Here is a 57,671-nt window from a genome sequence, read left to right on the forward strand (position 1 = left end):
TGCGCATCGTTGTGCTCGCGCGCCAGTTTCGCGGTCTCGACGCTCCACGCCAATGCGCATCGTGCGCCCGGCACTTTGTTGGCTGCGATCTGCTCGCCGTTACCCGAACCACCGAGGACGAGACCACGGCTCCCCGGGTCGGCGACTACGCGGCGAGCGGCGTCGATACAGAACGCCGGGTAGTCGTCCACGGCGTCGTATTCGAATGCGCCGCAATCGACGGGATCGTGCCCGCTCGCGGTGAGATGTTCGATGATCTGATTTTTGAATTCGAGACCGGCATGGTCTGCCCCCAGGTATACGCGCATGCCTAGAGTCTGACAGGTGGGAGTGCGCGCTGAAAAAACGGTTGCCGGAGTCGACGGCGCAAAGGGCGAATGGGTTGTCGCGATTTTCGACGGCACAGTCGTCGAGTGGAGTGTCGCGGCCGATGTCGATGCTGTTCTCGAGACGACCGCGCGACGCTCGGTGGTCGCGGTGGATATGCCGCTGTCGATGCCGGAGGAGTCGTATCGGATCAGTGAGCTCGCGGCGAAGGCATTTCTGGGCCCGGCGCGGTCGTCGATCTTCCACACGCCGGTATCTGAGGTACTCGACGCCGAGGACTACCGCGAGGCATGCGACATCTCGCGTCGGATCACGGGCAAGGCGATCAGTAAACAGACCTGGCACCTACTGCCTTCGGTGCGGGCGTGGCGGGCAGCTGAGTTCGACCCCGATCGCGTCGTCGAGGTTCATCCCGAATGTTCGTTCCGTGCAATGGCGCCGACGACTGCTTTCGCGTCGAAGAAGACCGGACGCGGTGCAGGTCAACGAATGGCGGTATTGTCGACCTGGATCGACCCACACAATCTTGCCGTGGGCCTCGCCGAGCTACCGCCAGGCCCCGCGCTCGACGACGCGTTGGATGCGGCTGCAGCCGCGTGGTCGGCGTGGCGGTACAGCCAGGGAAAACACCGCACTTTCGGGTCGACGCACGGTCCGGATCGCATCGTTTACTGATCCGGACCACGCGCCGTAGGACTGACCTCTAATCGAACTGCGGATCCTCGTCACGAGATCTCTTGAGCTCGAAGAAGTGCGGGTACGAAGCGAAGATCACCGAGGCGTCCCACAGCTTGCCTGCCTCCTCCCCGCGCGGGATTCGTGAGAGGACCGGGCCGAAGAATGCGACACCGTTGACGTGGATGGTGGGAGTACCGACGTCGGGCCCGACCTTGTCCATTCCAGCGTGGTGGCTGGTGCGCAGGTCATCGTCGTAGTCGGTACTTTCGGCCGCTTGTGCCAACTCCGCGGGCAGTCCGAGCTCGGCGAGTGACTGCTCGATGACCTCGGTGAAGTCCTTGTTGCCTTCGTTGTGGATGCGAGTGCCCATCGCGGTGTAGAGCGGGAGCAGAATTTGATCCCCTTCGGCGCGGGCCGCAGCAATCGCAACGCGGACGGGTCCCCACGCAGACTTCATCATCTCGACGTATTCCTCGGGCAGATCCTTGTCTTCGTTGAGAACTGCCAGGCTCATCACGTGGAAGTTGGCTTCGATGTCGCGCACCTGCTGGACCTCGAGGATCCATCGCGAGGTAATCCAGCACCACGGACACAGTGGGTCGAACCAGAAATCCGCGGTGTCCTTTTGAGCACTATCGGTCACGTGAGGCTCCTTCGAAGTTTCGTTGACGAGTTGACGTGGGGTCAAACGACGGCGGCTAGCCACGAATTCCGCCGACGCCTGAACCAGCATGCCCGACCCTCGACGTGATGGGATGGTGGCACTACTCATTCCTACTCGAGAAGGTGCCAATTCTGTGGTTGCTCCCAATCTGACTCGCGACCAAGCTGCCGAACGCTCGACTGTCATCGGCACTTCGGCGTATTCGATAGTGCTGGATCTGACCGACGGGTCGGGCAATGCCAGCGAGAAGACATTTCTGTCGACCACCACGATCACCTTCACCGCCACCGCGGATGCCTCGACCTTCGTAGACATCATTGCCGGCCGAATAAGGTCGGCCACGCTCAATGGATCTGCACTCGATGTCTCCGGCTACGACGAGGAGACCGGAATTGCGTTGACGGATCTCGCCGAGAAAAATGTATTGGTTCTCGAAGCCGACTGTGTCTATTCGCACACCGGTGAAGGATTGCACCGATTCGTCGACCCTTCCGACGGTTCGATCTACCTGTATTCGCAATTCGAGACAGCAGACGCCAAACGGATGTTCGCGTGCTTCGATCAGCCGGACTTGAAAGCCACGTTCGATCTCGAGGTCACTGCTCCCGAGAGTTGGAAGATCATCTCCAACGCCCCCCACGCATCGGAACCTACTGCGGGCAAGCACTCGTTCGAGACGACGCCGCTGTTGAGCACGTATCTCGTCGCCCTGATCGCCGGGCCGTACGCCGAGTGGACCGACACCTACAGCGATGAGCACGGCACGATCCCGCTGGGTCTGTACTGCCGCGCCTCGCTTGCGGAGCACCTGGACGTCGAGCGACTGTTCACCGAGACCAAGCAGGGTTTCGGCTTCTATCACGCGAACTTCGGCACTCCGTATGCGTTCGGCAAGTACGACCAGCTGTTCGTCCCGGAATTCAACGCCGGCGCGATGGAGAACGCAGGTGCGGTGACATTCCTGGAGGACTACGTCTTCCGTTCCAAGGTCACGCGCTACTCCTACGAGCGTCGCTCGGAGACGATCCTGCACGAGATGGCCCACATGTGGTTCGGGGACCTCGTGACCATGACGTGGTGGGATGACCTCTGGCTCAACGAATCCTTCGCGACCTTTGCATCGGTGCTGTGCCAGACCGAGGCGACCGAGTACACGAATGCGTGGACGACGTTCGCAACCGTCGAGAAGGCGTGGGCTTACCGCCAGGACCAGTTGCCGTCCACACATCCGATCGCGGCGGATATCCCCGACCTCGCTGCGGTCGAGGTCAATTTCGACGGCATCACCTACGCCAAGGGCGCAAGCGTTCTCAAGCAGCTGGTCGCCTACGTGGGCAAGGAGGAATTTCTCGCCGGTCTCCGCAGCTACTTCGTCGACCACGCATTCGCAAACGCCACCTTCGCCGACCTTCTGGCTGCGCTCGAACACTCCTCGGGCCGCGACTTGTCGGATTGGGGCAACCAGTGGCTGCGTACCACCGGACTGAACACGCTGAGCCCCGACTTCGACGTCGATGCCGACGGCAATTTCACTCGATTCGCAGTCGTGCAGAGCGGTGCCGCTCCCGGTGCCGGTGAGCGCCGCATCCACCGTATTGCGGTAGGGATCTACGACGACGTCGACGGAAAGCTGGTCCGAACCGACCGCGTCGAGCTCGATGTGGATGCGGCCGAAAGCACCGATGTCCCGAGCCTGATCGGCGTGTCACGGGGCAAGATCGTTCTCGTCAACGACGACGACCTCACGTACTGCTCGGTGCGTCTCGACCCCGAGTCCTTGGCAACTCTGATCGCGCGCATCGGCGACATCTCCGAATCACTCCCCCGGACCTTGGCTTGGTCGGCGGCGTGGGAGATGACCCGCTCAGCCGAACTGAAGGCTCGCGACTTCTTTGCACTCGTCCAACGGGGCATTTCCGCCGAGACCGAGGTCGGCGTCGTGCAGCGGTTGTTGTTACAGGCTCAGACAGCGATCAACAGCTACGCGGATCCAGCGTGGGCGAAGGAACATGGTCAGTCAGAATTCGCAGACTTGGTACTCGGGCTCGCCCGCGCCGCGGACGCCGGTTCCGATCACCAGCTGGCATTCGTCAACTCACTGACGGGTGCGTCGCTGTCCGAGCGCCACGTCGCTCTCCTGCAGGCACTTCTCGACGGAGATGTGAGCGGCCAAGGTCTCGACGGGCTGGACATCGATACCGACCTCCGCTGGCGCCTCATTTCTGCTCTGGCGGGCGCTGGGGCTATCGACAACACCGGTCTCGAATCCCCGGTCATCGATGCCGAGGCTGCACGTGACAACACCGCAGCGGGCGCCCGTTCGGCCGCTGCAGCTCGCACTGTCAGGCCCGACAGTGCAGTAAAAGAACAGGCATGGGCGACGGTTGTCGACGATGACTCGGTCCCGAACATCACCGCGCGCTCGATCATCGGCGGTTTCGCCGGGCCCGATCAGTCGAAATTGCTAGCGCCGTACGTGGACCGCTACTTCGATGCGATCAGTGATGTGTGGGCACGGCGGTCGAGTGAGGTTGCCCAGACAGTGGTCATCGGGCTCTACCCATCTTGGTCGATCAGTGCCGAATCTGTCGCGGCAGCGGATCGATTCTTGGGCGGGGATCTACCACCTGCTCTCCGCCGTCTCGTGATCGAGGGACGCGCAGGGATCGTGCGTTCACTCGCAGCGCGAGAGTTCGACGCCCAGTAGTGAGGCACTGACAACGAAAACATGTGCCGTTCGATCGACTGATTCGATCGAACGGCACATGTGCTTCGAGGCGGGAAGCCCGGCTGGCCGGCTGACTGTTTACGGGCTGACGATGGCCGCACTCATGACTCGCACCGAGCTGACGAGTCCGTCGATGAGGTTGCCTTCACGGAAAGGGCCGATCGCTGCGGTGATCCCGAGCTGTGCGACTCGATCGGTGGCGCGATCCGATACGCGGCGACCGGTACGGATCTCGATTGCTTTACGGATGGGATCGACTGCAATGAGCAGTGACCGAACTGCATCGGGGGTGCTGGGGAATACGGCGTCCGCGCCTGCGGCCACATCCTCACCCAAGTCTCCGACATAGATGTTGAAGCGGATCTGGGTTGCGCGAGTGGCTTCGGCCAGCGCGTCGTCGATTGCGACGAGGTCCTGAGTTGCGAAGGGAAGCTGGTCAGGGTTCGGGTCGCCGAACTGATGGACCGCAGAAATGCGGCCGCTGGACGTCCGTGCCGCACCGTAAGGCAGGTTGTCGACGATGCCATCCGTGACAGCGACATCCGTGCGAGTCAATTCACCACTTGCCACTTGCCGAACCTCCGATCGAATCAGCTGTAGCAGCGGCGTGCGAACCGTGACCGCCGTGTGGCGTCACCTCGTCCGTTGCGCTCCACAGCACTGAGCCACTAACCCACGGGTCGGACAGGCGGTAGGGGGTGATGTCCAATCCGGGCTGCCTTTTCGCCAGGAAAGACAACGCACCGACGATTCCGACAATCGCGATCGGAATCACCCCGAATATCAGCAGAGTCTCCAGAATGCTCACAGGACAAGACGGTAGTCGACTTTTCCCTGCAGGTCGACGCCGGGTTCCACCGGTGTCGCGAGTCAGGCCGCACCCTCGCCCAAGTAAGCGAGCCACGCCGGGTCGAGTTCCTTGTTCCCGGCCAACAGTCGCCAGTGCGGCCCCTTGGGCGGGACCAGTTGCGCTCGGAGTGTCCACCCCAGCTCACTGAGCATTTTGTCTGCCTTGCGGTGGTTGCACGGCGCGCAGCACGCGACGCAATTCTCCCAGGAGTGTTCTCCCCCGCGGCTGCGTGGGATCACGTGGTCGACGGTTTCGGCCTTGGATCCGCAATACGCACATCGGAAGCGATCTCTATGCATCAGCGCGGCCCGTGTCATCGGCACGCGCGCTCGATACGGCACTCGGACATAGGTCCGCAGACGAATGACGGAGGGCACCTGTACAGAAAAGTCGGCGGATCTGATGAACGGTCCAGTTGGATCGTCATGAATGACGTCCGCCTTGTTGCAGACGAGGAGGACCACGGCTCGGCGCATCGGCAGCGCAGTGAGCGGCTCGAATGTGGCATTGAGAAGGAGCACTCGGCGTTTGACCCAGGCGGGAAGGCTGTCCTCGCCCACTTCTCTTTCTTCGGATGAAACCAACTGCAATTCAGGCGCCCCGGATGCCCGTTCCCGCTGGTCTGCGGGATGGTGGACATCACTGGGCCGGAGTTGTCGGTGACGATGTTGCTTCTTCTTCATGTGTTCTCCAGGGAAAGTCAGCGCCCGCGCATGGCTTGCGCGGAACACGAGAGACAGTGGAACACGAATAGGAGGGCATGCACACCCCTTTTCTTCACGGAACAACGTGGCAGCGAGGTGAATTTCGGGGAACTCGTTGCCTGTTCGCTGGGCGGTGGCGAGATCTCACAACGTCCGTAGACTCTTCGAGTGTCTGTATTCAATTCTCTTCCACGCCCTGACATCGCAGCGTCCGCGATCGACTTGCGAGCATTCGAATTGACCGAGACAAGCCGCGATTGGCTGATGCACCGGCCTCTACAGGTGCTCGGATATCTGATGCTCGCCATCGTGCTTCGGTTCGTGCTTCACAAACTGATCGCCCGGTTCACTCGACGCACTGCCAGCGAATCGGACAGGGGCCCGTTATTGCTACGTCCGTTACGAGATAGGGCCCCGGCCACGCTCAAGAGTTCGATTCTGGCCGAGCGCCGTAGGCAACGAGCCAAGACAATCGGTTCGGTTCTCGAGTCCGGCGTATCCGTCGTCATTTTGGCGTGGTTCGTCCTGTCGGTGCTCGACGTCATCGGCATCAACGTCACACCGTTCATTGCCTCGGCCGGCATCGTCGGGGTTGCGCTTGGCTTCGGTGCGCAAAACCTGGTCCGAGACTTCCTGTCGGGGATCTTCATGCTCCTCGAAGATCAGTACGGTGTCGGTGACATCGTCGATCTCGGTGAAGCGACCGGGACCGTCGAGAGCGTCGGACTGCGTGTGACCACCGTCCGCGATATCAACGGCACGGTCTGGTACTGCCGAAACGGTGAGGTTCTACGGGTGGGGAACATGAGTCAAGGTTTCGCGGTCGCTGTTCTCGACCTCCCGGTCGCGCACACTGCGAACCTGGACGAGGCGTGCGCAGTCGCCGAAAGGGCGACGCTTGCCGTCGTTGCATCCGGTGATTTCGAGGACGACTTGCTCGGCGCGCCCGAGATGCTCGGGGTGAACGCGGTGAGCGCGGACACGGTGACCATTCGAATCACCGTCAAAACCCGTCCCGGCCGTCAGTGGGCGGTTCAGCGGCGAGTGCATCGAGAAATCCTGCAGGCATTCGACGACGCGGGCGTGAAAGCCCCGTACCCGCAAGGGCGGCAGGGCGGCATGCAGTCCGATATGACCGTATAGAGATACTGGTGACCTAGGCCCGCACACGTATGAGTAGAGAAAGAGCAACCATGACCGAACCGCAGCAGACGTTCTACGACGCTGTCGGCGGCGCGGCGACGTTCGAAACACTCGTCGCCGTGTTCTATGACGAGGTGTCGCGCGACGAGATCGTCCGGCCGCTGTACCCGGAGGAGGATCTCGGCCCGGCGGAGCGCCGGATGCGTATGTTTCTCGAGCAGTACTGGGGCGGCCCTCGCACCTACTCGGACGAGCGTGGACATCCGCGGCTACGCATGCGGCACGCGGGATTCAAGATCGGCCCGATCGAACGCGATGCTTGGTTGCGGTGCATGCACATCGCCATCGCTTCGATCGACTCCAACATTCTCGACGACGCGCACCGCACACAGTTGGTGGACTACATGGAGATGGCGGCGAACTCCATGGTCAACTCGGCACTCTGAGTCCGTCACAGACCTCGTGGGATCGGAGCGCTTCTTCCGCGTCCGAACCCCGAGGCCTTGTGCAGTGCCCCACGCAGGTTTCGTGCCAAGTCGAGTGCACGCGACACCGAAGCAGGCAGACTACTACGCAGAATCGCGTGTTTGCGGACGTAGTCCTGTACATCCCACTCCGACCACGTACCTGCGTGGAACAGTGCCGCGTCCCCGGCAACGAGCGTCCGCGGTGGAGAGCCTGCTGCAGAGACTGTCACCGATCCGTCCATGATGTGCACGATCTCATCGACGTGGAAGTACCAATTGAATCGGCCGGCAGTGCAATCCCAGACATTGAAGGTGGTAGTCCCATCGAGGGTGCGGGTCCACTCAGCGGATCGCGCGACGGGCTCGCCGTGAAGGATCCAGTCCGGGTTGATCGGGCTGGCATTCAACTGAACTTCACTCAAACGCACGGCCTCGATAGCCATATCGGTCATTACGGGGGCACTCCTTCATTGCGGCTGGGTGGAAAGATACCGCACATTTCGGACAACAGGACTGTTTGCGCAGGAAAACCGGGGTTCCGGTCTGTGAAATCGGACCAATCACACTCCCTGGGTCGAGACGAGTGGGTTTCGTTTGGCACACTTGCCAGTTGTGAACGATCCGACGCTCCACGCGCCCGAAGAAACATGGTGGAAGGACGCGATCTTCTACCAGATCTACCCACGATCGTTCGCCGACTCCAACGGTGATGGAGTGGGTGACCTCGGTGGCATCAGAGAAAAACTCGGGTACCTGGAACTACTGGGTGTCGACGCGTTGTGGCTCAGCCCGGTCATGCGCTCCCCGATGGCCGACCACGGATACGACGTCTCCGATCCACGAGATATCGATCCCCTGTTCGGCGACTTGGCCGTCATGGACGCGCTCATCGAAGAAGCACACATTCGCGACATCAAGATCACGATGGATTTGGTGCCGAACCACACCAGCGATCAGCATGCCTGGTTTCGCGAGGCCCTCGAGTCCACGCCGGGAAGCCCCGAGCGTGCTCGCTACATCTTTCGCGACGGTAAAGGGGACGGCTCCGAGCCACCGAACAACTGGCCCAGCATCTTCGGCGGGCCGGCATGGACTCGCGTCACCGATTCCGACGGGCATCCAGAGCAGTGGTACCTCCATATCTTCGCGCCGGAGCAACCGGACCTGGACTGGACGAATCCTGAGGTGGCCGAGGATCTGGCGAAGACGCTGCGCTTCTGGCTCGATAGAGGTGTCGACGGCTTCCGCATCGATGTCGCGCACGGTATGGCCAAGCCCGCCGAGTTGCACGACATGAACCTCGAGTTGAACACCCTGATGAAGAACGACGACGACGATCCGCGATTCAACAACGAGGGCGTCCACGAGATTCACCGCGGCATCCGCAAGGTGATGGACGAATACCCGAACAAGGTCACCATCGGGGAGATCTGGGTCCAGGACAACGAACGGTTCGGCGACTACCTCCGACCGGACGAACTGCATCTAGGGTTCAATTTCCGCTTGGCCGAAGCCGATTTCGATGCCGCCACGATTCGGGATGCCGTCACCAACTCGCTCGCTGCGGTCGCGCGGGTCGACGGAACACCTACGTGGACGCTCTCCAATCACGACATCGAGCGCGAAGTGACCCGATACGGCGGCGGAATCCGAGGAACCAGGCGGGCACGGGCGATGCTGCTCCTGGAGTTGGCACTTCCCGGAACGGTGTTCGTCTACAACGGATCCGAACTCGGATTACCGAACGCCGTCCTACCGGACGAGGTCCTTCAAGATCCGGTCTGGGAACGCTCCGGGCACGCCGAACGAGGCCGCGACGGTTGCCGCGTGCCGCTGCCCTGGGAGTCCCCGGCGCCCCCGTTCGGCTTCAGCACCTCACCGAAGACATGGCTACCCATTCCACCCGAATGGGCACCGCTGACCGTCGAGGAACAGTTGGAAGACGTCGATTCGATGCTCAACTTCTATCGGGCAGCCTTAGAGCTTCGTGAGCTGCGACCCGAATTCGCTGGAAGCGGAGTCGATTGGTACGGGAGCCCCCCCGGCTGCCTCGCGTTCCGTCGGGGTGGCGGACTCATCTGCGCCCTCAATGCCACCGATGCCGCCATTGCACTTCCACCCGGTGAGCTGCTGATGTCGAGCGCACCGCTCGTCGACGGACAGCTCCCCGCCGATGCCGCCGCATGGCTCGTCTGACGGAACATTTAGCGGGCTGATTCGGCGGAGGCTAACGTTCGACGCTGAGCGACAACGGATCCCCGCGCCTACAGAAGACCGATCCGTAGCGTCCATCGAGACGCAACCACACCTTGGTGGCCCGCACGCGCACGAGTTCGTCGACGTCGATTCGGCTCAGGTCGACGTCGGCGGTCAACGGGTCCACACCCGCATGGGGAACGAATCCCATTGCGGTAAGAGCGAACACGGTACGCATAGCGATCGACACATCTTCGCCTGAGCCTTCGACGTGCAGAACCTCCTGGTCCAGGAGCGATACCGGTGGACCGTGACTACTCCCGTGCTCCTTGGCCAGGGCTGCACCCCGCTGAGCAAGATCGATCAGGACGCGTGCCGGAACGTCGTCCACGTGGTGAAAACCGCTGTCCGGGGGCAGCGCACCGCGCCAGGCCGAGTCCATCGAGAATCCCGGATCCACCACGCCGTCGAACGCCGATTGCAAGGCATTCACCAGTTGATCGGCAGCGGCCGAAGTGTCGTCGGGCACGATCTTTCCCGTGATGACCCGCACCGCGAGTGCATCGAAACCGGTTGCAGCCCAAACCGATACGCGGCCGTCGGTACGCGTTCTCATACGAACGACAGCAGCCTCGTCGAGCCGAACCGCCTTCTCCAGAAAGGCCACGAGGTTCTTGCGTTCGACGGGATCAGGGATGGTGAGAACACGCTCAAACACGTTGCCAGCTCTCCAGATACGTCCGCTCTTCGGTCGTGAATCTCCGCAGCCCCTGAGTATCCATGTCGAATGCCGCTATTTGCGTCGACGCAATGATCGCGGCGGGCGTATCGAGAGACCTACCCCTCGCCCGAACCTCGTAACCTGCGACGAAATCCACCGCCCGGACCTTGTCCACCCACATGAATACGTCCAGCGGGCCATCCTCGTGGCGTAATTGACCACGGTATCGAACATGCAAGTCCGCAATGACGGCACCGTGACGCAGGTTCGCTGTAGGTTTACCGTCGACCAGCAGCCACGGAATACGTGCCTCCTCGAGGAGCGTCACCATACGGGCATGGTTGATGTGTTGGTAGGCATCCATATCCGACCAACGAACCTCGACGCTGGTGTGGAACCCGATTCGTTGCTTGGGTTCCAGCTCGTTCGACAGATGATTCTTGGGCACAGTCAAGTCGGTTTCTCTCTCTGGTATCGGTATTTCGTATTAAGGGATGATGGGTAACGCTCAGGGAACCATGCTGCGGACCTGACGGGCTGCCACCGACAGTGAGGCAATATCCAGCGTGCCCGAGTCCGCGATCTCGGCAAGCGCTGTTCGTGCCCGGGTCAGCCTGGATGAATTCATCGCTTCCCATTCGGCGATCTTCTCGGCGGCGCTCTCGTGTGGCTCTCCGCCCAGTACAACCTCTTTGGTGATCGCTCGGAGTGAGGAATAGAGGTCGTCGCGCAAGGCCAGCCGGGCCAAAGAATGCCAACGGTCGCCACGCGGCAGTCTCGACACCGATGTCAGCAACCAATCGATCCCGATGTGCGCATCCAACGCGAAATACAACTCCGCAACTTCGGAAAGGTCGTGTTCGGTGATGTCGGCGACATCGATGATGTCGAGCAAACAGAACACGTCCAGCAGTTCATAGACCGAACTTGCCAATTCTCTCGGTGTGCCTCGCTCGACCGACGCTGTCACCCGTTTGTTCAGATCTCGCACCTGGTGCCCGTCGATCCAACCCGCTACCCGGATCCTCAGGGAACGGACCTTGGATGCATATCTGCTGATCTCGGCACCTACGGCAAGTGGCTGGGGCCGGTTGATGAGCAGCCACCTGGCCACGCGGTCCAGCACGCGTCTGGATTCGAGCAGGAGTTCATCGGACGATGCAGTCGACATGTCGACCGAACGAATCTCCTGCCAGAGCTCCTCCAGGTCGAAGATCTCGGTCGCGGCAGCGAATGCGCGCACTGCATCGGTACCGCTCGCCCCGGTGTCCTCGGCAAGGCGATAGACGAAGCTGATCCCGCCCCGATCGACGGTCTCGTTGGTCAACGTCGTCGCCACCAGTTGGCGCCGCAGCGGATGAGATGTAATTGCGTTGGAGTACTTCTCACGTAGCGGCTCCGGAAAATACTTGGGCAGTCTCGGCGCGAACACGTCGCTGTCCGGCAATTCACTGGCAAGCAGGTCGCTCTCGAGGACCAGCTTGACGTGGGCCATCAACGTAGCGAGTTCGGGTGAGGTCAGACCTCGCTCGTCCTGCGCACGCTTGCGAATGTCGATATCCGACGGCAACACCTCGAGTTCGCGATCCAATCCGCTGCGAACCTCGAGGTCCTCGATGACACGTCGGTGGACGGTGAGCAGCGCAGGCGCATCCGAGCGGGACGTTCCGAGTAGCTCGTTCTGCATGATGTTGTCCCAGAGCACCAACCTGCTCACCTCCTCGGTCATGGACGCGAGCAGATCATCGCGGTCGGCGGGGTCGAGGGTGCCGTCGGCGATGGCAGAATCGAGAAGAATCTTGATGTTGACCTCGTGATCGGAACAATCGACACCTGCAGAGTTGTCCACAGCGTCGGTGTTGATCCGGCCCCCGGCGATGTCGTACTCGATACGTCCGAGCGAGGTGGCACCGAGATTGCCACCCTCACCGACAATGGTGGCCCTGAGCTCACTTCCGTCCACCCGGATTGCGTCGTTGGACTTGTCACCGACATCGGAGTTCGACTGGGTGGATGCCTTGATATAGGTGCCGATTCCACCGTTCCATAGCAGATCAGCGGGTGTCTTCAGGATTGCGCGGATCAGGTCCGGTGGCGCCAATTCGGTTGTCGACTCGTCGAGACCCAGAGCCACGCGGGCCGCAGGACTGATCGGCACCGACTTGACCGTCCGTTCCCACACGCCACCGCCGTCGCTGATCAGTGCCGAATCGTAATCGGCCCAGGACGATCGAGGAAGCTCGAACAGTCGGGCACGTTCGGCGAATGCCGCCGCGCGATCCGGGTTCGGGTCGAGAAAAATGTGTCGATGATCGAATGCGGCGAGCAAGCCGATGTGTGTGCTGAGCAGCATGCCGTTTCCGAACACGTCACCGCTCATGTCTCCGATACCGACGACCGTGAAATCCTCTGACTGGGTATCGATGCCGATTTCACGGAAATGACGTTTGACGCTTTCCCATGCGCCCCTTGCGGTGATGCCCATAGCCTTGTGGTCGTAGCCTGCCGACCCGCCCGACGCGAAGGCGTCCCCGAGCCAGAAGTCGTATTCACCGGCAACCTCATTCGCAAGATCGGAGAACGAGGCCGTCCCTTTGTCCGCTGCCACAACGAGGTACGTGTCGTCCCCGTCGCGACGTACGACGCGGTCCGGCGGAAGAACTGCGCTCGTCGCACGATCGAGATTGTCGGTCACATCGAGTAGACCGGCGATGAACAGTCGATAGCACGCCCGCCCCTCCTCGGCCGTCGCCGTCCGATCCGTCGCCGCGTCTCCAGTCGGTACCGGTGGGCGCTTGACGACGAATCCGCCTTTGGCGCCGACCGGCACGATGACAGCGTTCTTTACCATTTGTGCCTTGGCCAGCCCAAGGACTTCGGTGCGATAGTCTTCACGTCGATCGGACCAGCGAAGCCCGCCACGCGCCACCTCGCCGAATCGCAGATGTACACCCTCGACTCGCGGGGAGTACACGAAGATTTCGAATCTCGGTTTCGGTTTCGGCAGCTCGGCAATGAACCGAGGGTCGAACTTGAGGGACAGAAAATCGCGTGGTGCGCCGACAGCATCGACTACATAGAAGTTGGTTCGCACTGTCGCACGGATCAATTCGAAGATTGCACGGAGAATGCGGTCGGCGTCGAGACTCACCACCTGATCGATGAGTATCCGCAATTCCTTGTCGAGTTCAGCCGACTGTTCCTCGGCATCACCTTCGGGGTCGAATTGAGACTCGAACAAGGTCACCAGCAATTGCGCGGTTCTCGGATGAGAGAGTAGAACACCCTCGATATTGAACTGACTGTAAGGAAAGTTGGCCTGTCGCAGGTACTTCGCATACGCACGCAGGATGTGCGCCTGCCGCCAGTTCAGTCCAGCGCGCATGACGAGTTCGTTGAATCGGTCTGCCTCGGCATGTCCGTTCCACACGGCAGTGAATGCGTCGGTGAATCTCAGCTGCACGCGGCTTTCGTCATCGAGAGCCCCTGCGCTGGGAAGGTCGGAGTCCAGATCACTGTCGATCGCTGTACGAAGCATCTCTCGTGAGGCAGAGACTCCGAAATCGTATATCCAGCATTGCATTCCATCCGGACGACCGATCGGGTACGGACGCTCGTCGTCTACCTCGACTCCGAGACTCTGCAGGATCGGCAAGACCTGACTCAACGACACACCACCCCCGCCGATGTACAAACTGAACCGCCAATTCCCGACCGCGGAGTCGGAGTTGCGATAGAGCTGCATGTCGATCGTTCCGTCGGCAAGAGCTTCTAGCCGCGCGATATCGAACACGGCACGTTCGGGCCCGAAATCCTGCTTGTACGCCTCAGGGAACGAATCGGTGTACCGACTTGCCGAGATCGCTTCGACACTGGCGTCATCCACGATTGCCAGCGCAAGCCCGTCCTCCCACGTCTTGATCGTCTCGGTGAGAAGTGACTCGATACGAGCAACATTGTCTCGAGAGAGATCGGCACCGACCTGGTTCCGATCGTCGCGTCGAATGGTGACGTGCAACAAGGCCATATCGGACTCGGTGACCCGCGCGGTGTAGTCGATACCCGAACCTCCGAGTTCACGCAACAAGCAATCCTGAACGGCGAGGCGGACTCTCGTCGTATAGCGATCACGCGGAAGGTAGACCAACGCCGAAACGAAAGCGCAGTTGGAGTCCTCACGTAGAAACACCTTGACCTTGCGGCGACGTCCGATAGCGAGCACCGCAGTCGCATTCTCGAAAAGCGCTTCCGTGCCGGAGGCGAACAGTTCCGATCGCGGCATCGATTGCAATACTTCGAGCATCGCTTGGCCTGAGTACGAGTCGAGATCATAGCCGGCTCGGTCGATGATCGAACGTACGCGCCGCTCGATGACCGGGATGTCGAGCACGCTCTCGTGCAGCGCAGTCACGGTGAAGACACCCATGAAGCGATGCTCGCCGAGCTCTGGAGCCGAACGATCCATCACGGTGACGAAGTACGGGTACACCGCGCGATGCACAGTCGCCGGGCTCGAACCCTGTGTGAGAGTCAGCAGGTCGGTACGTTCACTGATATCGAGCGACTCTCGATCCAATGCATGATCCTGGCGCAACACCCCGAGTCCACTCCCGGATACGGACCGGGTCAGCAGCGATCCGTCCTGCGTCGGTTGCACGTCGTAACGGCGATAGCCGAGCAGTGTGTAGTGACCTTCGGCCAACCAACCGAGCAGGTCTGCCGCGTCTCGAAGCTCCGTTGCGCGTTCATCGTCGCATCCGTCGGCCGAGTCTGCGAGAGTACGGGCCACCGAAGCTTGGAGCCCGCGCATGGCTTCGGTGTCGGCGATGACCACGCGGACGTCGTTGAGAACGACGGCGATCTCGTCCTCCAGCACGTCCAGAAGAGAGCCGGGTGTCGAGCGATGCAGCGCAATGTACATCCACGACTCACGCCGGGCCCCGCCGAGACTGCCGTTGCCTGGTCCCACACGGGTCAGATTTCCATCGCTGTCTCGAACGACACCCACGATGGGGTGGACCATGTCGGTGACGTCGACATCGAGTCGAGACAGTCGCGACATAACGGATTCGACCAGCAGAGGCATGTCGTCGGTCACGATCTGCAACGAAGGCCCAACTACTCTGCCCTCGGCGTCCTCGACGACGCGATGCAGGCGAATCTTGGCATCCCCCGGAGTTCTGCGCGCCGCCAGCTGCAGGTGCATACGAACGATCGAGCGCTCGGCCTCGTCAGCAGGGCTGTGGGGCTCATCGGTGTCGACGTGCACGAAATAGACTGCCTTCACTTCGGGCAAGGGAGTCACCAACTCTGCGGGCAGTCCGCTCGACCAGTCGATGTCCGTTGTTCCCGCCGCGTCAGGCATGTGTTGAACCACTCCCTTGTGAGGATCGCCGGCGCGGCCGTGCAGCCGCCCCGCAACACGAGCCTATCGGGGAACAAGTCGAGGCGGTGCCCTTGTGGGCTAATCGGATTCGGAGTGGGCTACTCGGATTCGGACCGATCTTCGGACGCGTCGAGGTAGTCGCTGAAGACAGCCCTCTCCTGATCCGTCACCGGACGCGGAGCCTGCGCTGTCAGGTCGAACATGACCATGACGGCTTCCGCATCGGCACACAGGACGCCTTCGACGTCACGAACGAGATGCCGAACAGCGAAGGACGTTCGGCCGATACGGGAGATCGACACCTCGATCTGCAACGGCCCGGACGCGTCGAAGATCGGGCGCAGGAAGTCGACCGTAAGTTTCCCTACGACCGACCCTCCCCGCGCCTCCCCCGCAGCCTGCATGCACTCGGTGATGAAGTGCGCGCGGGCTTCTTGCAGATATTCGACGAACCGCGTGTTGTTTACGTGTCCGAGTCGATCCGAGTCACTCCAGCGAACCTGGAGGCTGTACTCGAACGTTTTCCCGGACAAGCGTCAGTCCCTTGTCAGTTTGCGGTGCGTGACGCGGTGCGGACGTGCGGCGTCGGCGCCGAGTCGCTCGATCTTGTTGGCCTCGTAGCCTTCGAAGTTGCCTTCGTACCAGTACCAAGCAGCTTCGTTGTCGCCGAAGCCGCCTTCCCAGGCCAGGATGTGCGTGCACGTCCGGTCCAGGAACCAGCGATCGTGCGAGATCACGACGGCGCAACCGGGGAACTCTTCGAGAGCGTTCTCCAGCGAACCGAGAGTTTCGACGTCGAGGTCGTTGGTCGGCTCATCGAGCAGGATCAGGTTGCCGCCCTGCTTGAGCGTCATTGCCAGGTTCAGCCGGTTGCGCTCACCACCGGAGAGAACGCCGGCTGCCTTCTGCTGATCGTGACCCTTGAATCCGAACGAACTGATGTAGGCGCGCGAAGGGAATTCGGTCTGGCCGACGACGATGAAGTCGAGTCCGTCGGACACGGTCTCCCAGACCGTCTTCTTCGGGTCGATGCCGCTGCGGTTCTGGTCGACGTAGCTCAGCTTGACCGTCTGACCGATCTTCACCTCGCCGCCGTCCGGCTCTTCGAGACCGACGATGGTCTTGAACAGCGTCGTCTTACCGACACCGTTGGGGCCGATGACGCCGACGATTCCGTTACGCGGAAGCGTGAACGAGAGGTCCTTGATCAGGACGCGACCGTCGAAGCCCTTGTCGAGGTTCTTGACCTCGACGACGACGTCGCCCAGACGCGGAGGGGCCGGAATCTGGATCTCGTCGAAGTCGAGCTTGCGGGTCTTCTCCGCCTCGATGGCCATCTCTTCGTAGCGATCCAGACGAGCCTTGCTCTTCGCCTGACGAGCCTTGGCGCCGGAGCGGACCCAGGCCAGTTCATCCTTGAGTCGCTTCTGCAGCTTCTGGTCCTTCTTGCCGGACACCTCGAGGCGAGCGGCCTTCTGCTCCAGGTACGTGGAGTAGTTGCCCTCGTACGGGTAGAGGCGGCCGCGGTCGACCTCGCAGATCCACTGCGCCACGTGATCGAGAAAGTAACGATCGTGAGTGACGGCAAGGATAGCGCCGGGATATGCAGCGAGATGCTGCTCCAGCCACAGAACCGACTCGGCGTCGAGGTGGTTGGTCGGTTCGTCGAGGAGGAGCAGATCGGGCTTGCTGAGCAGTAGCTTGCACAGCGCAACGCGACGCTTCTCACCACCGGAGAGGTTGGTGACGGGTGACTCGGGTGGCGGGCAACGGAGGGCGTCCATCGCCTGCTCGAGCTGAGAGTCGATTTCCCAGGCGTCGGCGTGGTCGAGCTTCTCCTGCAGCTCGCCCATCTCCTCCATGAGTTCGTCGGAGTAGTCGGTCGCCATGAGCTCGGCGATCTCGTTGTAGCGCTTGAGCTGCACCATCGTCTCGCCGAGACCGTCCTCGACGTTTTCACGGACAGTCTTGGTGTCGTCGAGTACCGGCTCCTGCATGAGGATGCCGACCGAAGCTCCGGGAGCCAGGAAAGCCTCACCGTTGCCGGGCTGGTCGATCCCGGCCATGATCTTCAGAATGCTGGACTTGCCGGCACCGTTGGGGCCGACGACGCCGATCTTCGCTCCTGGGTAGAAGCTCATCGTTACGTCGTCGAGGATGACCTTGTCGCCGTGCGCCTTGCGCACCTTCTTCATGGTGTAAATGAATTCCGCCATGTGCGCAAGCCTATCGGTGCGAACGGGTCTAGGCATCATCGCCCGATCCGAGAGGAAGCTAGCCCATTTGCACAGGGTCGAGCACACGGTGCACGAAAGGCGTCGAGTCGGCCATGGAGGCGATCATCGACCCTTCGTGACCGACGAATTCACCCCCCGAATACAGGTACGGAACGTACGTGACGTCCTGACCGTGCCCGATGAGTCCGGCGGCCAGCGGGACCGACAACGGCGAAGGCACCATAGTGTCGATAATTCCCTGGCCTAGGAAGATCGGCCTGTCGTAACCGTCGACCGGTACCGAGAGATACTCCGACAGAGCGTCGAACATCTCGGTTCCCGCCACCGGACGCGAGAGCATCGCGCCCACCGACCCGTGCTGCGTTCGTAGGTCCCCCGGGCAGGTCGCCTCGACGTTGTCTACCTCGGAACGCCCGAAGTCCGTCAGGTAACTGTCGACATCGAGATCGGGCCTCGATTCACGTAGCCCCGCGAGCACGTACGCCGCGAAGACGTTCAGACCGTCCAAACCGAGGTCTGGAATCCACGGCCCACCGACCTGAAACGCGTATTCGAGGTTCGACGGCGCTCCCGTGGCCACGACTCCGCGATAGTCGAGTTCCGGCGCATAGGTGGTCGCGATATCGGCGGCTTGCAATGCTGCGTGGCCGCCCTGGGACTGCCCGATCGCCAACCACCGATCCGCCAGAACCGATTCCACGGACCGTGCCGCACGAACCATGTCGACGACGCTGCGTGCGGCCGAGTCCTTCTCGAGGTAGGCGTGTGGCCCGGGTGTGCCCAGGCCCGCGTAATCGGTCGCAACGACGGCATATCCCTCGGAGATCCAGTGACTCAGATACTCGAGGTGACGTCCCTGATACGGATTACGCGACGGCGCACACTGATCTCCGACACCGACTGTTCCGTGTGCCCACGAGATGATCGGCCATCCATCGGCGGGGGCTCGACCGTTCGGTACGAAGACCGTTCCGGAACTGAGCGCGGGCCTACCCGTCGGACCCACAGTCCAGTAGGTGAGGAGGTGGGCTCTGGCTGTGCCGGGCAGCCCGGCTTCCGTCGCGAGGGGCTGCACGGACTGCACCGTTCCGGGCGCAGAGTCGACGGGATTCTGTGTTCTCCCTGGATGTGCTGTCGCGACTCCCCCGGCACCGATGCCCAGCATGATCGAGAGCAGCACAGGTAGTAACAGTCGCGTCCACGCGCGTGTGTCGGCCCGCATGCGGTAACGATAGCGATCGAACGAACTGCCGGGCCCGAATGGGTTCCGCTCGGGCCCGGCGCGGGCGATGTTCGGCTACACCGCCGCGGCGTGTTCGATCGTCTCGGGGATGGAGTCTTCGTCGACGTCGACTTCCTCGCGTTCGTCGAAGGTGTCGACTCCTTCGTCGTGCGTCTCGTCCGGTTCCTCCTGCGGTACCGCCACGGGCCGTGCGCGCTCGACCTTGACGATGCATCGGGCGAGATCGGGGCCGACGGCGCTGGCCGTCATCTCTAGATCGGACCGTTCGGCACCGTCTCTGGTGGTGTATTCGTTCGTTCTGAGCTGCCCGTAGGCCACCACCGGGTCGCCCTTCATCAGCGATCCTCCGACGCCCTTTACCAGCCGTCGCCAGCAGGTGACACCGAGGTACAGCGTGCCGCCGTCGCTCCATTCGCCGGTAGCTCGGTCCTGCCGTCGCACATTGCTGGCCATCCGGAAGTTCAGTACCTCGTCACCGGACGCGGTCTGTCTCTTGATCGGATTGGTGATGACTGTCCCCACAACCGCACATTGCGCCTCGTACATCGTCTGTCCCCTTGTCAGTTCGGTGATCCGTCTGTTCGACGATCCGGTTCGGCAGCGCCGATCCGAGGACACCGACTTTGCCGTGAGCTCCGAGTGAAATGTGGTGGGAATCGGCATCTGTGGATAGATGTCCCGGTTGTGGACAAGGCGGTTTCCGACGGGGTTTCGGGCGTCAGTGTGTCGGTCGAGCGTGTTAGAGGAGCGCGGACTCCACATAGGTGTGCCCCACGACCTCGGGACGGGCCGTTCCCCCGGTCAGGCCGGCCAGCATGCCGATCATTGCGTCGACGTCCTCGACCTGAACCGTCATCACCGCACGAAAGCGATAATCGATGGACACGATGCCGACCCCCCGCGCCCGTAGTTCCGATTCGACTCGGCCGACCTCTGTGTAGTCCAGTTGGACCTGCAACAGTTCACGACGCTCGCGCTGCAGGAGTCGGGCGTTCTCGAGTGCGTGCGTGACCGCGTCTCCATAGGCCCGGGCCAGCCCGCCGGTGCCGAGTTTGACACCACCGAACCAACGAGTCACGACGGCAACGACATTGGTCATCTCACGCCCGAGGAGGACGTCGAGCATCGGGCCACCCGCAGTACCGCTCGGTTCTCCATCGTCGTTCGTCCGAAGGATCAGATTGCGTGGCACATCACCGACAACGAATGCCGAACAGTGATGTCGAGCAACCGGATTGGCCGAACGGGCTGTCGCGATCACAGCTCGCGCTGCTTCTTCCGACGGTGCGCGTTCGACCACCGCGAGGAATTTCGATCGCTTGATCTCGATCAGCGCCTCTGCGCCACGTTCCACTGTGAAAAACAATGCATTCCTCGCCTTCGCAATCGGGGGTCGCGACGGGTTACGCCGCAACCTGCTCCGAGTTCGCGGCTTCCGATGCGTGGACGAGCTCGGCATAGTGACTGTCCGACGCCATGAGCTCGTCGTGGGTACCGGATTCGAGGATTCGACCGCTGCCGAGAACTGCGATGCGGTCCGCGGATCGGACGGTCGAGAGTCGGTGCGCGATGAGGATCGTGGTGCGTCCCGCCATGAGTTCGTCGAGGGCGTCCTGCAGCGCACGCTCGGTCCGAGTGTCGAGTGCGCTGGTCGCCTCGTCCAGTACGAGAATCGGTGGGTTGCGCAGGACGGTCCTGGCGATGGCGAGTCGTTGTTTCTCTCCACCGGAGAACCGGTATCCGCGCTCCCCCACCAGCGTGTCGTATCCCTCGTCCAGCGCGGTGATGAAGTCGTGGATCTGGGCTACACGGGCTGCGTGTTCGATCTCGGCATCGGTTGCCTCAGGTTTGGCGAACCGGAGATTCTCGCGGATCGATGCATGGAAGAGGTACGTCTCCTGCGATACGACGCCGACGAGTTCGGCCACGGCCGTGGTCTGCAGATCCCGAAGATCGACGCCGTCGATGGTGATGCGTCCGGACGTCGGGTCATGAAGCCTCGCAGCGAGATACCCGAGCGTGGTTTTACCAGAACCTGTCGATCCGACCAGGGCCAACGTGCTCCCTGCCGGGACCACGAGGTCGATGTCGGTCAGTGTCGGTTGCGAGGCGACGGTGTACGAGAAGCAAACATTGTCGAATGCGACGTCGCCGCGTACGTCTTGCCTTGACAGAACCTTCGGGTTCTTCGGTTCGGCGATGTCGATCGGGAGGTCGAGATACTCGAATACCCGGCCGAACAATGCCAGCGAGCTCTGCACTTCGACGCCTGTGCCGAGCAGCTGCATGGTGGGGCGGAAGAGTTGGGTTTGCAATGTGGTGAACGCGACGAGTGTGCCCACGGTGAGTGCGCTTCCGTTTCCGATGGTCACGCCGGCGAACCAATACACGAGGGCGGGCATGATCGCGAAGCTGATCTGCATGCTGGCCATTCGCCATTTGCCGGCCATCATCGCTTTGAGTTCGACTTCGGCGACTTCGTCGGACCGACTGGCGAACCGATCGGTCAGAACGTGCGCGGATCCGGTGGTCTTGCCGAGCAGGATGCCACTGACGGACAGGGATTCCTCGATCTGGACGGAGAGTTCGCCGAGCAGTCTCTGTCTGGTGATGGAGATCTTTCGGCGCTCGTTGCCGATACGACGCGCTATCCGGACGAAGACCGGCAGGATCGCCAGGGAAAACAGGGCCAGACGCCAATCGAGCAGAAACAGAGCGACGACTGTTGCTGCCACGGTGGTGGCGTTCTGGGCTATCGACGTCGCAGTGTTGGTGACGACGGATTGCATTCCACCGATGTCGTTGGCGATCCGAGACTGTACTTCGCCGGTGCGGGTGCGGGCGAAGAAGCCGAGTGACTGCTTCTGTAGATGTGCGTAGACGGAGACGCGCAGATCGTGCATGAGCTTCTGGCCGACGCCGTTGGACATCCAGGTCTGCACGACGCCGAGTGTGTTGGTGATGATGGCGACTGCGATCATGCCGACTGCGATCAGCGTGACGAGTGTGACGTCGCGATCAGGGATGGCATGGTCGAGCAGTTCGCGGAGAAGTAGAGGTGAGGCCAGTGCGATGACTGCACTGAAGACGATGATCGCGGTGACGGCAGCGATTCGTGCTCGGTAGGGATGGAAGAGTGCAAGCACTCGGCCGACGGGAGCTGGATCGGGCGCAGGCCCCAGATCAGGTGATGAGGCGGCAGTTGGATTCGATTTCGTGAGTGGGCGTACCAAGAGGACCTCCAAGTTCGATGAACGACATAATACAGAGGCTACCTCATTATGAGGTTGTCAGCAATGAAGCTATGCTTCGGTCATGCTTACGGGAGACAGCCCGACCATCGCCGATTCGTTCATGGCAGTCGCACGGCGAATACGCCACACCCACATGAATGCGCTCGAGCCGTTCGGTCTCAATCCATCGCAATCTCGGGCCCTTCATGTCCTTGCCCGCGAAGGGCAACCGATGCGTTTACGCGCTCTCGCCGACCGGTTACGCATCGTGGCACGCTCGGCGACGGACATCGTCGACTCGCTCGAAGCCGCGGCCCTGGTGATCCGTGAACCGGACCCGCAGGACCGACGTGCCGTACTGGTCTCGTTGACAGACTCCGGGCGCACCCAGCTCGACGCCATCGACTCCGCACGTCGGGCTGTCGCCACCGAACTGTTCGACACGCTCGATGCCGAAGAACGCGAGCAGTTGGCTCGGATCCTCGACAAGATCACCGCGGCCTGGTGAGCTCGAGAAAAGTCAGAGTCCGCTTTCGCGATCACGCTTCGCCAGCTCGGCGAACATGGCGTTGTGGGCGGCCAGATCGGCGTCGTGATCGCGTTCGGCGGCACGATCGGAACGCGTCGCGTTGCGAGTGTCACTACGGGACCACTGGATGAGCAGCGAAAGCATGACCAGGACGAGCGGTATTTCGCCCGTCGCCCAGGCGATGCCGCCGCCCAACTGCTGGTCACCGAGCAGATCTGCGTTCCAGTCGAGGCCGAGGGAGCGGTAGAACCAGCCGCCCATCACCGTGGCCTCGCTCATCAGCGCCACGCCGAAGAACGCGTGGAACGGCAGAGACCCGAACACCATCGCGAGCTTGGTGATGGGCTGAATCGGTCTCGGCGAGGGGTCGACTCCGATGACCACCCAGTAGAAAAGGTAGCCGCTGAGGATGAAGTGTGCGTTCATCAACAAGTGAGCTGTGTGGTTGTCGAGGACGGCGCCGAAGATCCCGCCGAGATACAGCACGTAGAAGCCGCCGACGAACAGCACTGCGGCAACTATCGGTTGGGTGAGGAATCGGGACACTTTGCTGTGCAGACCGATCAGCAGCCATTCCCGCAACCCAGGAATTCCGTTCTTTCCTGCTGCTGGCAGTGCGCGTAACGCCAGCGTCAGTGCGCCGCCTAGCGCCAGCAGAACCGGAGCAAGCATCGACAGCGCCATGTGCCCACCCATGTGCACGCTGAACACCGCAGACGAGTACTTGCCGACCCCCGACGATGTGGCAACCAACAGGGTCAGGCAGCCGAGCATGAACGCAACAGTGCGGCCCATCGGCCACGCGTCTCCTCGTTTCCGCAGTCGACGGACACCGAGCAGATACATCACGGCGAGCAGTATCGACGCAGTACCGAAGATCAGATCGAATCGCCAGTCGAACGCCAGACGGGCGAAGGTCGGTGGTCCGTCCAGGTTGTAACCCAGCGCCGCCTCGGTGAGCGAAAGATTCGGATCGATATCCGAAGGCGGAGGTGTGCGGCCGAGTCCGACGGCAAGGCCGATCGTCGCAGCGAAGACGAGCACCTCACCACCCGCGAATCGGATGAGTGCTCCACGAGACTCGGGATCGGCAGCCAGGGCGGGAAGCGACCTACGCCGCTGGATCCACCCGAAGAAGCCGAGCACGGTCAACGCCGTGATCTTCCCGAGGATCAGCAGACCGTAGGTGGAGTCGAACAGGTTCGAGACCGATACTCGGACCAGCGCGTTGATGACACCGCTGACGGCCATCACCACGAAACACACGGTGGCGATCGTGGAGAATCTTCGAGTCGCGACATCGGTGTGCGCGCCCTTACGCCGCGCGTGGGTCAGCACTGCGAAGAGCCCGCCCGCCCAGAGCGTCGCCGCAACGAGATGCAGGATCAGGCTGTTGGTTGCGTAGTCGTGCGATCCACCCGAAGACGAATGGCCGGTGGCAGCGATCGGCATCAACGTGCCGATCGCAAACACGAGAAGTAGAGGCGTCCACGACCACTTCAGCACGGCCCGCGACGCGATAGCCAGGAGCACCGCGAGGATCGCCGTCCAGCGCCACGCACTGGCGATCTCGACTTGTTCTAGTGCGACCCACAAGTTGCTCGGTTGGATCGCCGTGGTGAACGGTTGACCCGAGGTATCGGACAAGGTCAGCGGGACCAGTACCAGGGCACATGCGGCCCAGACGATCGCTGCCACAGATCCCGTACGGACCGCCCGATAGCCACCGACGTCGAGCACCCCGTTCTTCTGGGGCGGAACCAAGAAGGCCGCGAGCAAGAACGACCCGATAGCAATGGATACGGCGACCTCACCGATCGCTCGCACCGCAGGAAGTCCGTAGACCGTGGCCGGTCCTGGATCCGGAATGCCGAGCAGAACCAACGCGTCCGACGCAGACAGGGTCACTACCAGCGCCGCGACAACGCCGGCTATCGCGCCCGCGGCAACGAAGACGGACGTCGTCGCCGACCCCGGGACATCTTTGGACCCGGCCACTGCCGCGGCTCCAGCCGTGCTCGCGGTTTCGGTCCGATCCACTTCCGGTGCTGCCATGCCCTCCAGAGTAGGAGGTCCGCGCCGCGGCGGGAACGCCAGCGCCCGCAACTGCTACGAGCCGTCGTAGATCATGTGGCCTGCACCACGCAATCGAACCCCTCCGTGCGGATCACGGTGCAACACGGAATGTAGACTCATGCACCGTGCTCGGACGGATGCCTTTCCGCTGTCCGCACCACGCCTCCGTAGCTCAGGGGATAGAGCAATGGCCTTCTAATCCATTGGTCGCAGGTTCGAATCCTGCCGGGGGCACTTCCAGCCGAGGAGTGGGCACGTTGGCTTGTGGTTGACTGAGCTCAACCGAAGGGGCCATAGTGCACCAGCTCACCCTCGGCGTCACGTCACGGTCGAGTAAGCCGAACGAACGCCGACTTCCGATCCACCCACTCCACCTCGATCGCATCGCCGCCGACCTCCGAGCTCGAATGTATTTCGAAGCTGGGTACGGTGAGCCTTTCGGAATCTCCGACGACCATATCGGCACTCTCGTTGCCGGCATTCGTACTCGCGAAGAACTCGTCGCCGAATGCGATGTGATTCTGCTCCCGAAGCCACTTGCCGAGGACCTCGAGACGCTGCGACACGGTCAAGTTCTGTGGGGGTGGCCGCACTGCGTGCAAGACGAGAAGTTGACGCAGATCGCTATCGATCGCAAGCTCACCCTCATCGCGTTCGAGGCGATGAATCATTGGACCTCGGAGGGCTGGTTCAATCTTCACGTCTTCCACAAGAACAATGAGCTCGCCGGATACTGCAGCGTCCTTCATGCGATGCAGCTCGTCGGGGTGACCGGGGACTACGGCCGCCGACTTCGCGCTGCAGTCATAGGTTTCGGAGCAACTGCTCGCGGCGCTGTCACGGCACTCAACGCGCATGGCATTCACGATGTGGACGTCCTCACCCAGCGCGGAGTAACCGCTGTCAGCTCACCCATTCATTCCGCACGCATCGTCAACTTCGACTTGGACGGCGACAATCCGCGCCGCAGCCGCGCCTTGACCGAAACAGGCAGGGTGCCACTGTCCGAGTTCCTTGGCGATCACGACATCATCGTCAACTGCGTACTGCAGGACACCAACGCGCCGTTGACATTCCTGATGAACGACGACTTACCGTCGATCAATCCGGGAACGCTCGTTGTCGACGTGTCGTGCGACGAGGGAATGGGGTTCGAATGGGCCCGGCCGACCTCGTTCACCGATCCCATGTTCACCGTCGGCGACAACGTTCGGTACTACGCAGTCGACCACAGTCCGTCCTATCTTTGGGACTCCGCTACATGGGAAGTCAGCGAATCGCTTCTCCCCTATCTTCGTATCGTTTTGGACGGGCCTGCGTCGTGGGACAGTGACGAAACGATAAGGAAGGCAATCGAGATTCGCGAGGGCGTAATTGCCAACCCCAATATCCTTGCGTTCCAACATCGCAGTCCCGAGTACCCACACCCCGCCGTGTAGGCCATTGCCGAAATTTTCCGAGTACCGCCGCGCGTGCGGTGTGGTCGTGCGGCCTGGTGGCCTGGTGGCCTCCCTACGTGTACTTCAGGTTTCACGTAGGGAGCGACCCTCAGCGGCTCTCGAACTCTCCGTTGATGACGGTGCCGCCCGGTGAATCATCTCGGGCCTTGCGTGCAGCCTCACGCATTTCGACACCGTCGGAGACCCAGTCGCCGATCTCGCGAGTCACATCGCGCACTGCCCCGGCGATGATGACCGCGATCTTGCCGACGTGCGTGGCTGCGGACTCCGTCAATTCTTGAACTGTGTCCTTGTTGCGCTCGAACTTCCCTACCACCTCTGGCCACCCCTGATTCGGTCGAGATTCGACTCCGGTCACTATGCAGCGACCTTCTTGCGCTCGACGATAACACCGACTGTCGGTTTCGAACCGGTGAGTGAATTGGGCAGAGCGAGCTTGAAAATCTTGCCCCAGACGGACCCGATCTGGTTGAAGAACCCACCGGAGTTGTACGGGAGTCCGTACTTTTCGCAGAGCGCTTCGACCTCCGGGGCCAACTCCGGGTATCGGTGCGCAGGTAGATCGGGGAAAAGGTGGTGCTCGATCTGGTGCGACAGATTGCCGGACATGATGTGGAACAGCGGACTGCCCTCGATGTTCGCGGACCCGAGCATCTGACGGACATACCACTCACCCTGCGACTCGTCGGACGTCTCGTCCTCGGTGAAGGTCTGTACCCCGGTGGGAAAGTGTCCACAGAAGATGATCGAGTAGGTCCACAGGTTCCGCATCAGGTTCGCCCCGAGGTTGCCCACGACCGTGGAGGCAAAGAATGGCCCGCTCAGCGCTGGGAAGATGACGTAGTCCTTGAGGACCTGTTTGCCCGCTTTACGCCACATGCCCGCAAGCAAGGGCTTGACGTCGTGCCACTTGCGCTTGCCCTGGACAACGTTCTCGATCTCCAGATCGTGGAGCATCACGCCCCATTCGAAGAGCAGCATCAGGAAGAACGCATACACCGGGTTACCGAGATAGTACGGATTCCACTTCTGCCCCTCGTCCATGCGAAGCAGGCTGTATCCGATATCGCGGTCCTTGCCGACGATATTGGTGAAGGTGTGGTGCATGTAGTTGTGCGAGTGCTTCCACTGATCGGCCGGGCATACCGTGTCCCATTCGAAGACCTGTGAGTTGAACTCCGGCTCACGCATCCAGTCGTACTGACCGTGCATGACGTTGTGCCCGATCTCCATGTTGTCGAGAATCTTCGACAGCCCCAGTGCACCGACTCCGGCCAGCCATGCCGGCGGCAGGAACGGTAGATACATCAGGGCGCGGCCAGTGATTTCGAGCCCGCGCTGCGCCTTGATGACCTTGTAGATGTACTCCCGGTCCTCGCTACCGAGCTTCGCGACGGTGCGAGCTCGCATCTCGTCCAGCTCGCGGCCGAGCTCTTGGACTTGTGCGTAGGAGAGCGTTGTGGGCACGGGTTGCTCGTGGGGCGAGTCCGAAGTACTCATGAATGGCAACAGGGACAACGATGGTGATGGAATTCCGAACATTGAACACTCTCCGTTTCGGATCGATGTGTAGCGGCATGCGCGGTGAACAGCTCAGATCTCGATGGCGACATCACCGACCGGCACCGAGACGCACAGCTGGATCTTCTTGTCCGGTTCACTGTCCGTCTCACCGGTTTTGATGTTCTGGGTACATCCGGATGTCTTGACCGAGGTGCAGGTGAAGCAAATCCCCATCCGACATCCGTATGCGGGGGTCAGACCCACCTCTTCGGCCTGCTCGAGCAGTGTCAGACCGGAGTTGTCACCGACCTTGCCGCTCTCGGTGAAGGACACCTCGCCTCCGACGTCGCCGGTGACCACTGCCAGGGGCGGCGTAAATTCTTCGAGGTGAAGACGGTCTTCGAGACCCAGGTCGGCATACACGTTTTCGACGCCACGCATCAGTCCGGGCGGACCGCACAGATACGTCTCGGCGTCCGCGTACCAAGGTGCGGCGGATCGGAGGTGCTCGGCGCCGAAGAAGCCGTGCAGATCGCCGCCCCGCTCCTGACCGGTGTAAGCGAACACGACGCGGATGTTGTCGTGTGCTGCTGCAATGGCGTCGAGCTCACTCCGATAAGAGACGTCGCTTTCGGTGTACGCGTAGTGCAAGAAGGTGAGGTCGCCGCTGTACCCCTCGTCCAGCAGCGTCCTCAACATCGCCAGCACGGGGGTGATTCCGCTACCGCCGCTGATGAGAAGCACGCCGGCCGGCCGAGGCCGTGGGAGGTGAAATACCCCGTCGGCCTGGGAAAGACTGACAACCAGACCCTCCCGCGCGTTCCGATGCAGGTACTGAGAGACCAGCCCCTCCGGATGCGCCTTCACAGTCAGTTCGATTCGACCGTCATCGCGATACTGGGAGCAGCTCGGCGAGTAACAGCGCGTGTGGCGGACACCGTCGATGACGACCCCGACCTGCACGAATTGACCTGCTTCGAAACCACGCCACTGCTGCGTCGGGCGCATCGTCAGGGTCACCGTGTCTCGGGTGGAACGATGCACCGCGGTGATTTCGGCGCGAAGATCGCGAACCGTGGTCATCGGGTCGACCAGTTCCAGATAGCGATCGAGCGCGTGCGGGGTCGCCATCGCCTCGAACAAGGACAACAGAGAGAAGGTGCTTGGCAGTCGCGGTCTTCGCGACTTCTGGTGAAGTGTCATCTCGCCTCCCGATAGCGGTCGAAACGGCAGAACCATTTCGGTGTACGGCTGTGCACTAGAATCAGTGTGGCAGATCGGCACCCCGAGCTGTCAACGTCAATGTGACGGCACCAACACAAACAGTCGTAATATGACGTGGATCACAAGCGCCTGAATAGACGGGCTCAGGACCGGGAGTACTCGCTCAGTGGACAGCCATAAACTCGAACCCGTGACAGAACCGGGCACCCGAGCCGAACGCAAGGAACGCACCAGGCAGGCGCTCATCTACGGCACTCTCGAACTGCTGAGAGATCGCTCCTTCGCAAGCGTGAGTCTGCGCGAGGTCGCTCGATCTGCGGGGATCGTTCCTACTGCGTTCTATCGCCACTTCGCATCGATGGACGATTTGGGTGTCGCCCTGGTAGAGGATTCGATGCGAATGCTGCGACAGATGTTGCGCGACGCGCGGAAGGATCCGAGCGTCAAGAATGCGGCCGAGTCGTTCGCGATCTTGGTTCGGCAGATGCGTAGCCACGAGGAGCAGTTCCGATTCCTCTCACGCGAACGATACGGCGGCGTCACCGCAGTACGACAAGCTTTCGCGACCGAACTGCGGATGTTCGTCAGCGAGCTGACCGTCGATCTCGCCCGCATGCCAGGTCTCGCGACTTGGGACGCAACCGACTTGGAGATGGCCGCGGACCTCATCGTCTCCACGATGTTGACCGCGACGGTAGGCCTGTTGGAGATCGACCGGCCGGGAAGCCCGAAAGAACAAGAACTGGTGCGCCGCACCGAGCAGCAAGTTCGCCTCATCGTGCTCGGCATGGGATCGTGGAATCCGCGACACCGAGCGGAAGGAAACCGATGACCATGGAGACCGTCCCGATCGAAGACCTCGTGTTCGACGTTCGGGTCGAGGGTCCCGACGATGGAACACCGGTCGTCCTGCTGCATGGGTTTCCGCAGACATCGCTCTCTTGGCGAGAGGTAGCGCCTCGCCTGCATACCGCCGGTATGCGCACACTCGCCCCCGACCAGCGTGGGTACTCCCCTGGAGCGAGGCCATCGGGTGTCGCGGAATACACCTCGGACAAACTTGTCGCCGATGTTCTCGGGTTGCTCGATGCGTTCGATCTAGAGTCGGCACACATCGTCGGCCACGACTGGGGCGCGGCCGTGTCATGGCAGCTGGCCGCGCGACATCCTGAGCGAGTACGTTCTCTCACTGCAGTTTCGGTGCCGCACACAGCCGCGTTCGGTCGGGCTCTGCGCGAGGACGAGGATCAGAAGGCGCGCTCGAGCTATATGCAATTGCTTCGCGTCGAAGGAAAAGCCGAACAAGTACTCATGGAGCACGACGCCGCTCGATTGCGTGCCATGTTCGGCAGCAGCTGTGCTGTCGACAGCTATGTCGAGCACCTCAGTGGACCCGGCGCTCTGACTGCAGCCCTCAATTGGTACCGCGCGATGACGAGCGACTTCGGTCGTCTCGAATCCGTCCAGGTCCCTACTACTTACGTGTGGAGCAATCAGGATTCTGCGATCGGCCGCGCTGCCGCGGAACGGTGCGCAGAGTTCGTCGACGCCGACTACACCTTCGTCGAACTGGACGGCATCTCGCACTGGGTACCCGAGGAAGCTCCCGAGCGGCTTGCGGACGAGATCTGCGCACGCGTCTCCTCGAACTAGACCTTGTCCGGCGCCTTAACTGCCAGAAGCGCACCGAGGCCGAGCGCGAGAACCACGAGCAGACCACCGATCCCGGCGCGGTCCGAATCGAAGAGCCATACGAAGAGTCCGAACAAGGTCGGCGCTAGGAACGACACTGCTCGGCCCGTCGTAGCGTAAAGGCCGAAGAATTGTCCTTCCCGCCCTGGCGGGGCCAATCGCGCCAGGTAGGTACGAGAGGAAGATTGCGCGGGTCCGACGAACAGGCACAGGACGAGACCGAAAACCCAGAACATCAGTGGGCCGGACACGAAGAGCAGCACGACGCCCGCGAAGATCATCGACGCGAGCGAGACGACGATGACCGTTTTCGGGCCCACCCTGTCGTCGAACCGTCCGGCACTGATCGCCCCTAGTCCAGCGACCACGTTGGCCGCGACGCCGAACAACAACACGTCTGCCGTTCCGATGCCGTACACGCTCACTGCGAGCACCGCGCCGAAGGTGAAGACCCCGGCCAGACCGTCACGGAACAACGCACTTGCGGCAAGAAAATAGACACTGCGCCGATCCACCGACCACAGTTCACGGAGATCCCGAAACAGCACCTTGTAAGACTCGGCAATTCCTGCTTTGGCAGCGTCCGGATCAGCACCGGTGGGCGGCAGTTCCGGCACCGCGAGGAAAACCGGAATGGCCGATATGGCGAACCACACGGCTGCTAGAAGGGCGACGAAACGGATGTTCAGCCCGCCGTCGGTCGTCAGACCGAACAGGCCGCGAGTGTCTCCATCTCCGGTGATGAAACCGAAGTAGCAGATCAGCAGCAGCACGATGCCACCGAAATAACCCATGGACCAACCGAATCCGGAGACCCGACCGATGTTCTGCGGCGTCGAGACCTGACGAAGCATCGAGTTGTACGGAATACTGGCCAATTCGAAGAGAATCGAACCGAAAGCCAGCAGTACCAAACCGAGCCACAGATAGTGGTAGTCGTCCTTCACGAAGAACAAGCCCACCATACTGAGAACGGTCAAACCGGTGAAAATTCCGAGGGACCGCTTTCTTCGCCCTCGGGCGTCGAACCGCTGCCCGGAGATCGGGGCCAGGACCGCAATGAACACCCCAGCCAGGCCGATCGACCAACTGAACCACGAGGTCGCCGAAATGGAACCCGGCAAGTCATCGCCGACCGCGTCGGTGAGATAGACCGAGAACACGAAGGTCAGGATCACCGCATTGAACGCGGCCGATCCCCAATCCCATATCCCCCAGGCGAATACCTGCTTTCGGGTCGTCGCGACGCCGACGACGGCGGCATTCGCCTGTGCACTCATAGCGGAAGCCTAGGCGAGCATGCCGCGTCGGGCGTCCCACTCGGGTATCGAGTCCATGTGGGACGTCCGGCCGAAAGTGCATCAACTATGCACTTAGTTGCATAAGCACTTCGTTGCATACATACTCCGTGAGTGGCACTCGAACACGCACTACTGGTCTCCCTCACCGAACTGTCGGGATCGGGGTACGAGCTCGCGCGCCGATTCGACAAATCGATCGGCTTCTTCTGGAGTGCGACCCATCAGCAGATCTACCGAGTACTGACGCGAATGGACGGCGTGGGTTGGGTGGTCGGCACCGCGGTGGCCCAGGAAGGACGACCCGACAAAAAGGTCTATTCCGTCAGTGCCGAAGGGAAGGCGGAACTCGACAGGTGGATCGCCGAGCCGACCGACCCCGCAGTTCTCCGAGACGAGCTGGCTGTGAAGATCCGCGGCGCCGCCCTCGGTGACGTCGCGGCACTGAAGGTGGAAGTACGACGCCATCGCGACGTGCACGTCGAGCGCCTGCAGTTGTATCGATTGATCGAAAAACGTGATTTCCCCGCTCCTGCAAGTCTTGTCGGAGCGGCCTTGCACCAGTACCTGGTGCTCCGCGGTGGAATTCGAGTCGAGGAAGGCTTTGCCGAATGGTGCGAAGAAGTGTTGGAGAAGCTGTGAATACAACCGGTCGGTACCCAATCCTGTTGTCTCCGTTGAGGGTCGGTACGACGACGTTGAAGAACCGCGTCATCATGGGATCGATGCATACCGGGTTGGAGGATCGCCGCCGCGATACGGCCCGGCTCGCCGAGTATTTTGCCGAGCGCGCGAGAGGCGGCGTCGCACTGATCATCACCGGTGGATATGCACCGAACCGAACCGGCTGGCTGTTGCCGTTCGGAGCCAAACTCACCAATCGGATCGAAGCCCGACGGCACCGACGCATCACCGACGCAGTGCATCGTGAAGGTGGGAAGATCGCCCTGCAGATCCTGCATGCCGGCCGCTATTCTTACCAGCCCTTTTCCGTATCGGCGTCGTCGATCAAGGCTCCCATCAACCCGTTTCGACCGAGAAGACTATCTTCGCGAGGGGTTCGATGGCAGATCCGTAACTACGTACGCTGCGCGGTCCTGGCACAGTCGGCGGGGTACGACGGTGTCGAAATCATGGGTGGCGAAGGCTATTTCATCAATCAGTTCCTCTCCGAGCGAACCAATCGTCGCCGCGACGAATGGGGTGGCAGCCCGGAGAATCGCCGACGGATAGCCGTGGAGATAGCGAAGAAGATACGCGCCGCGGTGGGTGCGGACTTCCTGGTCGTGTTCCGCCTGTCGATGGCCGACCTGGTCGAGCGCGGGCAGAGCTGGAACGACATCGTCGCACTCGCGCAGGAGCTGGAACATGTCGGAGTCGACATGATCAATACCGATATCGGCTGGCACGAATCGCGGGTCCCGACCATCGTCACCTCGGTACCCCGCGCCGCATTCGTGGACATCACAGGAAAACTCGACAAACACGTCGGGATCCCGGTGGCCGCATCCAATCGCATCAACATGCCGGAGACAGCCGAAGCGATTCTTGCGCGCGGGGAGGCCGAGCTCATCTCGATGGCCAGGCCGATGCTCGCCGACCCGTTCTGGGTGCGCAAGGCCGAGGCCGACGCTCCCGGCAGCATCAACACGTGCATCGCGTGCAACCAAGCGTGCCTCGACCACGCGTTCGCCCGCAAGACCGTCTCGTGCCTGGTCAATCCCCGAGCCGGGCGCGAGGTCGAATTGCAGTTGCTACCGGCACGAAAGACGAAGAAGATCGCCGTCGTCGGTGCCGGGCCTGCAGGGTTGTCCGCGGCTCTCGAATCGGCCCGACGTGGCCACGAAGTCAGTCTCTTCGAGTCACGCCCGCAACTCGGCGGGCAATTCGGCATCGCCGCGCTCATCCCCGGCAAAGAAGAGTTCGCCGAGACTATTCGGTACTTCACCAACTCCCTCCGCGAGCAGAACGTTGCGATACACCTCGGGCGCAAGGTCACCGCAACCGAGCTCCTCGCCGGCGAATACGACGAGGTCGTCGTAGCCACCGGCGTAGTCCCGCGAATCCCGTCCATCCCGGGTATCGACCATCCGTCGGTCCTGTCCTACGCCGAGGTTGTCGAAGAGGGCATGCACGTCGGTAAGAGGGTGGCCGTGATCGGTGCAGGCGGTATCGGCGTCGATATATCGGAATTCCTCACCACCGACGTCTCGCCGACGCTCGATGTGCAGGAGTGGAAGCAGGAGTGGGGCGTGACCGAACCCGAGGCCGCGCCCGGTGCGCTGACAACCCCGATTCCGGCCGCGTCCCCTCGCGAGGTGTATCTGCTGCAACGTAAGAGCGGAAAGATCGGGGCCGGACTGGGCAAGACAACCGGGTGGGTTCACCGCGCAGCATTGAAGGCCAAGGGCGTGCACGAATTGTCGGGAGTGAACTACGAACGTATCGACGACGACGGTCTACATATTTCCTTCGGTGAGAAGCACGAACAGCCTCGAACTCTCGAGGTGGACACCATCGTTGTCTGCGCAGGCCAGGAGTCGGTCCGTGACCTGGTAGACGAATTGGCCGCGTCGGCTATGACGACGCACGTCATCGGTGGCGCGGACCTCGCCACCGAACTCGACGCCAAACGTGCAATCGAGCAGGCCACCCGGCTTGCGATGAGCATCTGACGAGCCGAGGGCGCCGCTGCGCTAGCCTGTCTCATCGTGAGCCTGCCCAGTCCTTCCCCTGATGCCCGTGCCGTCGTCACCGGCGCCTCCTCCGGAATCGGAGAGGCCCTGGCCACCGAGTTGGCGAGGCGAGGACACTCGCTTGTCGTCGTTGCTCGTCGCGGTGAGTTGCTCGAAGCGCTTGCGACGAAGCTTCGCACCGACCACGGCGTGACGGTCGACGTTCGCGTCGTCGATCTCGCGGATCGTGTCGCTCGTGCGTCCCTGTCGACCGAGCTGTCCGGGCGTCCGATCAGCGTCCTGTGCAACAACGCTGGAATAGCGACGTTCGGCCCCCTTGCGCAGCTGGACCCCCAGTACGAGCGCGATCAGGTCGAGCTCAACACCGTTGCGGTGCATGATCTTACGCTCGCCGTCCTGCCCGGAATGATCGCGCGCGGCAGCGGCGGGATTCTCATGACGGGTTCAGCCGCGGGTAATATGGCAATACCGAACAACGCTACCTATGCGGCCTCGAAGGCCTTCGTCAACACGTTCTCCGAATCCCTGCGCCTCGAACTCAAAGACAGCGGAGTGCACGTCACACTCCTGGCCCCCGGGCCCGTCCGCACCGAAACACCCGATCCCGCGGAAGCGTCCATTGTCGACAAGCTGGTCCCGGGTTTCCTGTGGATCGACAGCACCTACACCGCGAAGTTGTCGCTCGATTCGCTCGCCACGAACAAAATGCGCGTAGTGCCTGGACTCCTCAGCAAGGCCATGTCAGTTGCAGGCCAATATAGCCCGCGTGCAATTTCCGCTCCGATCATCGGAGGCTTCTACAAGAAGCTCGGCGGGTAGAAGGCTGCAGCTCCCGCAACGATGCCGGACGTCAGCGCTTACGCCGCCGCCCGGTACCGAAGATGCTCCGCGATATCTCGCGGCCTGCCGCGGACGCCGCAGATCGCAGGAAGCTCTTCACTGCCGGATTGTCCATGATGCGCTCGGCGGCCGACGGCCCTTGCGGTTCCACTCGCGGCAAGTCCGGTAGGTCCACCGGGAGTGGCGGTATGTCCAGGACCGGGTCCGAGTTCGGGGCGTCGGACACGCGCGCTTGAAGGCGCTCGTAGGCGGAGTCGCGGTCGATCGTCGCACCGTATTTCGAGGACAACGTGCTGGCCGCGGCGGAGGCCGAGATCGCGTCGTTGCCGACAGTGTCCATCATTGAGCGCGGTGGGCGAATCTTTGTCCACGCCACCGGCGTCGGGGCACCTTTCTCGGAAAGCACAGTCACAATCGCTTCGCCGGTACCGAGTGAAGTGAGGGCCTTCTCGAGATCGTAGGCATCGGTAGTTGGATAGGTCCTGACAGTCTTGTTCAAAGCCTTCTGATCGTCAGGTGTGAACGCGCGCAACGCATGTTGAATTCGTGCGCCGAGCTGAGAGAGGACCTCGTTGGGAATGTCCGTCGGGAGTTGGGTGCAGAAGATCACGCCGACACCCTTGGATCTGATGAGCTTGACTGTCTGTTCGACCTGATCGAGAAACGCCTTGGACGCATCGGCGAACAGCAGGTGCGCCTCGTCGAAGATGAAGACCAGTTTGGGCTTGTCGATGTCCCCCACTTCGGGCAACGTCTGGAACAAGTCGGCAAGAACCCACATCAGGAATGTGGAGAACATGACAGGTCGCGACGCCTGAGCGCCGAGTTCGAACAGCGTCACAATCCCTTTGCCGTCACTGTCGACACGCAACAGGTCCTCGGTCTCGAGTTCGGGTTCACCGAAGAACGTGTCGCCGCCGGCGGCCTCGAGATTGACGAGCTCGCGGAGGATGACTCCGGCAGTGGCCGCCGAGACTCCACCGAGGCCCCGGAGGTCGGCCTTCCCTTCGTCCGAGGTCAGGTGTGTGATGACCGATCGCAGATCCTTGAGGTCCAGCAGCGCCAGCCCTTGTTTGTCGGCCCAGTGAAAAATGAGTCCCAGGGTGGACTCTTGAGTCTTGTTCAGCTCCAGCACTTTACTGAGCAAGATCGGCCCGAAAGCGGTAATCGTTGCACGGACCGGGACACCGATACCACCGGTTCCGAGAGAAAGGAACTCCACGGGATAGCCCGTGGGCACCCAGCCCGATTCTCCGCAGTCGACGGCGCGGCTGCGTATCTTCTCGTTGTCTGCTCCCGGTACCGACAACCCGGAGAGATCACCTTTCACGTCGGCCATCACCACCGGAACTCCCGCGGCGGAGAGCTGTTCGGCGATGCCCTGAAGGGTCTTCGTCTTTCCGGTGCCCGTAGCGCCGGCCACCAAACCATGACGATTGAGTGTCGCCAGAGGAATTGCGATGCGAGCCGACGGGTCGCTGACGCCGTCGAGCATCACCGATCCCAGCTCGAGCACTGCGCCGTGCGATGCGTAGCCCGCCGCGATCGAGGAGGTCACGCCCACCGTCGGGGATGTCCCAGTCGCGTCTGCTGCCGCTGCTTCGATCGCCTCCTTCTCGGCGGCGTCCGCTGCTGCGGCAGCCTCTCGAGCAATTCGGGCTGCTTCGAGTGCGACGGCTTTGGCTGCCTTCGCCTTCTCTGCAGGCGTCGAGGGCACCCCACCGCCCGCCGCATTCGGATCGACCGTCATCTTTCGTCCTCCTTGACACAGCGCATCTGGCAGTTGATCACCACCGCAAACCTTAGCGGTGACGATGCCCGCACTAGGGTGTGTCTGGTGCAGGACAAACTTGTGTGGATCGATTGTGAAATGACCGGGCTGGACTTGTCGAAGGACAAGCTCATCGAGATTGCGGCGCTCGTCACCGACAGCGAGTTGAACGTACTGGGCGACGGTGTCGATATCGTCATTCATGCCGACGACGACGCGCTGGCCGGGATGCCGGACGTGGTGAAGAAGATGCATGCCAAATCCGGATTGACCGAGGAGGTGCGTGCATCCTCGGTCACGCTGGAAGAGGCGCAGCGTCAAGTACTCGCGTACATCCGCGAGCACGTCCCCGTTGCCGGGACAGTTCCCTTGGCCGGAAATTCGATCGGCACCGATCGCGGCTTCATCGCACGCGATATGGGTGACCTCGATACCTACCTCCACTACCGAATGATCGATGTCAGTTCCATAAAGGAGCTCGCCCGTCGGTGGTACCCGCGCATTTATTTCGGTCAGCCGACGAAAGGTCTGGCCCACCGTGCGTTGGCAGACATCGAAGAGTCCATAAAGGAACTGAAGTACTACCGCCAGACCGTGTTCGTAGCGCCTCCTGGGCCCTCTACCAGCGACATTGCTGCAGTTGTAGAGGGACTCGACACGCAGTCCTGATACCGATTGGCAACCGACGATTCGAACCGCTAGTATTGTCATCGCTGCTGAAACAGAACCCGGGAGGGTTCGGTCCGGTAGCTATGGTGGGTGTAGTTCAGCTGGTAGAGCACCAGGTTGTGATCCTGGGTGTCGCGGGTTCGAGTCCCGTCACTCACCCCATAGAAGCACGAAAGCCGGTCTCCACACGGAGGCCGGCTTTTTTGTGCGTTCTGCATCCAATTGTTCTGCGTTCATCACGAAGTCGCGGCGGAAGTGCATCGAACGAGTAGCGAATTACGTTGTTGTAATTCATCTTTCGAGTGTCGCATGGGGTTCATGTGACGTACGGTTGCAAATGGCACTTTTGGGGAAGAAAAGTACCAACGTGAAAGCTGTGACTTAAACCGTTGATTCGACGCGCCCCGAAACGTGCCACCCGTCGTTCGAAGCCCATCAGGGATACCAGCCGGGCAGAGACTAGGAGGCAGTTGCAGTGGGTCGAAAAGTTCACAGAGCGATCGCGGGTTCGGTGTTGTCGGCGGCGTTGTGCATCGGTTCCGCGGGTCTGATCGATCCGGCCACGGCTACGGCGCAGCCGACCATCGACCTGCCCGTACTCCCCATCCCGCAACCCGACGCTCAGCAGCGAGCAGCAATCCTCTCAGCGGTACTCGACGCCACCGGCGTGCTGATCAACGAGGTCGCTGCGGTGATTCTCGATTCCGACTTCGGGCCGGCACCCGACACGAGCACGCCGTCCGCTCCCGCAGTCGTTCTCGCTCCCCCGTCGGTCGGCTTGGGCGGAGCGATCCTGCCCTTGCCCGCGCGCAGCTACGAACTTTCTTCGGACTACGGCAGCAGGAACAACCCGACCGGAAACGGCGGCCAATTCCACCAGGGTGTGGACTTCGCTGCCCCGTCTGGCACCCCGATCTACGCCGTGAACGGCGGAACCGTCGAACAAGCGGGTGATGCGGGAGACGGCTACGGCAATCTCGTACGGGTCAAGAGCGGAAACACGGTGACCTATTACGGGCATCAATCCGTGATGAACGTCGACGTCGGCGACACCGTTGCGCCCGGCGATCAAATCGGTGAGGTCGGCAGCACCGGCAACTCGACTGGACCCCATCTTCATTACGAGGTCAGAAACAACGGCTCGAGCGTCGAACCGGTTGCCTACCTGAAGACGCTGGGAGTAGATCCAGCGAGGTACCAGAGCCTGGATGCACGCTGAGTCCATCGGGTGGGGTGACGCCAGGTTCGGCATCGACGACCCCTCACATGGAGTTGGCGTTGCCGGCCTTCCAGTCGCCCCAGGGGATATTCCAGTCGCCGAGGCCGTCGGTGCCGGACAGTGTGCCGCCGACAGTGTTCTGTACGACGACGATGTCTCCACGCTTGGTGTTGTCGTAGACCCACTTTGCGTTCGCCGGACTCAGATTGAGGCAACCGTGACTGGTGTTGGAGCTCCCCTGCTGGCCCACTGACCAGGGCGCCGAGTGGAAGAAGATACCGCTGTAGGACATACGGGTCGCCCAGTCGACGGGCGTGCGATAGCCGGAAGACGAATTCACCGGCACGCCGTAGGTCGATGAGTCCATGACCAGGTGATCGAATCGGTCGCCGATGATGTAGACGCCGTTGTCAGTGGGGGTACTGTCCTTCCCCATCGAGGTGGGCATCGTCATGACGTTCTGTCCGTTGACCGAGAAAGTGACCTGCTTGGTGTTGTCGTCGGCGGTCGCTACGACGGCGTCACCAATCGTGAACGACGTCGACGAGTTCTCCTGGCCGTAGATGCCGTCACCGAGATCACGGCCGTAGACGTTGACGGCGACATCGATGCGAGTGCCGGACGCCCAGTAGTTCTGCGGACGCCACCGAACCTCTTTGCTGTTGACCCAGTAGAACGCGCCTTCGACGGGAGGCGTCGTCGTTACCTGGATGGCGTTCTGCGCAGCGAGTTTGTCGGCGATCGGCTCGTCGAACTGCACCGCGACGGGCTGACCGATACCGACGACCGCACCCTCGTTCGGCAATACGTAGGCCTTGGTGAAGTTGCCGGGCTGATTGGTCGTGAAGTTGTTGACCGTTCGGGTCGCACCACCGATTCCGTACGCATCTGCTTGCACGCGATACCGGCTGCTGTACTCGAGCTGCTCGGTGTTCGACCAGGTCAGGCCATCGGGAGAGAGAATGCCTTCGATCGGCACGCCGTCCGAATCCATCACCGTGACGTCCGCGAGCTTGCCGTCCGCGACAGAGACGGTCACCGGATCTGCGGGAGAGAACCCGACTGCCCCATCGGCGACGCTCGAACTCACCTTGGGTTTCATGAGTTCGGCAATGGGGTTGGAGTCGATCGGAGCGCTTGCGGCCGTCGAACCCGTGGTCGAGGTCGTGCATCCCGACAGGACGATAGTTGCAGTCAATATCGCGACCGCGGCGGTCCCAATTCCTCGAGAGAACCTCATCAACGCTCCACTTCCACACACCGATTCGGGGCACGTACTCGGCCCGAAAGTCACGATTGAATGCTGCCAGGTCACAGCCCGGCTATCCACTCGAAATGCCGCACCTCGAGTAACGTTCGAATAACCAATCGCGTTGTGTCGGCTTCGTGTTACCTCACCGATCGCACCGGTGAGATCGGTGAGGAATCACCAGTCAGCGCATTCGCATGTTGTCGTCGACAAGTTTGCCGAAGCGCAACGAGGGAAGGTCTCTGAAATAGTTCATCCGCAGGCGCCACGGTGCAACCGAACCTTGCTTGGGAAAGGTGTCGACCGAACGCAGAACGTAGCCGGCAGCGAAATCCAGAAACGGTTCCTCTCCGACGTTTGCATCACGTTCGAGGCGGACTTCCCGGTAGCCCTTGCTGTCCATGTGTGCGAGAAGCCGCACGATGTAGTCGCACACCAGATCGGCCTTGAGCGTCCACGAGGCGTTTGTGTATCCGATGACGAATGCGAAATTGGGCACATCGGTGAGCATCATGCCCTTGTAGGCCATCGACTCGGTGATGTCGATCTTCTTGCCGTCGACCCGCAGGGCGACGTTGCCGAGGGCGACGAGATTCAGACCCGTCGCAGTGATGACGATGTCAGCGTCGAGATTCTCCCCGGACGTCAGCGCGATCCCCTTCTCGGTGAAGCGCTCGATGTGGTCGGTGACGATGTCGACCTTTCCCTCTCCGATGGCCGTGAACAGATCACTGTCGGGAACGAGACAGAGCCGCTGATCCCAAGGATCGTATTTAGGTGTGAAGTGGGTGTCGAGATCGTAGCCGTCGGGAAGCCAACCCTCCTGAAGTTTGCGAATCCGTTCCTTCATGAAATTCGGGTAGCGCTGACACAGCACGTACATCCCGATCGAGGTGACGGCGTTCTTCGTTCGAGTGACCCCGTAGGCCGCACGTGACGGCAAGTACTTGCGCAACGCCAACGCAATCGGATCCTTCGACGGCAACGACATGATGTAGCTGGGTGAGCGCTGAAGAAGCGTCACGTGGTCGGCGTCACGGGCGAGGTTCGGCGCCAACGTAATCGCGGTGGCACCGCTTCCGATCACGACGATCTTCTTGTCGGCGTAATCCAAATCCTCTGGCCACAACTGCGGATGTACGACGGTTCCGCCGAAGTCCTCGAGGCCCTCGAAATCCGGCGTGAACCCCTGCGCGTAGTCGTAGTAGCCGCTGCAACACATCAAGAACGAGGCAGTGAACACTGCAACCTCGCCTGATTGACCCACCTTCGCCTCGACCGTCCATGTCGAGGTCGCAGTAGACCATTCGGCCGACACCACTGTGTGATGAAACCGAATATGTCGGTCGATCCCGGCTTCACGCGCAGTGTCCTCGATGTACTCGCGGATGGATGCGCCGTCGGCGATGGATTTGTCGCCGACCCAGGGGCGAAAGTTGTAGCCGAGGGTGTACATGTCCGAGTCGGATCGAATCCCTGGATACCTGAACAGATCCCACGTTCCGCCGATCGCGCCTCGGCTCTCGAGGATGGCGTAGCTCTTTCCCGGCAACGTCGAATGAAGATGGTGCGCGGCCCCGATTCCGGACAGGCCTGCGCCGATGATGAGGACGTCGACTGTCGTGGTCATCGAGAAATATTCGCGAGCATAGTCATGGCAGGAACTCCATCGTGTGGGTCAGGCTCCCCTGATACCGGGAACTTCGACATATCGCATTTCATTCTGTCAGCGTCGCGGCGATACCGGGGCTTGCCAGATACCTACCGTCGCGTCGATCAGATCGGTTCCGCAGTCGGCCCAGTTCGGTGGACGCTCGGGATGCTGTGCAAATTCGAGTTCCTTCTCGGCGCAGATATGCATCATCATATTTCGGGCCATGTCGCTACGTGCTCGACGTACCTCTGCCGGTAGATCCGGTAGGCATCCATGGAGGCCGACGAGGGTCTTACTCAGCGAAGACGACACCCCTGCCTTTTCGTACATCACCGGCCGCAGCGTTGGATCGGTCATGATCTGGACTGCACATCGCGCATACCAACTGGGTTGTCCCAACGTCGCCAAGTGATCGGTGTACGGCGCGATGAGGCACGAGACCCAGTCGCGAAGCCTTTCCGAATCCCCGTTTCGAAGCACGAGCGTGGTCCGATTCTCCTCGATCACGACCGAATGACGTTCGACGATCGCGCGTACGAGGTCCGTCTTCGTACCGAAGTGGTACCCGACCGCCGCGTTGTTGCCCTGCCCTGCAGCCTCGCTCACCTGCCGGTTGGACACAGAATGAAGTCCATGCTCGGCATACAGTCGTTCCGCCATCAGCAAGATCGACTCGCGCGTCCCCGCAGTACGCGTCGAACGCACGCCGCTACTCGTCATCTCGGGGTCCACCCTTCGCTACCATCGCTTCTCGAACCGGACACATAGTCGAGTGAACTATCCCACCGGACAATATTAAAGCACGTGCCTTAACAGGAGTAGATCACCCGCGCGACTGTAGTCTCGATTGCTTGCGATCTCACTTTCGTCAGGGCGCCGCAAATCCAGCATCAGCCAAAATTTCCTGCCCCTCGGCGCTCATGACCAGCGCTTCGAACGCCTTTGCCGCCGCGGGGTTCTGCGAATCCGACAGCACCGCAATCGGATACGTATTGACTGCACCGGCTGACTCCTGGAAGGCGACCGAGGTGACCTTCTCGCCCGCGCCCGACGCGTCCGTCACGTAGACCAGACCTGCGTCGGCCTGACCGGAGGTGACCTTGCCGAGCACGTCGGTGACGGACGACTCTTCACTCACCGGGGCGACATCGACTCCGATCGCCTTCTCCACCTTCGCGGTAGCGGCGCCGCACGGCACCTGCGGTGCACAGACGACGACCTTGTTGCCCGTATCGGCGAGGTCGTCGAAGGAAGCGATGCCCTTCGGATTCCCTGGAGGGGTGACGATGATCAGGGTGTTCGTAGCGAAGTTCTCGGGCTCGCCGGAGATCAAGTTCGCGTCGAGTGCCTTGGTCATGTTTGCAGTGTCTGCGGAAGCGAAAACGTCTCCCGGTGCACCCTGCGTCAACTGAGTGACCAGATCCGAAGAACCGGCAAAGTTGAACGCGACATCGGTCCCCGGATGGGCCGCTTCGAACATGGTGCCGAGCTGAGTGAAGGTTGCCTTCAACGACGCGGCTGCGAAGACGGTGATGTTCCCGCTGACCTCACCTGGAGCAGTGGAACCGGACTCCGGCGCCGTCGAATCACTACCGCGCTCACCACTCGAACAGCCTGTAACCAGCACTGCAGATATGGCGAGGACTGCTGCGAGCCGCCCGTAGATGTTCTTCACTATGCTCCCTCGATAGACCGATTCAGTGGCCCCTTACATCCGTAGACGCGGGCTGAACCCAACCTTAGAGCAGTATCCGCGGATAGAAGATTGAGGTTGTTCCGCAGGCATAGATTCTTCACACTTCACTTCGTAGCTTTTTACGAGGCGAAGTAGGCAGCAGCAGAAACCGATTCACCGCCGTTCATCACAAATTCCTGCCCGTCGATGCTGATCCGAATTGCCGGTGCACTGCATGGGCTCGTCGTAACAGTGGTCGCTGCACCGTCGCATCTGATGTGAACCCAGTGGTCGCGGTACCGGAGATCGAGTTCGAGTGATCGAAGCTCGATCGGCAACTGCGGATGAAGCCTCAGGATGTCGCCGCGCACTTCGATTCCGGTATAGCAGCGCTGCAGGATGTCCACACTTCCCGCCATTGCGCCCAGATGGATTCCCTCCCGCGTCGTGCCCTGCTGACTGTCGGCAAGATCGGCCGTGCACGACTCCCGCAGCATGTCCCAGGAGTCTCGACGGTTACCTCTCGCGAGCACCCAGGAGTGCGCGACTCGGCTCAGCGTCGAGCCATGGGTCGTTCGAGCGAGGTAGTAGTCGACGGTTGCCGGAATCGTGCTCGGTTCGAAGTCGTACCCCATCCCCGCGAGTAGTTCGGTGAGCTCCTCCGCGGTGAACAGGTACAGCAGCATCAGAACATCGGCCTGTTTGGACACCTTGTAGTGTGCGCAGGAGTCATTCTCGGCTTCGAGGATCAGATCGAGCCGGCCGATGTTTCCGTATCTCTGTCGGTAGTCATCGAGGTCGAGTTCTCGAAGTTCCCCGTACCCACGAAATTGTGCGAGCAATCCGTTGTCGAGAAACTCCACGCGCAGCCTGCATGCCAGGTTGTGCCATGTGTGAAGTTCCGACGAGCTGACATCGAGCAGAGCCCACAGGCCCACACCGTCGTCACGACCGACGATCGCGTAAGCGTCCAGCGCGCGTCGTATGCTCCACGAGGCCATCACGTTCACATAGGTCGAATTATCGATTCCCTCACCGGGATGGCCGGGGTATCCATCGTGGAATTCGTCGGGTCCCATGACGCCCCGAATATCGAACCGGTCGTCGGCGGCGTCCCACACCGCAAGGCTGGTCCAGAATCGTGCATTTTCGACCAACATCTCGGCTCCGTAGGAGGCCAGGAAGCCGAAGTCCGCTGTCACTTCCCAGTAGTGCCACACATTGTAGGCAACCGACAAACCGACATGGAATTGCCGATTGGAGTGATCGGGCATCCATCGTCCTGATCGTGGATTGAACAGCACGTGCGGTGTCTCCTCGCGACCGTCGCTACCGCTCTGCCACGGAAACAAGGCCCCGCTACAGCCGATTTCACGCGCTCGGCGCTTCGCCTCGGACAGTCGTCGATAGCGATAGAGCAACAGAGATCTCGACAACTCTGGAATGCGCAGATTCAGTAGCGGCAATATGAACAACTCGTCCCAGAAAATGTGCCCGCGATAGGCCTCCCCATGCAGTCCACGCGCCGGAATCCCGACGTCGAGATCCACAGTGTGCGGAGACAGGCACTGGACGACATGAAAGAGCTGAAGTCGAACCGCTCGGACGGTCTCGTCGTCGGAGCATTCGACCTCGAGATCGTATCGATGCCACAACCGTTTCCATTGCCGTCGGTGGTCGTCGAGAAGCGCGGGGAAAGATCCCGATTCGTCGAGGCACGACAGTGCAGCGCTGAGCGGATCGGAGATGGCTCGATCACGGGAGCAATACAGTGCGACGATCGATGATACTTGCACGCCGACGGCTTGTGAGACGTCAGCCGAGGTTTCCTGAAAGATGCTCGTCGGGGTGCTGGTTGCGCCGAGGACAGGAGCGGCAGAATCCATTCGGGCAGCGAGCGTGAGTGCGATCCGCGATTGCCGAGTATGCGCCTGGAGCCATACCTGATTCTTTGCCGCAGAACCTGTTTCGCATTCAGTCAGGTGAGCATTGTTCAAAGCACGAAACTCGGCTACGTTGCCGTTGGTGACATCGCCGTCCAAGGTCGCGCGCACGGTGATCGTTCCGGTGTAGTTCTCCGGCTCGACTCTGGTATCGAGCGCCGCCAGGTGCGGCGATGCCATGGACACGAATCGTATCTGCCGAAGCCAGGTGCGACGTCCCTGCGAATCTTCGAGGAGGCTTTCGCGTCGAAGAACGCCTTCTCTCATATCCAAGGCGATGTGGTGGTGTTGCAGGAGATGATTGTGGCTGCTGAGCCATTCACCGTCGTCGATATCGAATGTGGTGCCCAACCAGTTCGGCCAATTGACAATTGATTCGTCCTCGTAGTCGACGCCGCTGATCGTCGAGGTGAGTCTGTTGTAGCATCCGGCGAGATACGTACCCGGGTAGTGCACGCCGTCGGCGCTTGCCTCGGGCAGGGCGCCACGGGTCGCGAAGTATCCATTCCCCAGGGTGCAGAGGCTCTCACGGATTCCCTCATTCGAGGCTATCGCGCCGCGGTAATGCAACACCCACGTCGATTCCGCGTCGGTGGAGCACAACTCACAAGCACCGTTGTATTCAGCGGGACTGTCCGGACCGATGTCGATATCGAGTTCAGTGAGATCGCCGACAACCACCTCCGCATCCAACTCGACTGCCGCAGATGCCCGTTGAAGTCCGATGATCAGTCCAAACATTCCGGCTTGCGCGCCTTGAATACCGGCCACCGCATCCTCCACGACGGCAGAAAACTCGGGTGCAACTCCGAGCCTGCGGGCTGCTTCGAGAAACAAGTCCGGCGCGGGCTTACCTGCCAGGCCTCGACGCAGTGCATCGGTGCCGTCGACCCGCACATCGAACAGTCCCCCGACGCCGGCAAGGGCCATCACCTCCCCCGCGTTCCTGCTGGCCGACACCACTGCTGTCGGAATGCCTGCAAGCCGCAGTTGGCGAAGCACATCGATCGTTCCAGGAATCGTACGAACACCTTCAGAAGTCAGCGTGCGGAGATAGTCCTCATTCTTGCGATCGGCCCATTGCCGCACGCTCCCCAATGCCGTGTCGCCGTGCGAAGTCTCGGGAAGAGTCAGTCCACGTGCATGCGCGAATCCGCGCACCGCATCGAGTCGATCCCGTCCATCGATGTAGGCCCGGTAGTCCTCGTGTGTGAATGGCCGGTCCCCTTGTCCGGCAGCTTCGAGTAGCGCATCGAACGCGGTTTTCCAGGCCTGCTCGTGAATCACAGCCGTGTCGGTGACGACGCCGTCCAGATCGAACAGGACAGCATCGACCCGGCGTCCCTGGATTCTCACGGCGACTCGATACCCGAATCGACGACCGCCACGCGGAACCCTATGGGGTGCCTGCTCTTTCCTCGTGATCGACCGACGGAGATCCACCACGAGGTCTCACGAGCGCACGCGGCAGATCATGACGGGGCAGCGCGCGTGGTGTGCGAGATTGCTACTGGTAGATCCCAATAAGGCGCTTCTCACCGGACCTCGTCCTCTACTTCCCACCACGACGAGTTGGGCGTGCTCGGACAAGTCTACGAGCGCGTGCGCGGGGTTGCTCTGTCGGAGAACACGTTCGACCACTACCTCTGGGTACTTCTCGACCCACCCCGCCAGGCTTTCCGCGAGGAGGACCGACTCCTCTTTCTCGATGGCCGCCCAGTCGATGAGGAGAGGCAACGTCACGCCTCCCGCCTGTGATGCGGCGCTCCAAACATGCGCAGCAATGAGCGGCACCTCGAGCCGCGCGGCTATTTCGAATGCCATCGCTATCGCGGCGGCGCTAGTAGCGCTGCCGTCGATTCCGACCACGATCGGGGAATTCGGGTCCTGTGCGCCTTCGCGCCACACGACGACAGGGCACGCTGCGGTGTCAGCCACCACCTTGGCGGTGCTACCGAGCAATGTCGACAACACAAGGCCTGTCCCAGAGCTACCGACCACCATCAACCGTGCCGAAGCCGACAGATCGACCAGCATTTCCGCGGGCGGCACGGCGTCGACATGTGCGCTCACACTGAGGTACGGATGCCGCTCCAGGATGGCTTTCGTTGCCTCGTCGACAATCTCCTCGGCGGTGCGACGCTGCTGGTCCCACACTTCCTCGGGTATCACCATGACGGACTCGGCCATGTAGCACGTCGGTTCCTGAACCGCGCACGCGATGTGCAGCGGAGAATCCAGACGGTCCGCCATACCTGCAGCCCACAGAGCCGCACCCGTACTGCTGGGTGAACCATCCACTCCGACAACGACTTCCTGATGATTCGCCAAGACCATGCCAGCCTCCCGACAGATAAAAAGGGTGCGGCGACTTACCGCCGATGATCACCACGATTGCACGGCTGAGGTACGTAGACGAGAGCACAAAGTCCTCTGATGTAGATGTTGGTCGCACCAACGCAATTCATTGTGCTCTAACCGAGTAGTCCGTGCCGACGCGCCTCGACCACAGCCTGCGCCCGGGTGGCTACGTCCAACTTGCCCATCAGGTTTCGCATATACGTTTTGACGGTGTCGACACTCAACGACAGTCGCGCCGCTATCTCGGCGTTGCGGCAACCGAGCGATGCATACTCGAGAACTTCGATTTCGCGTTTCGACAAGGTCACCGAGGAGGTTCGTCGATCCGTCGGCAGCATACGGCGCAGGATGTGCTCGACGGCCGTCACTTCTGCTTCGAGGTCAGTGTCTTCCATGCGGTCGGCGATGGATCGCAACGCGAGATAGCTCTCGATGATGGCATCCATCTGGCGGTCGTCCCGAGCTGTCGGGGTTTCCACCCTTCCCGAGGACGCCAACATGGCAAGCCTGCGGTCGACCTCGTCACGAATGTCGATTTCCCGTGCCAGTTCCAGCGCACGCTCTACGACGATGTCCGTCAGGCGGTCACTGAGGGGTTGATTCACCCGCAACCCGCCGTACAACGCTCCGCGAGTCCGTCCGCGCACGACCACCGGCACCGCCAGCAGGGTCTCGATCCCCTCCGCCCCGACCTGATAGTCGTATTCGTGAGTGATCGACAGTGATGTGGCGTAGCCCTGCACGCCGATCGGCCGCTGCTCGGCCATCGCGCGACCACCGACGCCGCACCGCACGTCGATCACGAGGTTGCGGAGAATGGTGCTACGCGTACCCAGGAACCCGGACAAGGTGAGATTCCCGTGTTCGACGGTGCCGCCGAACAGCACCGGAAAAGAAGTCGTCGCCTTCAGCGTCCGCAATTCGGCTTGCAACGCATCACGGTCGCTCGGCCTCAGATGTCGACTCACGATCCCTCTCATGCCCGCTCGATACCCACTCTTGGGGGTAGCGGTGTTCTCCCTGCTGTAACTAGCGTCAACGGTAACGTGTAGTGCGCGTCACAAGACTATCGCTTTTCGAAAGGTCTCACCCGATGCTCGATTCGACACTGTCGTCCGCCGGACTGTCGTCCGCCAACAACACGCCCTTGAGCCCGCTGCGTTTCTTGGCGCGTTCGGCGAGCGTATTCCCGAATCGGGTGGCTGTGATTCACGGCGACCGCCGCTATACCTACAAGCAATTCGGTGACGAAGTCGACCGTCTCGCCCGCGTCCTGTCGAGCCGCATCGAACCCGGCGACCGCATCGCATATCTCAGTCCCAACACCCCGGAAATGTTGTTTGCGCACTTCGCCGTTCCTCTGGCAGGTGGCGTCCTCGTTGCCCTCAACTCACGTTTGACCGGCAGCGAGCTCGACTACATCCTCGACCACTCCGGCACCAAGATCTTGTTCGTCGATTCGGAGCTCGTCGAATCCGCCTCCGGTGCCCGCGCGGCAGTGCCGTCGCTGCAGGAAATAATCGAGATCCCCGACTCTACGATCGATCCCCCCACCGTTCCGGAAGGCGTTGTCACCGGCCAGTATTCAGACCTTCTCGCCGAGGCCGGCAACCTCGTCGATGCACCCCCGTTGGTCTGGGGCGTGGAGGACGAACAGCAAGTCATAGCAATCAATTACACCTCCGGAACAACCGGCAAGCCCAAGGGCGTGATGTACACACATCGTGGCGCCTACCTCAATTCGCTCGGCGAGACGTTCCACAACGGTTTCACCGGCTCGACAAAATACCTGTGGACCCTCCCGATGTTTCATTGCAACGGCTGGTGCACACCCTGGGCCGTCACTCAGGCAGCCGCCACCCACGTCTGTCTGCGCGCGGTTCGCGCCGACGCAGTGTGGGATGCAATCGACAACCTCGGCGTCACGCACCTGTGCGGCGCACCGGTTGTCTGTTCGACCATCGCCGAAGCACCCCAAGCACATCACGTGGACGCCCTGCACATCACCACCGCCGGAGCGCCACCAGCACCGAGCATCATCGCCAAGCTCGAAGGACTCGGAATCACCGTCGTCCACGTGTACGGGCTGACCGAGGTATACGGGCCGTACACAATCTGCGAAGTTCAGGACGACTGGCACGACCTGAAATCCGACGAGCGCGCCGAGCTGATGTCCAGACAGGGCGTCGGGATGATTCAAGCCGAGGACGCACGCGTCGTCGACCCCGAAATGAACGACGTCGCAGCCGACGGACAGACGATGGGTGAAATCGTCCTTCGCGGCAACAACGTCATGCTCGGCTACTACCGGGATCCGAAAGCCACAGCGGAAGCGTTCGCCGGCGGCTGGTTCCACAGCGGCGACCTCGGGGTAATGCACCTGGACGGCTACATCCAGGTCAAAGATCGCGCCAAGGACATCGTCATATCGGGCGGCGAGAACATTTCGACCGTGGAAATCGAACAAGCCCTCATGTCCCACCCAGCGGTGTTGGAAGCCGCCGTCATCGGCGTCCCGCACCCGAAGTGGGGAGAACGCCCCAAAGCATTCGTGATCAAGAAGAAGGACGCCGACGTCAGCGCCGAAGAATTGATCGAGTACACACGCGGCCGTCTCGCGAAGTTCAAAGTCCCAGACGAGATCGTTTTTCCACTGGACCTCCCCCGTACGCCGACGGGCAAGATACTGAAATTCGAGCTCAGGAAGTCCACGGCCTGAGCGCCGGAAAGAACCGCGGGTTCGAGGAGTTTGTGCCTCGATGCCGTGGGTAACTGTTCGACATGGGGACGAGAACGTTCCGCGACCGAGCCGACGCCGGGCAGGCGTTGTCGGTCCTTCTCGACGCCGAAGAGTTCTCCGAAGACGTGCTGGTGCTCGCCTTGCCGCGTGGCGGAGTGCCGGTCGCCGCCGAAGTCGCTACGTCGTTGCACGCGCAGTTGGACGTTCTCGTCGTTCGCAAACTCGGAGTCCCCAGACAGCCTGAACTGGCCATGGGAGCCATCGCCGGCGGTGGAGCGATGGTGGTCAACGAAGACGTGATCCGCGCCGAGAAAGTGAATTCGGTTGAGCTACAACAGGTGATCACCGAAGAACAACGTGAGCTGCAGCGTCGCGAGCAGCTCTACCGCGGAAACGCACCGCCTGCCCGGATCCACGGGAGGTCGGTGATCGTCGTCGACGATGGCGTCGCGACCGGAGCAACCATGCGAGTGGCGCTCGAGGTTGTGCATCGCTACGACCCCACCCACGTCGTTGCCGCCGTGCCCGTGGCTCCGGCGTCGAGCCGCGTTGAACTCCAAGAACTGGTCGACGCACTCGTGTGCGTCTCCACGCCTCGCCGGTTCCTCGGGGTGGGGGCGTCGTATGCACGATTCGAGCAGACCACCGATGAAGAAGTCCGCTCTACACTCGCCGAGGCGGCAGCACGACATCGGCGTGATCAGTGATGTGCCGCCGGTAGCTATCAGCGCCGAAGTCAGGCTTTCGCCACCAGAGGGGCAACCTCGGTGCCGAGCAACTCGATGCCGCGAAGTAGGTCGCCGTGGGCGAGCCTCGGATTCGTCATCTGCAGCGACAACCGGTCGACGCCGCCTAGCTGTTCCCCGACCCGCAGGATCTTTTCGGCCACCGTCTGCGGGTCTCCCATGAAGAAGGCACCGTCAGGCCCGGATGTGGCGTCGAACTGCTGGCGGGTCGGCCGGGCGAAACCGCGCTCTCGGGAGATTTTGGTGAACATTTCATTCCAGCCGGGGTAGATGGTGTCTGCTGCCACCTTCGTGGTCTCGGCGACGAAGCCGAATACGTGCAGCCCTACCTGCAGCTTCTCTGGGGCGTGACCGGCCTGGGCTCCCGCGCGTCGGTACAGGTCTACGAGCGGGGCGAACTGGCGCGGCTCACCACCGATGATCGCAATCATCAGCGGCAGCCCCAGCATGCCTGCGCGGGCGAAGGACTCCGGGGTTCCACCGACGCCGACCCAGATCGGCAAAGGATCCTGCACCGGCCGCGGGTAGATGCTCTGCTGGACCAATGGTGGGCGATGCCGACCGGACCACGTGACCTCGATGTTGTCGCGGATCTGCAGCAACAGTTCCAGCTTCTCGGTGAAGAGAGAGTCGTAGTCGGCAAAATCGAGGCCGAACAGCGGAAACGACTCGGTGAAGGACCCGCGGCCTACGACCAGGTCGATCCGGCCCTTCGAGATCAGATCCAGGGTGGCGAACTCTTGGAACACCCGCACCGGATCATCTGCGCTGAGCACCTTGACCGCACTGCCGAGGCGGATCCGTTCCGTCCGAGCGGCCGCGGCGGCCAAAATGATCGACGGTGCCGAGTCGTAGTACTCGCTGCGGTGATGCTCGCCGATCCCGAACGAGTACAGCCCGACCTGGTCAGCAAGGGCGATTTCTTCCAGCAGATGCCCCATCCGCTCGGCCGGCCCGATCACCCGACCGTCCGTCGGATCTGTCACGGAGGAGACGAAGCTGTCAACGCCAACATGCATGATGCGACCTCTCGATTCAGGGCGGACGGATCCACCCAGCATTGGAGACGATTCAACCACTCCCGATGAAAGAGTTCCGGGTCGCGGGCCAGATCGGTTGTCGCACGGTTCACCCGATGACGGCGGAGTCTTCAGCTACTTCGCCTCGTAGCGCAGCAAGACCGCGCCTCCGGGGAAGGTGCGGTTCTCCACCAGTCGCAGCGAGATCCAGGACGGCAGTGTCGGGAAGAACGGTATGCCGCCGCCGACTGCGATCGGCGAGATCACGATCCGGTACTCGTCCACCAGTCCCGCCTGCACAATAGGTGCGGCCAAAGTCGCCCCGGCCACCGCCAATCTGCCGTCGGTTTCGGCTTTCAGCTTCCTCACCACCTCGACCGGGTCGCCGCGTTCGAGGCGAGAGTTCCAGTCGACGGACTCCAGGGTGCGCGAGAACACGACCTTGGGCATGTTGCACCAGATGTGGGCGAAGTCGACGATAGTCGGGCCAGCGTCCGGGGACTTGTCGGCGGTCGGCCAGAACGCGGACATCAATTCGTAGAGCCGGCGCCCATAGAACGACAAGGCAGTCTCCCGCTCGAGATCGTTCCAGTATTGATGCAGTTCTTCGCTCGGATCGGACCAGTCGATGCTGCCTTGCGCGTCGGCGATGTACCCATCCACCGATACGTTGAAGCTATAGCTGAGTTGTCCCATGCAACTGAAGACTGCACCGGCGGGCAAAACTCATCGGGATCCGCACATCGCCAGTTCTCAACCGACTCTTCATCACAGCCTGAAAATCGTTTGCCCCTGTGCTCGGCAACGACCAGCGGAATAGTACTCAAATGTCTCCGCCCTGGCCCGCTCATCTTGATGTCGGCGCAGTTCGATTTGCGCGTCCCACCGCAAACTACGAAGAGGTACTCGTTTTCTACCGCGACATTGTCGGACTACGGGTTCTGGCGCAGTGGCGAAATCACAGCGGATACGACGGGGTCGTATTCGGTTTGCCGGGCTCCCCCGTTCAGATGGAGTTACTACAGTTCGGCGAACCGCCACGTATTCCTGAGCGGGACCACGAGAATCAGCTGGTCCTCTACCTCAAAGGGCCGCAAGCCTTGGCGGCCGCATGCAAGCGATTCACCGATCACGGTCATACCCCGGTTGTAACCGCCAACCCATATTGGACGGACCACGGCGCCGTGCTGTTCGAGGACCCGGACGGGTGGCTGGTGGTGTTGGTGCCCTGGACATTCGAGTAGAGCGGCACCAGCGTCATTGCCTACTGCACGTTCTCGATCAGACGCCCCCTTCGGCAACCCTTGACCCAGGCCCAGCCAAGTTCGTTCCACTGCCGCCAGAGAGCGAAATCGATTGGCTCATTGGGTACTTCGGCAGACCGGGCGTGATCATCACGGGGCATAGCCTGCGTGTAGCGGGCTTCTCGTGCGTCATCGACCAACTGCGAGAATGGTGAGATAGCCTGCACATTGGGTCGCGTGATCCGCCAACCGATTGGTTATTCACATGAAAAGGTTCGCCGCAGTATTCCTCATCGTCGGAGCCGCTGCGCTCGGCTCTCCCGCCGCAGCCATCGCAGCACCGATAGGCACCGGCAGTGCCGAAATGGGCGGGCCGTTCTATGGGGCGCTTCCGTCCTGGTCGACCATCTTGGCTGCATTCGCTCAGTGCGGATCCGCCGCCATCGGAAACACGGCGTGCGGCACTGGAACTCCGCCGATTGCCTTCTTCCCCTAACTGGCGACGGGAAGGCTCGAGCTACTTGCGGGCTTCGAGCTTTCCATCCGCTCGGTGATCAGCAGACCGAACTCCCCTCTGTGACGCAACGCGTTGTCCACCCTGTCATCCCAGCTGTGATCTAAGATTGATCGAACAGGACGTAATCGTAGAATCGACGGCGAGTAGAGGTGGGCATCATCTCTATCTGGTAGTCCCTCCATCACTCTGCAGCTGTCGAATCGGACGCCTGCGAATTCGGCGAGATTCGTCAGCGCGCGGAGTCGAGGCCATCGGGTAGAACGACATTGGATCTCGCACCGCGTGCGCCCGATGACCTCGACGCGCCATCACACGTACGGTCGAGTCAGAAATTCAACCAGGTGGTTTGCCGGATCGAGGACGTAGAGTGCTCGTCCACCGTCTTCGTGTCGAATTTCGTTGTGCTGCGAGCGTTGCGGGTCGCCCCAGTAGTCCGTGCTGGACTCAATCAGCCAGGCAACGATTCGATCGAAATGCTTTTCGTCGACCAAGAACGCGAAGTGCAAGGAGTCGAAAGTCGTCGGCGGCGTGGCGAATTGCAGGAGTACACCGTCAGACATGATCAGGTTGGCGAATGGTCCCCACGAGGGAGCATCCACAGTTTCGAGAAGGCTCCGGTAGTACGTCGCCGATTCTTTGGCGTCGTTGGTGGGAATGATCATGTGGTTGAATTTGGCAGTCATCAGTTTCCTGTCATCGAGGTCAGAGTTGGCCACTAGATCTCGGCGAGGTGGGCCTCTTGGTCGAGGCGATGAATCTGATAGCTGATTCCGGCCAGCTCGTGTGCTTGGCAAGATCGCGCAAAACTTCACCATCGCCAGGCTCACTGAGGGTGAGAATGCGCCGGTCAATCGTGCGCCGGACGAGCGCAGATCGCGGCTAGTCACACGAGCAAGAAGGGTGCGCCGAAATCATCGTGCAGCTCCCGTGTTCGACGCCTCCATGCCTGACACAGACTGCCACCGGCACGCGACGTGACCTCGACCGTAGCTCATGTCGAGCCAGTTGGTCCAGGAAGCGACCGGTTTCGGACCGCTGTGAATTTCCCGCCAAGTCACCTGCGAGAATCAAACCGATGGCACAGGCACCCAACGACTTCGAACTGACGATGGCCGAGTTGCGCACCGTCGCAAGGTTCGCCGCCGAGAGTGCACAACAATTGTTGTCAGCATTCGAGGCCGTTGCACCTGACGATCGACGCCCACGAGCGGCACTCGACGCTGCATGGATTTTTGTCGACGGAGCCCCGAGAACCAACTTGCAGCGCCTCACCGCTCTCGATGCGCATCGGGCCGCGAGGGATGTTAGGACCGAAACCGGACAGCTCGCAGCGCGAGCGTGCGGTGACGCCGCGGCCGCCGCCTACTTGCACCCCATCGCCAGAGCGACGCAAGTTGGCCACATCTTGCGAGCGGCGGCGTGTGCCGCCCGGGTAGCCGAGCTGAATGCAGGTGGCAATGAAGCCGCCGCAGCACAATCCATACAGTCGACACGTGACCGCGCTACCTCCGTGCTGCTCGATGTCCTCGGGCGGTACCCGGCTGCACCCGCTGGGAAAGGCAGACTCGGCCAGCTCATGAGTACTCTCGATAGTTCCCTACGCGCCCACGAAATCTAGGGCCAACTCACTCCTCCCGGTACTGCGTTCGATCCGAGTAGGGGTGGGCGCAGCGCTGGCTGCCTCCCAGACACTCACGCATCTGGCGCACCGTCAGTGTGCGGTCACGCAGCTCCGCCTGGTTCCATCGCCGAATTGGACGATCCGGGCGGAGCCGATGCGGTGCCCGGATGGCTGGAACGTGCCGTCGAGAAGCCGAGGTCGGTGAATCCGAACAGCGTGGGTGATGCGGACTGAAAAAGATATCTGCCTCGCTCGCTCCAGCTTCCCGAATGACCACCTCGCGTCAGGCAGCCAAAGCTTCTATACACCGATTCGGGGCAAACACGAGAACCCCAAGCACGCAATGCGCTCTCGACCGGTGACACCGCCCATCTTGTCGTATTGGACACCTATGGTTCTGCGGACTCAACCATTCACGCTCAGGAGGTTCCGCACCGTGCCAGCACAGGCGTGGGTGACACTCCTCGTCGGACTCGTCGCCAGCTCCGGCGTCATCGTCACCTGGCAACAAAAGAACTCAGCCGACCGCCGGTCCGAATGGTGGCGACGAACGACCTGGGCCTTCGAACGCACCTATGGCAACACCGACGCCGAAGCCCAGCTCGGATGGCGGGTGCTCGAAACGCTCGTCGCATCTAGACTGGCCACACGTAGCGACTCCGATATCGTCCAAGTCATCGCCGAACAAATCGCCCTTGGCGACACCGACACCTCATACGAAGAGGAGGCAGAGGATGACAACAGCGACACCGAAGAACCAAACGGCCCCCGCCACCCGTAGCCTCGCCGTACGCCGAGCCGCCGCCCGAGCCGCAGTCGCTGCAAGCGCCAAGACAGGCCGACCAGTCCCCGCCGAGGTCCAAAGGCTTGCCAACTCGCGCTAGGGCTGTCTCAACATTGCCGCAGTTCGTTCCATCCAGGAACAACGAAAGTCCGTTCAGCTGCTAACACCGGCCCCGGCAGGTCGTTCGATCCAGCGACCTATGGGCTGATCCACGGCAGAAACGACATGCCTGCCAAGAACCGCATTTCAACGCACCCGCGGCGCGACCAGACCGAAAATTGGACAACAAAAAATGTCCCTGTCAGTGTTTCTGGCGTGTCCCCGGCGAACGGGGCCATCATGTTTTAGAGTCTTGTTGCCCATGAGCTGGGCGGATAGGACTATGGAGAACATGGCTGGACGGAAGCGGAACTCCGCGGAAGACATCGTGCGCAAGCTGCGACGAGCAGATGAGCTCACCGCTGCAGGGAAGACGCAGGAGGAGATCGCGGCGGAGCTTGAGGTGTCGGCAGCGACCTTGTACAACTGGCGCCGCCAGTACGGCGGGATGGACACCGACGCCGC

At 61.5% G+C, this 57,671-nt stretch carries 52 protein-coding genes and 2 tRNA genes (2 of these 54 only partly in view); 23 read left to right on the forward strand and 31 right to left on the reverse strand.

Features of this window, described 5'->3' with window-relative positions:
* Positions 1-308: the 5' portion of a ribose-5-phosphate isomerase gene (locus tag O1W68_RS13970; RefSeq protein ID WP_269304399.1), read on the reverse strand. The gene continues 196 nt to the left of window position 1, outside the view; the window shows 308 of its 504 coding nt (coding positions 1-308); its start codon is at positions 306-308; its stop codon lies beyond the left edge, outside the window.
* 16 nt (positions 309-324) lie between these two features.
* On the opposite strand from O1W68_RS13970, the gene O1W68_RS13975 reads away from it, so the two are divergent.
* A complete protein-coding gene (locus O1W68_RS13975; protein ID WP_269304400.1) occupies positions 325-1,002 on the forward strand; it encodes a DUF429 domain-containing protein in 678 nt (225 codons plus the stop codon).
* A 28-nt stretch (positions 1,003-1,030) separates the two neighbouring features.
* On the opposite strand, the gene O1W68_RS13980 is transcribed toward O1W68_RS13975, so the two are convergent.
* Positions 1,031-1,648: a mycothiol-dependent nitroreductase Rv2466c family protein gene (locus O1W68_RS13980; protein WP_269304403.1), complete on the reverse strand. Its 618-nt coding sequence runs from the start codon at positions 1,646-1,648 to the stop codon at positions 1,031-1,033.
* 154 nt (positions 1,649-1,802) lie between these two features.
* On the opposite strand from O1W68_RS13980, the gene pepN reads away from it, so the two are divergent.
* A complete protein-coding gene (pepN, locus tag O1W68_RS13985) occupies positions 1,803-4,376 on the forward strand; it encodes an aminopeptidase N (RefSeq protein WP_269304404.1) in 2,574 nt (857 codons plus the stop codon).
* A 99-nt stretch (positions 4,377-4,475) separates the two neighbouring features.
* On the opposite strand, the gene O1W68_RS13990 is transcribed toward pepN, so the two are convergent.
* From O1W68_RS13990 to O1W68_RS14000, 3 genes are all read right to left on the reverse strand, one after another.
* The gene (locus O1W68_RS13990) at positions 4,476-4,967 is read right to left on the reverse strand and encodes a DUF5130 family protein (RefSeq protein ID WP_269304406.1); all 492 of its coding nucleotides are present in this window, start codon (positions 4,965-4,967) and stop codon (positions 4,476-4,478) included.
* Complete coding sequence (gene ctaJ / locus O1W68_RS13995; protein ID WP_269304407.1) at positions 4,954-5,205, reverse strand: aa3-type cytochrome oxidase subunit CtaJ; 252 nt, start codon at positions 5,203-5,205, stop codon at positions 4,954-4,956. The genes O1W68_RS13990 and ctaJ overlap by 14 nt, the downstream gene beginning before the upstream one ends.
* A gap of 62 nt (positions 5,206-5,267) precedes the next feature.
* Positions 5,268-5,930 carry an HNH endonuclease gene (locus O1W68_RS14000; RefSeq protein ID WP_269304408.1) on the reverse strand — a complete coding sequence of 221 codons (663 nt, stop codon included), beginning with the start codon at positions 5,928-5,930 and terminating at the stop codon, positions 5,268-5,270.
* A gap of 285 nt (positions 5,931-6,215) precedes the next feature.
* On the opposite strand from O1W68_RS14000, the gene O1W68_RS14005 reads away from it, so the two are divergent.
* Together O1W68_RS14005 and O1W68_RS14010 are read left to right on the forward strand one after the other, a co-directional pair.
* Complete coding sequence (locus O1W68_RS14005; protein WP_269304564.1) at positions 6,216-7,094, forward strand: mechanosensitive ion channel family protein; 879 nt, start codon at positions 6,216-6,218, stop codon at positions 7,092-7,094.
* A gap of 50 nt (positions 7,095-7,144) precedes the next feature.
* A complete protein-coding gene (locus O1W68_RS14010; RefSeq protein ID WP_269304410.1) occupies positions 7,145-7,540 on the forward strand; it encodes a globin in 396 nt (131 codons plus the stop codon).
* A gap of 5 nt (positions 7,541-7,545) precedes the next feature.
* Here the strand turns inward: O1W68_RS14010 and O1W68_RS14015 are convergent, their stop codons facing one another.
* Positions 7,546-8,013, reverse strand: a complete 468-nt coding sequence (locus O1W68_RS14015; protein ID WP_269304412.1) for a cupin domain-containing protein — start codon at positions 8,011-8,013, stop codon at positions 7,546-7,548.
* Between the two features lie 160 nt (positions 8,014-8,173).
* Here O1W68_RS14015 and O1W68_RS14020 point away from each other — a divergent pair, with 160 nt between their 5' ends.
* Positions 8,174-9,757 (forward strand): glycoside hydrolase family 13 protein, encoded by a 1,584-nt coding sequence (locus tag O1W68_RS14020; protein WP_269304414.1) that lies wholly within the window; start codon positions 8,174-8,176, stop codon positions 9,755-9,757.
* 31 nt (positions 9,758-9,788) lie between these two features.
* Here O1W68_RS14020 and O1W68_RS14025 read toward each other — a convergent pair whose 3' ends face one another.
* The 9 genes from O1W68_RS14025 to O1W68_RS14065 all read right to left on the reverse strand — a co-directional run bounded on the left by O1W68_RS14025 (position 9,789) and on the right by O1W68_RS14065 (position 22,490).
* Positions 9,789-10,475, reverse strand: coding sequence for a hypothetical protein (locus tag O1W68_RS14025; RefSeq protein WP_269304416.1), 687 nt, complete (start codon positions 10,473-10,475; stop codon positions 9,789-9,791).
* Positions 10,468-10,932, reverse strand: coding sequence for an acyl-CoA thioesterase (locus O1W68_RS14030; protein ID WP_269304418.1), 465 nt, complete (start codon positions 10,930-10,932; stop codon positions 10,468-10,470). The genes O1W68_RS14025 and O1W68_RS14030 overlap by 8 nt, the downstream gene beginning before the upstream one ends.
* A gap of 54 nt (positions 10,933-10,986) precedes the next feature.
* Positions 10,987-15,843, reverse strand: a complete 4,857-nt coding sequence (locus O1W68_RS14035; RefSeq protein WP_269304419.1) for an NAD-glutamate dehydrogenase — start codon at positions 15,841-15,843, stop codon at positions 10,987-10,989.
* Between the two features lie 119 nt (positions 15,844-15,962).
* Positions 15,963-16,397, reverse strand: coding sequence for an acyl-CoA thioesterase (locus tag O1W68_RS14040; protein WP_269304421.1), 435 nt, complete (start codon positions 16,395-16,397; stop codon positions 15,963-15,965).
* 3 nt (positions 16,398-16,400) lie between these two features.
* Positions 16,401-18,080: an energy-dependent translational throttle protein EttA gene (gene ettA / locus O1W68_RS14045; protein ID WP_084344622.1), complete on the reverse strand. Its 1,680-nt coding sequence runs from the start codon at positions 18,078-18,080 to the stop codon at positions 16,401-16,403.
* Positions 18,081-18,138: 58 nt separating this feature from the next.
* A complete protein-coding gene (locus tag O1W68_RS14050; RefSeq protein WP_269304424.1) occupies positions 18,139-19,323 on the reverse strand; it encodes a lipase family protein in 1,185 nt (394 codons plus the stop codon).
* Positions 19,324-19,398: 75 nt separating this feature from the next.
* Positions 19,399-19,890 carry a single-stranded DNA-binding protein gene (locus O1W68_RS14055; protein WP_269304565.1) on the reverse strand — a complete coding sequence of 164 codons (492 nt, stop codon included), beginning with the start codon at positions 19,888-19,890 and terminating at the stop codon, positions 19,399-19,401.
* 193 nt (positions 19,891-20,083) lie between these two features.
* Positions 20,084-20,698, reverse strand: coding sequence for an IMPACT family protein (locus O1W68_RS14060; protein WP_269304426.1), 615 nt, complete (start codon positions 20,696-20,698; stop codon positions 20,084-20,086).
* A gap of 49 nt (positions 20,699-20,747) precedes the next feature.
* A complete protein-coding gene (locus O1W68_RS14065) occupies positions 20,748-22,490 on the reverse strand; it encodes an ABC transporter ATP-binding protein (protein ID WP_269304429.1) in 1,743 nt (580 codons plus the stop codon).
* Positions 22,491-22,659: 169 nt separating this feature from the next.
* Between O1W68_RS14065 and O1W68_RS14070 the strand changes: the two genes are divergently transcribed.
* Positions 22,660-23,085, forward strand: a complete 426-nt coding sequence (locus O1W68_RS14070; RefSeq protein ID WP_269304431.1) for a MarR family winged helix-turn-helix transcriptional regulator — start codon at positions 22,660-22,662, stop codon at positions 23,083-23,085.
* Between the two features lie 12 nt (positions 23,086-23,097).
* Here the strand turns inward: O1W68_RS14070 and O1W68_RS14075 are convergent, their stop codons facing one another.
* Positions 23,098-25,161 (reverse strand): cytochrome c oxidase assembly protein, encoded by a 2,064-nt coding sequence (locus O1W68_RS14075; RefSeq protein ID WP_269304433.1) that lies wholly within the window; start codon positions 25,159-25,161, stop codon positions 23,098-23,100.
* Positions 25,162-25,343: 182 nt separating this feature from the next.
* On the opposite strand from O1W68_RS14075, the gene O1W68_RS14080 reads away from it, so the two are divergent.
* Positions 25,344-25,416 (forward strand) — tRNA-Arg (locus O1W68_RS14080).
* A 62-nt stretch (positions 25,417-25,478) separates the two neighbouring features.
* Positions 25,479-26,621 carry a N(5)-(carboxyethyl)ornithine synthase gene (locus tag O1W68_RS14085; protein WP_442972358.1) on the forward strand — a complete coding sequence of 381 codons (1,143 nt, stop codon included), beginning with the start codon at positions 25,479-25,481 and terminating at the stop codon, positions 26,619-26,621.
* Positions 26,622-26,730: 109 nt separating this feature from the next.
* Here O1W68_RS14085 and O1W68_RS14090 read toward each other — a convergent pair whose 3' ends face one another.
* From O1W68_RS14090 to O1W68_RS14100, 3 genes are read right to left on the reverse strand one after another with little or no spacing between them, the layout of a single operon-like run.
* Positions 26,731-26,958 (reverse strand): hypothetical protein, encoded by a 228-nt coding sequence (locus O1W68_RS14090; RefSeq protein ID WP_084344822.1) that lies wholly within the window; start codon positions 26,956-26,958, stop codon positions 26,731-26,733.
* Between the two features lie 41 nt (positions 26,959-26,999).
* Positions 27,000-28,184, reverse strand: coding sequence for a fatty acid desaturase family protein (locus O1W68_RS14095; RefSeq protein ID WP_269304435.1), 1,185 nt, complete (start codon positions 28,182-28,184; stop codon positions 27,000-27,002).
* A gap of 51 nt (positions 28,185-28,235) precedes the next feature.
* Entirely contained in the window at positions 28,236-29,348 is a 1,113-nt protein-coding gene (locus tag O1W68_RS14100) for a ferredoxin reductase (RefSeq protein ID WP_269304437.1), read from the reverse strand.
* 211 nt (positions 29,349-29,559) lie between these two features.
* Here O1W68_RS14100 and O1W68_RS14105 point away from each other — a divergent pair, with 211 nt between their 5' ends.
* Positions 29,560-30,201 carry a TetR family transcriptional regulator gene (locus O1W68_RS14105; RefSeq protein WP_269304439.1) on the forward strand — a complete coding sequence of 214 codons (642 nt, stop codon included), beginning with the start codon at positions 29,560-29,562 and terminating at the stop codon, positions 30,199-30,201.
* Entirely contained in the window at positions 30,198-31,022 is an 825-nt protein-coding gene (locus O1W68_RS14110; protein WP_269304441.1) for an alpha/beta fold hydrolase, read from the forward strand. The genes O1W68_RS14105 and O1W68_RS14110 overlap by 4 nt, the downstream gene beginning before the upstream one ends.
* Here O1W68_RS14110 and O1W68_RS14115 read toward each other — a convergent pair.
* A complete protein-coding gene (locus O1W68_RS14115) occupies positions 31,019-32,341 on the reverse strand; it encodes an MFS transporter (RefSeq protein WP_269304442.1) in 1,323 nt (440 codons plus the stop codon). The two genes, O1W68_RS14110 and O1W68_RS14115, sit on opposite strands and share 4 nt — an antisense overlap.
* Positions 32,342-32,473: 132 nt before the next feature.
* Between O1W68_RS14115 and O1W68_RS14120 the strand changes: the two genes are divergently transcribed.
* Genes O1W68_RS14120 through cmrA form a run of 3 tightly spaced genes read left to right on the forward strand, consistent with a single transcriptional unit; the run spans position 32,474 to position 35,874 of the window.
* Positions 32,474-33,001 carry a PadR family transcriptional regulator gene (locus O1W68_RS14120; RefSeq protein WP_269304444.1) on the forward strand — a complete coding sequence of 176 codons (528 nt, stop codon included), beginning with the start codon at positions 32,474-32,476 and terminating at the stop codon, positions 32,999-33,001.
* Positions 32,998-35,034, forward strand: coding sequence for an oxidoreductase (locus O1W68_RS14125; RefSeq protein ID WP_442972359.1), 2,037 nt, complete (start codon positions 32,998-33,000; stop codon positions 35,032-35,034). The genes O1W68_RS14120 and O1W68_RS14125 overlap by 4 nt, the downstream gene beginning before the upstream one ends.
* A 36-nt stretch (positions 35,035-35,070) precedes the next feature.
* Positions 35,071-35,874, forward strand: a complete 804-nt coding sequence (cmrA, locus tag O1W68_RS14130; RefSeq protein ID WP_269304447.1) for a mycolate reductase — start codon at positions 35,071-35,073, stop codon at positions 35,872-35,874.
* Between the two features lie 31 nt (positions 35,875-35,905).
* Here the strand turns inward: cmrA and O1W68_RS14135 are convergent, their stop codons facing one another.
* Positions 35,906-37,645, reverse strand: a complete 1,740-nt coding sequence (locus tag O1W68_RS14135) for a helicase HerA-like domain-containing protein (protein WP_269304448.1) — start codon at positions 37,643-37,645, stop codon at positions 35,906-35,908.
* 87 nt (positions 37,646-37,732) lie between these two features.
* Here O1W68_RS14135 and orn point away from each other — a divergent pair, with 87 nt between their 5' ends.
* The 3 genes from orn to O1W68_RS14150 all read left to right on the forward strand — a co-directional run bounded on the left by orn (position 37,733) and on the right by O1W68_RS14150 (position 39,554).
* Entirely contained in the window at positions 37,733-38,335 is a 603-nt protein-coding gene (orn, locus tag O1W68_RS14140) for an oligoribonuclease (protein WP_084344818.1), read from the forward strand.
* Between the two features lie 86 nt (positions 38,336-38,421).
* Positions 38,422-38,497 (forward strand) — tRNA-His (locus tag O1W68_RS14145).
* A gap of 313 nt (positions 38,498-38,810) precedes the next feature.
* Positions 38,811-39,554 (forward strand): M23 family metallopeptidase, encoded by a 744-nt coding sequence (locus O1W68_RS14150; protein WP_269304449.1) that lies wholly within the window; start codon positions 38,811-38,813, stop codon positions 39,552-39,554.
* Positions 39,555-39,597: 43 nt separating this feature from the next.
* On the opposite strand, the gene O1W68_RS14155 is transcribed toward O1W68_RS14150, so the two are convergent.
* From O1W68_RS14155 to O1W68_RS14185, 7 genes are all read right to left on the reverse strand, one after another.
* The gene (locus tag O1W68_RS14155; protein WP_269304450.1) at positions 39,598-40,794 is read right to left on the reverse strand and encodes a L,D-transpeptidase; all 1,197 of its coding nucleotides are present in this window, start codon (positions 40,792-40,794) and stop codon (positions 39,598-39,600) included.
* Positions 40,795-40,987: 193 nt separating this feature from the next.
* Positions 40,988-42,433 carry a flavin-containing monooxygenase gene (locus O1W68_RS14160; protein ID WP_269304451.1) on the reverse strand — a complete coding sequence of 482 codons (1,446 nt, stop codon included), beginning with the start codon at positions 42,431-42,433 and terminating at the stop codon, positions 40,988-40,990.
* A gap of 96 nt (positions 42,434-42,529) precedes the next feature.
* Positions 42,530-43,177 carry a TetR/AcrR family transcriptional regulator gene (locus O1W68_RS14165; protein ID WP_269304453.1) on the reverse strand — a complete coding sequence of 216 codons (648 nt, stop codon included), beginning with the start codon at positions 43,175-43,177 and terminating at the stop codon, positions 42,530-42,532.
* A gap of 148 nt (positions 43,178-43,325) precedes the next feature.
* Positions 43,326-44,132: a molybdate ABC transporter substrate-binding protein gene (gene modA, locus O1W68_RS14170; RefSeq protein ID WP_269304454.1), complete on the reverse strand. Its 807-nt coding sequence runs from the start codon at positions 44,130-44,132 to the stop codon at positions 43,326-43,328.
* Between the two features lie 140 nt (positions 44,133-44,272).
* Entirely contained in the window at positions 44,273-47,431 is a 3,159-nt protein-coding gene (locus O1W68_RS14175) for an HAD-IA family hydrolase (protein ID WP_269304456.1), read from the reverse strand.
* Between the two features lie 96 nt (positions 47,432-47,527).
* Positions 47,528-48,412, reverse strand: coding sequence for a universal stress protein (locus O1W68_RS14180; protein WP_269304458.1), 885 nt, complete (start codon positions 48,410-48,412; stop codon positions 47,528-47,530).
* Positions 48,413-48,549: 137 nt separating this feature from the next.
* Positions 48,550-49,416, reverse strand: a complete 867-nt coding sequence (locus tag O1W68_RS14185; RefSeq protein WP_442972360.1) for a LuxR C-terminal-related transcriptional regulator — start codon at positions 49,414-49,416, stop codon at positions 48,550-48,552.
* 113 nt (positions 49,417-49,529) lie between these two features.
* Here O1W68_RS14185 and O1W68_RS14190 point away from each other — a divergent pair, with 113 nt between their 5' ends.
* The gene (locus tag O1W68_RS14190) at positions 49,530-51,155 is read left to right on the forward strand and encodes an acyl--CoA ligase family protein (RefSeq protein ID WP_269304460.1); all 1,626 of its coding nucleotides are present in this window, start codon (positions 49,530-49,532) and stop codon (positions 51,153-51,155) included.
* A 62-nt stretch (positions 51,156-51,217) separates the two neighbouring features.
* A complete protein-coding gene (locus O1W68_RS14195; RefSeq protein WP_269304462.1) occupies positions 51,218-51,883 on the forward strand; it encodes a phosphoribosyltransferase in 666 nt (221 codons plus the stop codon).
* Positions 51,884-51,912: 29 nt separating this feature from the next.
* On the opposite strand, the gene O1W68_RS14200 is transcribed toward O1W68_RS14195, so the two are convergent.
* Together O1W68_RS14200 and O1W68_RS14205 are read right to left on the reverse strand one after the other, a co-directional pair.
* A complete protein-coding gene (locus O1W68_RS14200) occupies positions 51,913-52,941 on the reverse strand; it encodes an LLM class flavin-dependent oxidoreductase (RefSeq protein WP_269304463.1) in 1,029 nt (342 codons plus the stop codon).
* A 135-nt stretch (positions 52,942-53,076) separates the two neighbouring features.
* Complete coding sequence (locus O1W68_RS14205) at positions 53,077-53,637, reverse strand: dihydrofolate reductase family protein (protein WP_269304465.1); 561 nt, start codon at positions 53,635-53,637, stop codon at positions 53,077-53,079.
* A gap of 131 nt (positions 53,638-53,768) precedes the next feature.
* Here O1W68_RS14205 and O1W68_RS14210 point away from each other — a divergent pair, with 131 nt between their 5' ends.
* On the forward strand, positions 53,769-54,185 hold the full coding sequence (locus O1W68_RS14210; protein WP_269304467.1) for a VOC family protein: 417 nt from the start codon (positions 53,769-53,771) through the stop codon (positions 54,183-54,185).
* A 265-nt stretch (positions 54,186-54,450) separates the two neighbouring features.
* Complete coding sequence (locus O1W68_RS14215; protein WP_269304469.1) at positions 54,451-54,681, forward strand: hypothetical protein; 231 nt, start codon at positions 54,451-54,453, stop codon at positions 54,679-54,681.
* A gap of 329 nt (positions 54,682-55,010) precedes the next feature.
* Here the strand turns inward: O1W68_RS14215 and O1W68_RS14220 are convergent, their stop codons facing one another.
* Positions 55,011-55,385: a VOC family protein gene (locus tag O1W68_RS14220; RefSeq protein ID WP_269304470.1), complete on the reverse strand. Its 375-nt coding sequence runs from the start codon at positions 55,383-55,385 to the stop codon at positions 55,011-55,013.
* 392 nt (positions 55,386-55,777) lie between these two features.
* On the opposite strand from O1W68_RS14220, the gene O1W68_RS14225 reads away from it, so the two are divergent.
* From O1W68_RS14225 to O1W68_RS14235, 3 genes are all read left to right on the forward strand, one after another.
* Complete coding sequence (locus O1W68_RS14225) at positions 55,778-56,320, forward strand: putative immunity protein (protein ID WP_269304471.1); 543 nt, start codon at positions 55,778-55,780, stop codon at positions 56,318-56,320.
* A gap of 439 nt (positions 56,321-56,759) precedes the next feature.
* Entirely contained in the window at positions 56,760-57,104 is a 345-nt protein-coding gene (locus O1W68_RS14230) for a hypothetical protein (protein ID WP_269304472.1), read from the forward strand.
* A gap of 394 nt (positions 57,105-57,498) precedes the next feature.
* Positions 57,499-57,671, forward strand: part of the annotated coding region (locus O1W68_RS14235; protein ID WP_269304474.1) for a transposase (this coding region is incomplete at its 3' end). 74 nt of the annotated region lie beyond the right edge of the window; 173 of its 247 annotated nt are in view.

The organism is Rhodococcus sp. H36-A4 (genome assembly GCF_027158005.1).
Taxonomy (GTDB): Bacteria; Actinomycetota; Actinomycetes; order Mycobacteriales; family Mycobacteriaceae; genus Rhodococcoides.

What these genes read in the sequence shown, in the direction of transcription:
- O1W68_RS14000 (WP_269304408.1), bottom strand. Translation starts at nt 5,930, where the DNA reads ATGAAGAAGAAGCAACATCGTCACCGACAACTCCGGCCCAGTGATGTC.
- O1W68_RS14005 (WP_269304564.1), top strand. Translation starts at nt 6,216, where the DNA reads ATGCACCGGCCTCTACAGGTGCTCGGATATCTGATGCTCGCCATCGTG.
- O1W68_RS14010 (WP_269304410.1), top strand. Translation starts at nt 7,145, where the DNA reads ATGACCGAACCGCAGCAGACGTTCTACGACGCTGTCGGCGGCGCGGCG.
- O1W68_RS14015 (WP_269304412.1), bottom strand. Translation starts at nt 8,013, where the DNA reads ATGACCGATATGGCTATCGAGGCCGTGCGTTTGAGTGAAGTTCAGTTG.
- O1W68_RS14035 (WP_269304419.1), bottom strand. Translation starts at nt 15,843, where the DNA reads ATGCCTGACGCGGCGGGAACAACGGACATCGACTGGTCGAGCGGACTG.
- ettA (WP_084344622.1), bottom strand. Translation starts at nt 18,080, where the DNA reads ATGGCGGAATTCATTTACACCATGAAGAAGGTGCGCAAGGCGCACGGC.
- O1W68_RS14050 (WP_269304424.1), bottom strand. Translation starts at nt 19,323, where the DNA reads ATGCGGGCCGACACACGCGCGTGGACGCGACTGTTACTACCTGTGCTG.
- O1W68_RS14055 (WP_269304565.1), bottom strand. Translation starts at nt 19,890, where the DNA reads ATGTACGAGGCGCAATGTGCGGTTGTGGGGACAGTCATCACCAATCCG.
- O1W68_RS14070 (WP_269304431.1), top strand. Translation starts at nt 22,660, where the DNA reads ATGCTTACGGGAGACAGCCCGACCATCGCCGATTCGTTCATGGCAGTC.
- O1W68_RS14075 (WP_269304433.1), bottom strand. Translation starts at nt 25,161, where the DNA reads ATGGCAGCACCGGAAGTGGATCGGACCGAAACCGCGAGCACGGCTGGA.
- O1W68_RS14095 (WP_269304435.1), bottom strand. Translation starts at nt 28,184, where the DNA reads ATGTTCGGAATTCCATCACCATCGTTGTCCCTGTTGCCATTCATGAGT.
- O1W68_RS14100 (WP_269304437.1), bottom strand. Translation starts at nt 29,348, where the DNA reads ATGACACTTCACCAGAAGTCGCGAAGACCGCGACTGCCAAGCACCTTC.
- O1W68_RS14110 (WP_269304441.1), top strand. Translation starts at nt 30,198, where the DNA reads ATGACCATGGAGACCGTCCCGATCGAAGACCTCGTGTTCGACGTTCGG.
- O1W68_RS14115 (WP_269304442.1), bottom strand. Translation starts at nt 32,341, where the DNA reads ATGAGTGCACAGGCGAATGCCGCCGTCGTCGGCGTCGCGACGACCCGA.
- O1W68_RS14135 (WP_269304448.1), bottom strand. Translation starts at nt 37,645, where the DNA reads ATGACGGTCGATCCGAATGCGGCGGGCGGTGGGGTGCCCTCGACGCCT.
- O1W68_RS14155 (WP_269304450.1), bottom strand. Translation starts at nt 40,794, where the DNA reads ATGAGGTTCTCTCGAGGAATTGGGACCGCCGCGGTCGCGATATTGACT.
- O1W68_RS14160 (WP_269304451.1), bottom strand. Translation starts at nt 42,433, where the DNA reads ATGACCACGACAGTCGACGTCCTCATCATCGGCGCAGGCCTGTCCGGA.
- O1W68_RS14165 (WP_269304453.1), bottom strand. Translation starts at nt 43,177, where the DNA reads ATGACGAGTAGCGGCGTGCGTTCGACGCGTACTGCGGGGACGCGCGAG.
- O1W68_RS14180 (WP_269304458.1), bottom strand. Translation starts at nt 48,412, where the DNA reads ATGGTCTTGGCGAATCATCAGGAAGTCGTTGTCGGAGTGGATGGTTCA.
- O1W68_RS14185 (WP_442972360.1), bottom strand. Translation starts at nt 49,416, where the DNA reads ATGAGAGGGATCGTGAGTCGACATCTGAGGCCGAGCGACCGTGATGCG.
- O1W68_RS14190 (WP_269304460.1), top strand. Translation starts at nt 49,530, where the DNA reads ATGCTCGATTCGACACTGTCGTCCGCCGGACTGTCGTCCGCCAACAAC.
- O1W68_RS14195 (WP_269304462.1), top strand. Translation starts at nt 51,218, where the DNA reads ATGGGGACGAGAACGTTCCGCGACCGAGCCGACGCCGGGCAGGCGTTG.
- O1W68_RS14200 (WP_269304463.1), bottom strand. Translation starts at nt 52,941, where the DNA reads ATGCATGTTGGCGTTGACAGCTTCGTCTCCTCCGTGACAGATCCGACG.
- O1W68_RS14205 (WP_269304465.1), bottom strand. Translation starts at nt 53,637, where the DNA reads ATGGGACAACTCAGCTATAGCTTCAACGTATCGGTGGATGGGTACATC.
- O1W68_RS14210 (WP_269304467.1), top strand. Translation starts at nt 53,769, where the DNA reads ATGTCTCCGCCCTGGCCCGCTCATCTTGATGTCGGCGCAGTTCGATTT.
- O1W68_RS14215 (WP_269304469.1), top strand. Translation starts at nt 54,451, where the DNA reads ATGAAAAGGTTCGCCGCAGTATTCCTCATCGTCGGAGCCGCTGCGCTC.
- O1W68_RS14220 (WP_269304470.1), bottom strand. Translation starts at nt 55,385, where the DNA reads ATGACTGCCAAATTCAACCACATGATCATTCCCACCAACGACGCCAAA.
- O1W68_RS14225 (WP_269304471.1), top strand. Translation starts at nt 55,778, where the DNA reads ATGGCACAGGCACCCAACGACTTCGAACTGACGATGGCCGAGTTGCGC.